Raw genomic sequence first — 57,671 nt, 5'->3', positions numbered from 1 at the left:
GCGGAAGTCCGGTGCCCACGGAGGCCAGTGAGGTCGCGGTGGTGGCCGGGAAGCCCGCCGTGATCGGCCGGCCGGTGCCACCGCGCGAGGTGGGGAGCAGGGAGTACAGGAACGGCGCCTCGTCGGGGTGGGCCTTGATCTGCTCCCAGCCGAGGCCGTCGATCAGGAACACGCAGTTCCGGTCGGCGGGGGTGAGTTCGGGGATCGCCGCGGTGAGACCGGGGACGCCCTGTCCTGCGGCGAGCGTGGGCAGCAGATCGGCGAGCGAGCCGCTGCCGTACTCCGGGACGGGGGCGGTGTCGACGGGGAGCAGAACGGGATCCTGCCAGGCCGGCTGCGCCATCAGTGGCCGGTCGCGGTCACGGCTGTGGCCTCGGAGAGCGCCTGGGCGAAGGCGAGGGTCTGGCGCACGGTGTCCGGGCCGTCACCGGCCTCGCTGACCCGCAGGCTCAGGTCGTCGGCGGTGGAGCTGCCGGTGTAGCCGTGGTCCGCCTCGCAGTTGGGGTCGCCGCAGGCAGCCGGCTCCAGATCGATCCGGGAGACCGCGCCCCAGCCGATGGTGAGGACGACCTCGCGGGGCAGCGTGCCCGGTACGTACTTCTCGGGGTCGGCCACGACACGGCTGACCACGACCGACGAGATCCGGTCGAGCTTGACCGACTCCGTGGACGTGGTCGCGTACGGCGTCGGGGAGCTGGTGTCCGCGTTCTGCTCGTCGGTGTGGCTGACGACGAAACGGGTGTCCGTCAGGACCAGGACCGTGACGTGGCGGCGCACCTCGTTGGAGTCGAAGGTGGTCTCCTGGTGCACCAGGTACGAAGCGACCGGCTCACCGCCGACGGCGGCCTCCACCGCCTCGGCCACGAGGGCCGGGTAGTAGCCGCTGCGCTCGATCGCCGCGCGCAGCCCCTGGGTCGTCGTACCGGTCTTTGCCATGAGGACCATCCTACGGGGGCCGGATGACTGCCGGGGACCTTGTGCGGCAGGGCGGACCGGGGCCTGCGCGGCGAGCGGACCCGCTCCGGGAACGGGCCTGCTCCGGCCGCCGCCCGCGAGCGGGGAACGAGGACGGGCCGGGGACGGGACGAGGACGGGACGGGGACGGGACGGGGCACCGCCGGTCGACCGCCGGGAGGCCGCGCGCCCCCGGTCAGTGGCCCGGTCAGTAGTTGGGGAGGCGGCGGGGGCCGAGGTCGGTACGTGCGGGGGGCGGCGAGAGCCGGACGCTCGCACCGAGAACGGTCAGCCCCTGGGTGGCGACGACCGGTTCCAGGGCGACGGAGACCACCTCGGGATGGTCGTCGACCAGCCGGGAGACGCGCAGCAGCAGCTCTTCGAGCGCCGCGGTGTCCACCGGCGCCGCACCGCGCCAGCCGAACAGCACCGGTGCCGCCTGGATCGAGCGGATCAGCTCGGCGGCGTCGCGATCGGTGGCCGGAATGAGTCGGTGGGAGGTGTCGCCGAGGAGTTCGGAGGGCGCGCCCGCCAAGCCGAAGGAGAGGACGGCACCCGCCGCCGGATCGATCGTGGCCCGGACGACGGTGTCGACGCCGCGCGGCGCCATGGCCTGCACGACGGGCCGGAGTTCGGCCGGTTTGCCGAGCAGGTCGGTCAGGTCGCCGTACGCACGGCGCACCGCGTTCTCGTTGGCGAGATCCAGCCGGACACCGCCGAGATCGGCGCGATGGCGCAGATGGGGCGCGGTGGTCTTGAGCGCCACGGGGTAGCCGAGCTGTGCCGCCGCCGCGACAGCGGCCTCAGGGTCGGGGGCCGGCAGCGTCGGTCGTACGGCGATGCCGTAGCGGCCCAGGAGTTCGCGTGCCTCGTCGTGTGCGAGCGACCTGCCCCGCGGGTCCGGGTCGGGGCCGAGGAGGGTGTCGATCAGTTCGGCGGCGCCCGGCTCGTCGATGGTGTCGTCGAGGAACTCGGGCACCTTGCCCGGCGCGGCGGCCTGCCGCCGCCACTCCGCGTACCTCACCGCTTCGGCCAGGGCCCGTACGGCTCGCTCGGCGGCCGGGTAGGCGGGGATCCGACCGGTGCGGGTGCCGGGGGCATCGTTGCCGGACGTTCCGGTGCCGGTGCCGGGTGCTTGGGTGGTTCCGGTTGCTTGGGTGGTCCCGGTGGTCGACGGGGGGCGTGCGGGGGCGGGGCCGGCCGTGGTGACGTCTTCGGCGCGCGGGGGTGTCACGGCCGCGGGTGGCTGCGCCGGAGTGCGCGGCGGTGCGACCGTGCTGGTGGCCGCGGCGAGGGCCTCGGCCAGGCCGCCGATCTCCACGTGGACGACGGCCACGGGCTTGGCGGGTCCGGCCGCCGCCGCCGTGTGCAGCGCGGTCGCCAGCACCTCTCCGCCGCCCGATTCCGCCTCGCCGTTCTCGCCGACCCACGGGATCGCCGTCACGACGACCGCGTCGCAACCCTCGTCGGCGAGAGCCTCGGCCAGGGCGTCCCGGAAATCCTGCGGAGTGGCTGCGGTGGTGAGATCGCGCGGCGGGCGCGGGCGCAACCCCTCCGTCAGGCAGGCGTCGTACGTGAGCAGGCCGAGCGATTCGGAGTTGCCGAGGATGGCGACCCGCGGGCCCGCCGGGAGGGGCTGGTCGGCGAGGAGGAGACCCGCGTCGACCATCTCCGTCACGGTGTCCACGCGGATCACGCCGGCCTGCCGCATGAGCGCGGAGACCGTCGCGTCCGGGATCCGGCTGACCGGCACCGCGTGGCCGGGCGGGGTGGAGCCGCTGTGCCGGGCGCCCTTCACCACGACCACCGGCTTCACCGCCGCGGTGCGCCGCGCGAGGCGGGTGAACTTGCGGGGGTTGCCGAGCGATTCGAGGTACAGCAGGGCGACGTCGGTGTGCGGGTCCTCGTACCAGTACTGCAGGAAGTCGTTGCCCGAGATGTCGGCCCGGTTGCCTGCGGAGATGAAGGTGGAGAGGCCGGCTCCGCACCGGTAGAGCCCGGAGAGCAGTGCGATGCCGATCGCTCCGGACTGGGTGAAGAGGCCGATGCGTCCGGGGGCCGGCGGCTCGGGGGCGAGCGAGGCGTTCAGCCGGACGTTCTCCGCGTTGTTGATGACGCCGAAGGCGTTCGGACCAATGATCCGCATCCCGTACGAGCGAGCCTGCCGGACGAGTTCGCGCTGGCGCTCCCTGCCTTCGGCGCCCCATTCGGCGTATCCGGCGGAGAGTACGACCAGGCCCTGGACTCCGTGCTCACCGCAGTCGGCGACGGCCTCCGGAACCCGGTCTGCGGGGACGGCGACGACTGCGAGGTCGACCGGTTCGCCGATCTCGCCGACAGAGCGGTGGGCGGGGACACCGTCGACCGTGTCCCGGTCGGCGGCGAAGGCGCTGTTCACGGCGTAGGAGCGGCCGGTGAAGCCGGCCGCGAGAAGGTTGCGCAGGACGGTACGGCCGACCCCACCGGGCGTGCGCCCCGCGCCGATGACGGCGACGGATCCGGGGGCGAGCAGCCGCTGCACGGAGCGTGCCTCGGCCCGCTGCTCACGTGCGCGCTGGACGGCGAGGGACTCCGCGGTCGGTTCGAGGTCCAGGGTCAGATGGACGGAGCCGTCCTCGAAACTGCGCTGCTGGGTGTACCCGGCATCCCGGAACACCTTGATCATCTTGTTGTTGGCGGGCAGCACCTCGGCCGCGAAGCGGCGGATGCCGCGCTCGCGGGCGACGGCGGCGATGTGTTCGAGGAGCGTCGAGGCCACGCCCCGGCCCTGATGCGCGTCCTGGACCAGGAAGGCGACCTCGGCCTCGTCGGCGGGCGCCGAAGCGGGCCTGCCCCGTGCGTCGATCCGGTCGTAGCGGACGGTCGCGATGAACTCGCCGCCGACGGTGACCGCGAGCCCCACCCGGTCGACGTAGTCGTGATGGGTGAAGCGGTGTACGTCCCGGTCGGACAGACGCGGGTACGGGGCGAAGAAACGGTAGTACTTCGACTCGTCGGAGACCTGCTCGTAGAAGCTGACCAGCCGTTCGGCATCGTCCGTGGTGATGGGCCTGATCCGGGCGGTCCCCCCGTCGCGGAGGACCACGTCTGCTTCCCAGTGGTCGGGGTACGCGTGATGCGGACTCTGCTCCGGCGAGGACTGCATGCGCAAAGACTACGGCTCCGTCACCGGTCGCGTAGGCCAGGGAGCCGGGGCAGTCTGAGGAGGCCGATCGGCGGCCCGGCAAGGGTTGCGGGCGCCTCGCAGGTCGGCCGGAACACCGTGCACCACATGAGAAACTGGTCTAGACAACCATTGATTCGTGAAGGGCAGAACCATGGCTGAGCGCCGCGTCAACGTCGGTTGGGCCGAGGGCCTGCACGCCCGCCCCGCATCCATATTCGTCCGTGCCGCCACGGCTTCCGGCATCCCGGTGACGGTCTCCAAGGCCGACGGCAGTCCAGTGAACGCCGCCTCCATGCTCGCGGTCCTCGGCCTCGGTGCGCACGGCGGCGAGGAGATCGTGCTCGCGTCCGACGCCGACAACGCCGAAGCCGCCCTGGACCGCCTGGCCAAGCTGGTCGCGGAGGGGCTCGACGAGCTCCCGGAGACGGTCTGAACCATTTACCGGGAGAGAGCCGCGACATCCTTATTCGGAGTCGCGGCTTTTTACTTTCCCGCCCTCGGGCGAGCGGACCTAATTCGGGCAGCCCAAAGAAAGCCCTCACGAAATTACTGCTCTTTGTATACGGCGTAATTGTTAATGCCGAACACTCGTGGTGTTTACGGAATGTTGCGAACTCCTCACCCGGTCGACCCGGGCGGTCTCCGGCCTTCGGGCCGGCCGGTCGTTGCGGCGCAGCCGGTGCGCGACCGCGGCCCGTTCGGCATGCTGGGTGGCCAGGGCCCGGGCGCGTTCCGCGTCGCCCCGCGCCACCGCGTCCACGATGGCTCCGTGCTCGGCCCACGAATCCACCGGACGGGCCGGCTGCTCGACGGTGTACATCCAGGCGATCTTGTGCCGGAGCTGGGTGAGCAGCGCGATCAGGCTGGAACTGCCGGAGGCCTGCGCCAACGTCTCGTGGAACCAGCCGCCCAGCGAGCGCAGGTCCTCCCCCTCGCCCCGCCGCGCACGCTCCTGGCCGAGCCTGACCAGACCCCGCAGGACCTTGAGATGCGCCTCGGTGCGACGCTGAGCGGCGCGTGCGGCGCCCAGCGGCTCCAGCAGCATCCGCACCTCCAGGAGGTCGGCGGCCTCCTGCTCGGTGGGCTCGGCGACACAGGCGCCCGCATGTCTGCGCGTGACCACGAAGCCCTCGGACTCCAGGGTGCGCAGCGCTTCCCGCACCGGGACACGGGAGACCCCGTAACGACGCGCCAGCAACTCCTCGGTGAGTCGGCCGCCCCGTTCGAAGACACCGGAGACGATGTCGTCACGGATCGCCGTGCATACCGAATGCGCCGGAATGCGCATATCCGAACCTCCGCCTTAATCCCCGCGAAACGCGGCCGACCGACGCCTCTTCTGCGACTCTATTGCAAGGCGGCCGAATTTCCGATGCCGGGTGGAAATTCGTGAATATCTTTGGCCGCAGGACGGTTCCGGGCACAGGCACTGCGGGCGGGCGCGAAGGCCGAGCACGGAGACCCGGGCGCAGGCACTGCGGGCGGGCGCGGAGACCGGGGACGGCAAAGGCCCCGGCGAGCTGCTGCCGGGGCCTTTGGGGGGTGCTGCGTGCGGCGCGCGTCGGTCAGACGTTGACGCCGTGGGCGCGCAGGTACGCGACGGGATCCATGTCGGAGCCGTACGACGGGGTGGTGCGGGCCTCGAAGTGGAGGTGCGGTCCGGTGGAGTTGCCGGTCGAGCCGGAGAGGCCGATCCGCTGCCCCGCGCCGACGCTCTGGCCGACGGAGACGCCGATCGAGGAGAGGTGGCCGTACTGCGTGTACGTGCCGTCCGTCATCCGGAGCACGATGTTGTTGCCGTATGCACCGCCCCAGCCGGCCTCGACGACCGTACCGGCGCCGACGGCGACGACGGAGCTGCCGGACGCGGCGTGGAAGTCGATGCCCGAGTGACTGCCGGAGGACCAGAGCGAGCCGCTGGACTTGTACCCGGTGGTGACGTACGAACCGGCGACCGGGAGCTGGAAGGAACCCAGGCGGGTGCGCTCGGCGGACCGGGCGGCACGGACCTTCTCGGCCCGCGCCTCGGTCGCGCGCTGCGCCTCGGCCAAGGCGTCCGCCTTCTTCTTCGCTTCGGCCTTCTTCCTGGCCTCCGCCTTCTTCTCGGCCTCAGCCTTCCGCTGGGCCTCCGCCTTCGCCTTCGCCGCAGCATCGGCCTGGCGCTGCTGCGCGTCGGCCTGGGCGTCGATCTGCTCGGCGAGAGCACTCTCGATGGCGATGACCTGGCTCAGTCCGGTCTCGCCGGTGGAGGAGTCCGCGGCAACGGCCGGGGCGGCCATGCCGCCGATGACGCCGGTGGTGGCCAGCGTCGCGACGCCGACGATCTTCGCGCTGCCGCGCGTCAGCCGGCTGGGGGCACGATGCTTCCCGGTGGCACGGGTGAACGCCATGAAGTGGCTGATCCTTTCCTTCCTTCTCGCCTACCGGGTTAGCTGACGGGTTCGGAGCAGGAAGGTCTCCTACGGACGCCCCGGCCTCACCGAGGCTCAGACATCCGATTCACCCCAGGGACTGCGTGGGTCCCCGGCTCCCCAGGCTCGCGCCTGACGGGGACTCGGCGATGGCTGCCCGGTACGTCACGGATGTGGCATACGAGTGGCGGACAGCCCAGCCGACGCTAAGCGGGGGCACTTTCATTCACCAAACGGACAGGCCGTTTTGTAGCGCATCCCACAGGGCAGACAGGCAACCTCTCCACCAAAAGAGGACAAAAGAGAAGACCCCGGCGAGATCTGCCTCACAGGGGTCTTCCTTATGTGCTGACATATCGATACATAGCCGGTCGGCGAATCGGTCGGCCGACGGGTGCGGTCCGCGCCCGGCCTGCTCGCTGTCGTGTGTGACAGCCCACGGGTGGACTGCCACACACGACAACGCGGCCGGTCGGCCGAAGCCCGCCGCGGGGCCGGACACCGTCCTGCGCCGCGGCGGGTGCGACCGCGGCCGGGGCGGACCGACCGTCAGCCGGCGACCACCGACACCGCTCCGATGCCCAGCGCCCGGACCGGCTCCTCGATCCGCGCCGCATCTCCGACGAGGATCGTGACCAGCCGGTCGACCGGGAAGGCGTTGACCACCGCCGCGGTCGCCTCGACCGTGCCGGTCTCCGCGAGCCGGGTGTACAGCCGTGCTTGGTAGTCGTCCGGGAGATGCTGCTCGACCTGGTCGGCGAGGGTGCCCGCGACCGAGGCCGCCGTCTCGAACTTCAGCGGTGCGACACCCACGAGGTTCTGCACGGCCGTCTCACGCTCTCCGTCGGTCAGTCCCTCGGCCGCCAGGGTCCGCAGGACCGTCCACAGGTCCTTCAGCGCCGGTTCCGTGGACTCCGTGTCCACCGACCCGCTGATGGCGAGCATGGCCGCGCCGGTCGCCCCCGACGCGGAATCCGGGGCCGACGACCGCAGCACCTGGGCGAAGGCCCGTACGCCGTAGGTGTAGCCCTTCTCCTCGCGCAGCACGCGGTCCAGCCGGGAGGTCAGCGTGCCGCCCAGGCAGTACGTGCCCAGCACCTGGGCCGGCCACACGCTGTCGTGCCGGTCGGCGCCGATCCGGCCGATCAGCAGTTGCGTCTGCACCGCGCCCGGGCGGTCCACGATCACCACGCGACCGGAGTCGTCGGCGGTGATCGGCGGGGCGGGCCGGGGCTCCGCGGAGTCCCCCGACCAGTCGCCGAGGGTGTCGGCGAGCAGGGCGTCCAGGTCGATGCCGGTGAGATCGCCGACGACCACGGCGGTCGCCGTGGAGGGCCGGACATGGGCGTCGAAGAAGGCGCGCACGGCTGCCGAGTCGATCCGCTCCACCGTCTCCTCGGAGCCCAGGCGCGGGCGCGACATCCGGGCCTCGGCCGGAAAGAGCTCCTTGGAGAGCTGCTTGGCGGCGCGCCGGGCCGGGTTGGCCTGCTCGTGCGGGATCTCGTCGAGCCGGTTGCGTACCAGCCGTTCGACCTCGCTGTCGGCGAAGGCAGGCGCCCGCAGCGCCTCGGCGACCAGGGCGAGCGCCTTGGCCAGCCGGGAGGCAGGGACCTCCAGGGAGACACGGACGCCGGGGTGGTCGGCGTGCGCGTCGAGGGTGGCGCCGCAGCGCTCCAGCTCGGCGGCGAACTCCTCGGCGGTGTGCTTGTCGGTGCCCTCGGACAGGGCCCGCGACATGATCGTTGCCACGCCGTCGAGGCCCTCGGGCTCGGCGTCCAGCGGGGCGTCGAGGAAGATCTCGACCGCGACGACCTGCTGGCCGGGCCGGTGGCAGCGCAGCACCGTGAGCCCGTTGGGCAGGGCACCGCGCTCGGGCGCGGGAAAGGCCCAGGGGCGGGCGACGCCGGGGGTCGGCTGCGGGTGGTACTGCATCGAAACTCCAGTCGCGGCAGCGTCGGTCACTTGTCCGCTCCTTCGTGCGCGTCGGTGTCTTCGGCGTCGGTCTCATCGGTGTCCGCTGCGTCTGCGGGTTCGGCCGCATCGACCGGCTCGTAGACCAGCACCGCACGGTTGTCGGGGCGCAGCTGGGCCTTGGCGACCGCCTGGACCTCTTCCGCGGTGACGTCGAGCACCCGCTGTACGGCCGTCAGAGCGAGCTGCGGGTCGCCGAACAGGACGGCGAAGCGGCAGAGTTCGTCCGCGCGGCCCGCGACCGTACCGAGCCGGTCCAGCCACTCGCGTTCCAACTGGGCCTGCGCACGTTCCATTTCCTCGGGCGTCGGGCCCTCGGCGGCGAACCGGGCGAGCTCCTCGTCGACCGCGTCCTCGATCTGCGGCACCTCGACGCCGCCGGACGTCTTCACGTCCAGCCAGCCCAGCGAGGGGGCCCCGGCCAGCCGCAGCAGCCCGAACCCGGCCGCCACGGCCGTACGGTCACGGCGGACCAGGCGGTTGTGCAGCCGCGACGACTCGCCGCCACCGAGCACGGTCAGGGCGAGGTCTGCCGCGTCGCACTCGCGGGTGCCGTCGTGCGGCAGCCGGTAGGCGGCCATGAGCGCCCGCGCCGGAACCTCCTCGCGCACCTCTTCGCGCAGTTGCTCGCCGATGACCTCGGGGAGCGTGCCGTCGCGCGGCGGCTGCTTGCCGTCGTGGGACGGGATGGAGCCGAAGTACTTCTCGATCCAGGCGAGGGTCTGCTCGGGGTCGATGTCGCCGACGACCGAGAGCACCGCGTTGTTGGGCGCGTAGTACGTACGGAAGAAGGTGCGGGCGTCCTCAAGGGTCGCGGCGTCCAGGTCCGCCATCGAGCCGATCGGCGTGTGGTGGTACGGATGGCCCTCGGGGTAGGCCAGCGCCGTCAGTTTCTCGAACGCCGTGCCGTAGGGGACGTTGTCGTAGCGCTGGCGGCGCTCGTTCTTGACGACGTCACGCTGGTTCTCCATCGACTCCTCGTCGAGCGCGGCGAGCAGCGAGCCCATCCGGTCGGCTTCGAGCCAGAGAGCCAGCTCCAGCTGGTGCGTGGGCATCGTCTCGAAGTAGTTGGTGCGCTCGAAGCTGGTGGTCCCGTTGAGCGAACCGCCGGCTCCTTGCACCAGCTCGAAGTGCCCGTTCCCCTTGACCTGGCCGGAGCCCTGGAACATCAGGTGCTCGAAGAGGTGAGCCAGCCCGGTGCGTCCCTTGACCTCGTGGCGCGAACCGACGTCGTACCAGAGGCAGACCGCGGCGACCGGGGTCAGATGGTCCTCGGAGAGCACCACGCGCAGGCCGTTGGCCAGACGGTGCTCGGTCGCTGTCAAGCCGCCGGAGCCGGCCTGGGCTGTGGCCGTGTGACCCATGGGCATGTACGTCCCTTCGATCGCGATACTGGATTTCCTGCGAGACCTGCCACTGTAAGCAAGCGCACGGACGCCTGGCGAAGTTCCCATGCCGTGGAAGTTCGCGGGAAAGAGGGGCGCGCGCACGGAGGGACAGGACGTGGGACCGCGTCCGCAGGGGGCCGGAACGGCTCTTGGGACGGGTCGAGGTCGGCGATGTCAGTGCGGAGGTCCACAATGGTCCGCGTCAGAACCTGAGGTTGCCCGAACAGAATCCGTGAAGGAGTCGCAGCAGCGATGGCCCGCCGCAGCACGAAGACCCCGCCGCCGGACGACTTCGAGGAGAACATCCTCGACATCGACGTCGTCGACGAAATGCAGGGCTCCTTCCTTGAGTACGCGTACTCGGTGATCTACTCACGGGCCCTGCCGGACGCTCGTGACGGCATGAAGCCGGTGCACCGCCGCATCGTGTACCAGATGAACGAGATGGGCCTGCGGCCCGACCGCGGCTATGTGAAGTGCGCCCGCGTCGTCGGCGAGGTCATGGGCAAGTTGCACCCGCACGGCGACGCGTCGATCTACGACGCGCTGGTCCGCCTGGCGCAGCCGTTCTCCATGCGGCTGCCCCTGGTCGACGGCCACGGCAACTTCGGCTCGCTCGGAAACGACGACCCGCCGGCCGCCATGCGGTACACCGAGTGCCGGATGGCCGACGCGACGTCACTGATGACGGAGTCGATCGACGAGGACACCGTCGCTTTCCAGTCGAATTACGACGGCCAGGAGCAGGAGCCGACCGTCCTCCCGGCCGCGTACCCGAACCTCCTGGTCAACGGCTCGTCCGGAATCGCGGTCGGCATGGCGACGAACATGCCCCCGCACAACCTGGGCGAGGTCATCGCCGCCGCCCGCCACCTGATCAAGCATCCGGGTGCGGACCTGGAGACCCTGATGCGGTTCGTCCCCGGCCCCGATCTGCCGACGGGTGGCCGGATCGTGGGTCTGGGCGGCATCAAGGACGCGTACGCCGGCGGGCGCGGCACGTTCAAGATCCGTGCCACCGTCTCGGTGGAGAACGTGACGGCGCGCCGCAAGGGCCTGGTCGTCACCGAACTGCCCTTCTCGGTCGGTCCGGAGAAGGTGATCTCCAAGATCAAGGACCTGGTCTCTGCGAAGAAGCTCCAGGGCATCGCGGACGTGAAGGACCTGACGGACCGCGCGCACGGCCTGCGCCTGGTCATCGAGGTGAAGAACGGCTTCGTGCCGGAGGCCGTGCTGGAGCAGCTCTACAAGCTGACACCGATGGAGGACTCCTTCGGCATCAACAATGTGGCGCTGGTCGATGGACAGCCGCTCACGCTGGGCCTCAAGGAGCTCCTGGAGGTCTATCTCGACCACCGCTTCGATGTGGTGCGCAGGCGCAGCGAGTTCCGCCGGAACAAGCGCCGCGACCGCCTGCATCTGGTCGAGGGCCTGCTCGTCGCGCTGATCGACATCGACGAGGTCATCCGGCTCATCCGGTCGAGTGACAACTCGGCGCAGGCGAAGGAGCGGCTCATCGACCACTTCTCGCTCAGCGAGACCCAGACGCAGTACATCCTGGACACCCCGCTGCGCCGGCTGACCCGGTTCGACCGGATCGAGCTGGAGAGCGAGCGCGACCGGCTCAACGACGAGATCGAGAAGCTGACGGCCATCCTCGAATCGGACACCGAGCTGCGCAAGCTCGTCTCCTCCGAACTGGCCTCGGTGGCCAAGAAGTTCGGCACCGACCGGCGTACGGTGCTGCTGGAGTCGGCCGGTTCGCAGGTCGCCTCGGTGCCGCTGGAGGTGGCCGACGACCCGTGCCGGGTGCTGCTGTCCTCGACGGGCCTGCTGGCCCGTACCGCCCACGGCGACCCGATCGTCTTCGCCGAGGACGCGAAGCGTGCCAAGCACGATGTGATCGTGTCGGCCGTGCCGGCGACGGCTCGTGGCGACGTGGGCGTGGTGACGTCCACGGGCCGGCTGCTGCGGCTCGCGGTGATCGATCTGCCGCAGTTGCCGGACACCCATGCGGCGCCCGTTCTGTCGGGCGGAGCGATGGTCTCGGAGTTCCTCACGCTGGAGAGCGACGAGGAGGTGGTCTGTCTCACCACGCTCGACGAGGCCTCACCCGGCCTGGCGATCGGCACCCTTCAGGGGGTCGTCAAGCGGGTGGTGCCGGACTACCCCGCGAACAAGGACGAGTTGGAGGTCATCACCCTCAAGGACGGTGACCGGATCGTCGGCGCGGTCGAACTGCGTACGGGCGAGGAGGATCTGGTCTTCATCACGTCCGATGCGCAACTGCTGCGCTACCCGGCGGCGCAGGTGCGGCCGCAGGGCCGGCCCGCGGGCGGCATGGCCGGGGTCAAGCTCGCGGCGGACGCCGAGGTGATCTCGTTCACCGCGGTCGACCCGGCGGTGGACGCCGTGGTGTTCACGGTGGCGGGCTCGCACGGCACACTGGACGATTCGGTGCTGACGTCCAAGCTCACCCCGTTCGACCAGTATCCGCGCAAGGGACGGGCCACCGGTGGTGTGCGCTGCCACCGGTTCCTCAAGGGCGAGGACGTTCTGGTGTTCGGCTGGGCGGGTGCGACGCCGGCCCGGGCCGCGCAGGAGAACGGCACGCCGACCGAGCTGCCGGACCCCGACCCGCGGCGCGACGGTTCGGGGACACCGCTGGCCAAGCCGGTCGCGGTGATCGCAGGACCGGTGTAGTCGGCCGCGGCCGGGCGACGGGTGGCCTGCCGCTACGCGTCGTCGTCGGACCGCTGTACGTACCGCAGGACGCCCCACATGCTTCGTTCGTGTGCGGCGTCCTGCGTCGTGTCAGGGGTCGGCGCGTCACACTCCCGGCAGCCCGCCAGCTCCTTGCGCAACTGCCCCGGGTCGGTTCCCGAGCCGATCAGGACCAGCTGGGTGAGACGCGGCTCGTCGCGCGCCCACGGCTGCGGGGCGAACCGCAGGAACCTGCCGACCGCGTGCAGGACGTACTTGTTGGCGCGGTCGCCCACGCCGAAGTCGACGAACCCCTTGATCCGGTAGAGCCCCTGCGGCCTGGAGTCGAGGAACTCCATCAGCCGGCGCGGGTTCATGGGTGCGTCCGAGGTGAAGGGCACGCTCTCGTACGCGGCGTGCAGATGGTGGTCATGTCCGGCGTCGGCCTCCTCCTCGGCGCGTTCCGCCAGAAGCAGGTCCTCGAAGGTGAGCTGGCGCACCTTCTCCTCGCGGTCCGGCCGCAGCGCCGGGTCGAAGAGCAGCTCGGGGTCGATGCGTCCGTAGGAGGCACTGATGACGGCGGCCACGCCGTTGCCCGCCGCTGTGCCGTGGGACGGGCCGCCCGCCGCTCTGCCGTGAGCCGGCGCACCAGCCCCTGTACCGCGGGTCGGCGCACCCACCGCGACGATGACGTCCCTGATGCGTTCCTGTTCCTCCTTCCCGACGCGGTCGGTCTTGTTCAGTACGACGAGATCGGCGACGGCGAGATGGCGGTCGGTCTCCGGATGGCGCAGACGGGTGGCGTCGAACTCCGCCGCATCGACGACCTCGACCAGCCCTCCGTACACGATGTGCGGATTGTCGCTGGCCAGGAGCATGCGCACGAGCTCCTGCGGTTCCGCCAGTCCGCTGGCCTCGATGACGATCACGTCGAGACGGGCAGCGGGCCGGGTCAGCGTTTCCAGGAAGGTGTCGAGTTCGCTCGCGTCGACCGCGCAGCACAGGCATCCGTTGCCCAGCGAGACCGTGGAGCCGACCTGCCCGGAGACCGTCATGGCGTCGATCTCGATGGAGCCGAAGTCGTTGACGATCACGCCGATCCGGTTTCCGGCCCGATTGCGGAGAAGGTGGTTGAGCAGCGTCGTCTTGCCTGACCCCAGGAATCCCGCAAGGACGATGACCGGGATCTGCTGCTTCCGGGACGGGGACGGGGACGACGGAGACGACGGGTTCAACGGGGGCCTTCCTCGGGGACGTCAGGGCGCCGGGACCGGCCGCGACGGAGGCCCACCGGCGTAACGGACCGCAGGCCGATGATCTTCGAGTCTGCCGCCTGCTCCAGGATATGGGCGCTCCGGCAGCGCACCCGCGCCGCACCGACCGACCACCCGCGGCGCGCCGAGCGGTTGACGCACTGCGCGCACACAGGAGCTCGACGCACCGGTTGGGGGGCGGCCGTGATCGCCATATGCTCAAGATCTGCACAAAAAGCGCAAACAGATCGCGCAGACAAAGAGCAGATTGCGCAGACAAAAAAGAGGAACATTTCGGAAAACACCGGAATGCCCTCTACCGTTCAACGATGAGCTCGCCACCGCCCACTGCCAGGAGAGCACGCCGCCTCGGCTGGCCACAGCGGGTCTTCTCCCAGGTCCTGCTGATGCAGCTGGCCATCGCCTCCGGCGTCACCGTACTCGCCACGGGCCTCTTCCTGGCGCCCCTCAGCGCCCAGCTCGACGATCAGGCGATGCGGCGTGCACTCGCCATCGCGCAGAGCACGGCGGCCCAGCCGCAGATCACCGCGTCGCTTCTCGCCACGGACCCGGCCCCCACCGGGCCCGTACAGACCGCGGCAGAACGGATCAGACGCGCCACCGGCGCCGAGTACATCGTCGTCATGGACCGGCGCGGGGTGCGCTGGTCACACACCGACACCGCCCAGATCGGCAAAGTCGTCTCCACCGATCCCAGCGACGCGCTCGCGGGCCGCGACGTCATGGAGATCGACAGCGGTACGCTCGGCCGCTCGGCCCGCGGCAAGGTACCTCTGCGCGACGCAACGGACCACATCGTGGGCGCGGTCTCCGTCGGCATCGCGTACGACAGTGTGCATGCCCGGCTCGTCTCCGCGATTCCCGGGCTGTTCGCCTACGCGGGCGGTGCGCTCGCTGTCGGGGCGCTCGCCGCCTGCCTGATCTCCCGTCGTCTCCAGCGGCAGACGCATGACCTCGCCTTCTCCGACATCTCCGCGCTGCTCACGGAGCGCGAGGCCATGCTGCACGGCATCCGGGAAGGGGTCGTGGCTCTCGACGGGGCCGGCCGCATCCGGCTCCTGAACGACGAGGCGCAGCGCCTGCTCGGGCTCGGCCCCGATGCCGCGGGCCGCTCCCTCGACGCCGTACTCGGCGGGGGAAGGACCGCTGACGTCCTCACCGGCCGGGTGTCCGGCGACGATCTCCTGACAGTGCGGGGCACCCGGGTGCTGCTCGTCAACCGGATGCCGACCGACGACGGCGGAGCCGTCGCCACGCTCCGCGATCGCACCGAACTCGAACACCTCGGCCGTGAGCTCGACTCCACCCGTGGCCTGATCGACGCGCTGCGGGCCCAGGACCACGAGCACGCCAATCGGATGCACACTCTTCTGGGGCTGCTGGAACTGGACATGCACGAGGACGCCGTCGAGTACGTCACCGAGGTGGTCGGCGCCCACCGGGCCACGGCCGAGCAGATCACCGAGAAGGTGCACGACCCCCTGCTGGCCGCACTGCTCGTCGGCAAGGCCACGGTCGCGGCCGAGCGGGGTGTCGCGCTCCGCATGGCCTCCGAGACCCTGCTCCCGGACCGGCTGGTGGATCCCCGAGGGCTGGTCACCGTCGTCGGCAATCTCGTGGACAACGCGCTGGACGCGGTGGCCGGAGGGGAGGGTGCCCTGGTCGAGGTGGGCCTGTGCGCCGAGGGCCGTACGGTGGTGCTGCGGGTCCGCGACAACGGACCGGGGGTTCCTCCCGGACAACGCGCGTCGATCTTCACAGAGGGTTGGTCGACGAAGGAGATCCCGGCGCACGGCAAGCGCGGGCTGGGCCTCGCGCTGGTGCGGCGACTGGCAGAACGGCAGGGGGGCGGCGTCACTGTCGACGGGGCCGCGGAGGGGGGCGCCGAGTTCACCGTCGTGCTGCCGGAGGCCCTGGCGGACCCTGACGCGACGGACCCTGACGCGACGCACTCGAACACGACGGGTCCGGACATGAAGGATCCGGACATGAAGGAACGAGAAGTGCCCGAGCCGATAGCCGGGAGCGCGGGAGGAGCTCAATGATCGAGGTCCTGGTCGTGGATGACGACATCCGGGTCGCACAGGTCAATGCGGCCTACGTATCCCGGGTACCGGGATTCCGGGTGGCCGCCCAGGCGCACTCCGTCGCCGAAGCCCTCGCCGTGATCGAGGAACAGCACGTGGATCTGGTCCTGCTGGACCACTACATGCCCGACCGCGACGGTCTGACCATGGTGCGTGAGCTGCGCAGACTCGGCCACCACACCGACGTGATCATGGTGACGGCGGCGCGCGATGTCGCGACGGTCCAGGAAGCGATGCGGCACGGCGCGCTGCAGTACCTGGTGAAGCCGTTCACCTACGCGGGGCTGCGTACCAAACTGGAGGCTTACGCGGCCCTGCGTCACACCCTCGAACGGGGCGGTGAGGCGGAGCAGGGTGAAGTGGACCGGCTTTTCGGCGCCCTGTGGGCGGCGCGCGAACCCGACCTGCCGAAGGGGCACTCGCCGACCACGGCGGAGCTGGTCAGACAGGCTCTCCGGGGCGCCGAGGGTCCGCTCTCCGCACAGGAGATCGCGGAGAGTGCCGGAATGAGCCGGCAGACCGCGCAGCGCTATCTGAAGCTGCTGGAGAGGACCGGCAAAGTGCGTCTGACACTGCGATACGGCGAGACGGGCCGCCCCGAACACCGCTACACCTGGTCCACGGGCGGCCGGACCACCTGAGAGAGCCGGCCGTACGGGTGCGGACGCGCGGCTACACCGCTCCTGCCCCGGTCAGTGCACGGACCTCGGTCTCGGCGTGTTTGGCTGCGTCGGGCGGCTCGGTGGAAGTGACTGTGCCGACCCAGCCCGCCAGGAAGCCCAGCGGAATGGAAACCAGGCCGGGATTCTCCAGAGGGAAGAGCTGGAAGTCGAGGCCGGGGAAGAGCGAGGTGGGGCTGCCGGAGACGACCGGGGAGACCAGCACCAGCAGGACGGCGGGGATCAGGCCGCCGTAAACCGACCAGACGGCTCCCCGGGTGGTGAAGTTCCTCCAGAACAGGGAGTACAGCAGCACCGGGAGATTGGCCGAAGCGGCGACAGCGAAGGCGAGTCCCACCAGGAACGCCACATTCAGGTCCTGGGCGAGGAGACCGAGCCCGATGGCGGCCACCCCGATCCCGGCTGCCGCGACCCTGGCCACGGCCACCTCGCTGTACTGCTTGGAGCGCGCACGCCTGAGCGAGGCGTAGAGATCATGGGCCACGGAAGCGGACGAGGCGAGGGTGATCCCCGCCACGACGGCGAGGATGGTGGCGAAGGCGACGGCGGCCACCACGGCGAACAGAATCGTCCCGCCGGCGGATCCCTCACCGCCGCCGAGGACCAACGCCAGCAGCGGAACCGCTGTGTTCCCCGCGGGATTCGACGCCCGCACCTCGTCCGAGCCGACCAGGGCCGCCGCCCCGAACCCGAGCGCGATCGTCATCAGGTAGAAGCTCCCGATGAGCCCGATGGACCAGACGACCGAACGACGGGCCGCGCGGGCGGTGGGCACGGTGTAGAACCGCGACAGGATGTGCGGCAGCCCCGCCGTACCGAGGACCAGGGCCAGGCCCAGGCTGATGAAGTCGATGCGAGCAGTCCAGGATCCGCCGTACCGGAGGCCGGGCGAGAGGAACCGGTCTCCCTGCCCGCTCCGTTCGGCCGCGGAGTTGAGCAGGGCGTTGAAGTTGCCGTGGAAATGGACCAGGACGAGCACGGTGAGCACGACCGCCCCCGCCATCAGCAGAACGGCCTTGACGATCTGGATCCAGGTTGTGGCACGCATCCCGCCGAGCGACACGTAGATCACCATGAGCGCCCCGACACCGACGACGGTCCAGGAACGGGCGGCGCCGCTCGTACCACCGAGGAGCAGGGCGACCAGGCTGCCCGCACCCACCATCTGTGCGACCAGGTAGAGCACGGAGACGGTGACGGACGAGGTGCCGGCGGCGATCCGGACCGGGCGCTGCGCCATCCGCGCCGCAACCACGTCGGCGAGTGTGAACCGGCCACAGTTACGGACCAGTTCCGCGACGAGCAACAGAACAACGAGCCAGGCGACGAGGAACCCGACCGAGTAGAGCATGCCGTCGTAGCCGAAGAGCGCGATCAGACCGGAGATGCCGAGGAAGGATGCGGCCGACATGTAGTCACCGGCGATGGCGAAACCGTTCTCCATGGGGGAGAACAGTCGACCGCCCGCGTAGAACTCCTCAGCCGAGCCGTGCCGGTTGCGACTCACCCAGGTGGTGATGGCGAGCGTCACTGCGATGAAGACGCTGAACAGCAGCAGCGCCAGGGTCTGGTGGTTCCCGTTCAACGTCCGATCCCCCGCGTCATCTCCTGTGTCTCCCAGCGCAGATCGAGCGCGGCCCGGTCCCTGCGCAGCCGTGCGTGGCGTGCGTAGGCCCCGGTGAGAAGGAACGTCGTGAGGAACTGTCCGAGCCCCGCGACCATCGCGACATTGACCGCGCCGGCCACCGGACGGGCCATCAGCCCGGGCGCGGTGATCGCCGCGACGACGTAGGCGAGATACCAGGCGAAGAAGGCGAGGGTGGCGGGGATGACGAACCGCCGGTACCGCCGGCGCACTTCCTGGAAGGCCTCGCTGCGCTGCACCTCCCGATAGATGTCGGCCGCACTGTGGCCGCTGCGCGGGTCGGCCGGCCCGGGCGGTCCGTCGGGAGCGAAGCCACCCGTCCCGTCCAACTCGCCCCATCCGGAGGGCAGCGTGTCGTCCCACGGGTCGTCGAGTCGCACCGCTGCGGCCTCGCGCCCTGCTTCCTTCTCCACCGAACAATTCCCCTTCTCCACGGACCACTTCGGCCGCTTACCAAGAATGGGCAGATCAGGAAGATCCAGGGCATTCATTCACCGGTCTTCACCTCTTCAGGTGAAGGTTGACCCGGGCGGCTGTGCGAGTCCCCGAATGTACGCATAGCGAACGGCCTGTGCCCGGTCACGCACTCCGGCCTTGGCGAAGAGGTTGTTGATGTGGCTCTTCACCGTGGCCTGTGAAATATGCAGCCGCCGGGCGATCTCCAGATTGGACAGCCCCTCCGCGATCAGGACGAGCACTTCCAGCTCACGCGGTGTCAGGCCGTCGGGCAGCCGCGGTTCGGACGCCGGGACCGGCAACGGGGCCTGCCCCGTCACCCGCTCCAGCAGACGGCGCTGCACGGAGGGCGCGAGTCCGGCCTCACCCGACAGCACCGCCTGGACGGCCCGCACGATCTCCTCGCCCCCGGCGTCCTTCGTGAGGTAGCCCCGGGCCCCTGCCTGAAGCGCGGGAAAGAGCGAGTCGTCATCGGCGAAGGTCGTGAGCACCACCACCTGGGTTCCCGGATGGTCCTTGCGGATCCGTCGTGTTGCCTCCGCTCCGTCGCAACGGGGCATCCGCAGATCCATCAGAACGACGTCGGGAGCCAGCTCGGCCACGAGCGCGACAGCCTCCTCACCGTCCTTCGCCGACCCGACCACCTCGATTCCGGGCAGCAGCCCCAGCAGCATCACGATTCCTTCGCGCACCACCGCCTGGTCGTCGGCGACCACCACCCGCGCGTTCACGCGGGCACCCGCAGACTCACCACGAAACCCTCCTCGCCGGGGCCGGCCTCCAGCGACCCGCCCATCAGCTCGGCCCGCTCCCTCATCCCCATCAGACCGTATCCGGACCCACTGACGGCGAGCTCTCCTTCGCCTCTCCGTCCACCCGAATCCGTCACCTCCAGGGCGATTTCGTCCGGCAGGTACTCCAGCCGTACGCGGACCCTGGCACCCGGCGCGTGCTTGCGCACGTTGGTCAGAGCCTCCTGCGCCACCCGCCGGACCGTCTGAGATGCCTCGGCGGTCAGCGTCCGCCGCGCCCCCGTGACATGGACCTCAGCGGGCTCCTCCACCACCAGCTGCCGCAGGAACTCCTCCACCGGGGACACCTCCCCACGGAGCGCGGAAAGAGCCTGTCGGGTCTCCGCAAGCCCCTCACGTGCCATGGAGCGCGCCGCCACCACCCGCTCCAGTACGTGATCCCGGAACTCCCCCGCGGGTTCCCGCTCGATCAGCAGCCGCGCCGCCTCCAGATGCACCAACTGCGCCGAGAGACTGTGGGCGAGCACATCGTGGATCTCCCGGGCGATCCTGGCCCGCTCGTCCAGGGCAGCCGTCTCGGCCTCCGCGGCGCGGGCCGCGCGCTCCTGTGCGAGGAGCCTCCGGGTGCTGCCGCGGGCCTCGGCATCCAGTCTGAGCACGTAGCCCGCCAGGCAGAGGCCCGCTGTGGTCATGGCCGTGTTCAGCCAGCCGTCGGTGTTGACGGCGGCGTACGCGCCGAGTGCGGCTGCCGTGGCCGGGAGGCCCGCCACGAGCGGCAGTCTCTCCAGCGCCACGATCGCGCAACCGCACCACAGGATCGCTGCGGGCACATCCGCCCCGGCCTGCTGTGCCCCGAGGGCCGCCACCATGAGCAACGCCAGGAGTCCCAGCGACGGCCACAGCCGGTGTTCCAGGCTGGTCCGGAAGAACGCCCACGCGGCAACCGCACAGCCGAGCACGCCCAGCAGCCCGAGCACGACCTCCCACGGGCCGAACCGGCCACCGGTGAGTGTGCCCCACAGCAGGGCGGTGAGCAGCCCCAGCCTGACGAACCAGCCGATCGCCGCCCGTGAACGGGTGCGGCTCGCCCGTTCGAGGGCTTCCCTGGACGGCCAGCTCGTCCAGATCATGCGCGTCACACGCGGTCCTTCCACGCCGGCTGCGACGCCATCGCATCGGCAGAACCACCGTACGCCGGACGCATCTGCCCGGCCCGCCACATCAGCACACCGCCGCGCACCGCCAACGTCACCGCGAGAGCCGACAGCAGCGCGGCGCTGCCCTGGTGTATGCCCAGCAGCGCGGCAGCCCCGTAGAGGGCCGCACGCAGCGCCAGCCCCCCTGCCCAGACGCAGGCGGTGGCCTGGGTGCCCTTGCTCCACAGCGAGGCGTCCGCCTCGCTCCACAGTCTGCAGGTCCAGCCCCAGCCGACGCCTGTCGCCAGTCCCACCGCCAGCTCTGCGCCCAGGAACGCCACGGACATCGCCTCGTGCTGCGGATCCACCAGCCCGGGCTCGCGCAGCGACACGACGAGCAGGATGCCCGGCAGGATCCACCAGCGTCTGTCGTCGGAGACCCGCCGCGCCGAGCACTGGCGGACCACGACAACCGCGACGACGACGGCGATCACCAGGACGTTGACGAGCGCGGACATGGGTGCCTCCGATGACGCGGGAAGATCGAACGTCTTCGACGCTACGGAAACGGCCGGGTCAGGAGATCGGCTCAGGGGTTGATCCCGGGTGGAGCCGCCGTCTCCACCCGGGGGTGGAGACGGCGTCGCTCAGGCGTCGATGCGCGAGCGGTCCAGGGTGGCGGCCGAGCTGGTGATGAACTCCTTGCGCGGCGCCACCTCATTGCCCATCAGCAGATCGAAGACCTGCTCCGCCGCTTCCAGGTCGCCGATGTTGATCCGCCGCAGGGTGCGGTACCGGGGGTCCATTGTGGTCTCGGCCAGCTGGTCGGCGTCCATCTCGCCCAGACCCTTGTACCGCTGGATCGAGTCCTTGTACCGGATGTTCTTCCGCTGCAGCTCCAGCAGCCGCTGGCGCAGCTCGCCGTCGGAGTACGTGTAGATGTACTTGTCCTGCCCCTTCTTGGGCTGGACCAGCTCGATCCGGTGCAGCGGGGGCACCGCGGCGAAGACCCGCCCTGCCTCGACCATGGGCCGCATGTAGCGCTGGAACAGCGTCAGCAGCAGAATGCGGATGTGCGCGCCGTCGACGTCGGCGTCAACGAGCAGAACGATCTTTCCGTAGCGGGCGGCGTCGATGTCGAAAGTCCGCCCCGACCCGGCTCCTATGACCTGGATGATCGCCCCGCACTCGGCGTTCTTCAGCATGTCCGAGACGGATGCCTTCTGGACGTTGAGGATCTTGCCGCGGATCGGCAGCAGCGCCTGGAACTCGCTGTTCCGGGCCAGCTTGGCCGTGCCGAGCGCGGAGTCGCCCTCGACGATGAAGAGCTCGCTGCGCTCCACGTCGTCGCTGCGGCAGTCCGCGAGCTTCGCCGGCAGCGAGGAGGATTCCAGCGCTGTCTTGCGGCGTTGCGCGTCCTTGTGCTGGCGGGCCGCGATACGCGTGCGCGCGGCCGCCACCGCCTTGTCCAGCACCGCGCGGGCCTGGGCCTTGGCGTCGCGCTTCGTCGAGGTCAGGAACGCCTTGAGTTCCTTGGCCACGACGTTGGCGACGATCCGGTTCGCCGCCGAGGTGCCGAGCACCTCCTTGGTCTGGCCCTCGAACTGCGGCTCCGCCAGCCGTACGGTGACGACCGCGGTGAGGCCCTCCAGTGCGTCGTCCTTGACGATGTCGTCCTCGGCGACGCGGAGCAGCTTGGCGGAACGCAGCGCCTCATTGACCGTCTTGGTCACGGAGCGTTCGAACCCGGTCACGTGTGTGCCGCCCTTGGGGGTGGCGATGATGTTGACGAAGGACTTGACGGTGGTGTCGTATCCGGTGCCCCAGCGCAGGGCGATATCGACGGCGAGTTCACGGGTGACCTCGGTCGCCGTCATGTGTCCGCGCTCGTCCAGGACCGGCACGGTCTCCTTGAACGTGCCGTGACCGGTCAGGCGCACGACGTCACAGACTGCCTTGTCCTGGGCGAGGTACTCGCAGAATTCGCTGATGCCGCCGTCGAAGCGGAAGGTCTCCTCGGTCTTGCCGCCGCCGTCGAGACCGCGTTCGTCACGGACGACGATCGTGAGGCCGGGGACGAGGAAGGCCGTCTGCCGCGCCCTCTGGTAAAGCGTCTCCAGGTCGAGCTTGGCTTCCTTGAGGAAGATCTGCCGGTCCGCCCAGTAGCGCACCCTGGTACCGGTGCGCGTCTTCGGCACCCGCTTGCCCTTGAGCAACCCGTTGGCGGGGTCGAAGGGGCTGTCCGGCCCCTGTTCTGTGAAGATCCCGGGGACTCCGCGCCGGAAGCTGATCGAGTGGGTCGCACTGCTGCGGTCGACCTCGACGTCGAGCCGGGCGGAGAGCGCGTTGACCACGGAGGCGCCGACGCCGTGCAGACCGCCGGAAGCGGCGTACGAGCCGCCGCCGAACTTCCCGCCGGCGTGCAGTTTGGTCATCACGACCTCGACGCCGGACAGCCCCGTCTTCGGTTCGACGTCGACGGGGATGCCCCGCCCGTTGTCCCGGACCTCCACGGACTGGTCGTCGTGGAGGATGACCTCGATGTGGTCGCAGTAGCCGCCCAGAGCCTCGTCGACGGAGTTGTCGATGATCTCCCAGAGGCAGTGCATGAGGCCGCGGCTGTCGGTGGACCCGATGTACATCCCGGGGCGCTTGCGAACCGCTTCGAGCCCTTCGAGTACGAGCAGGTGCCGCGCGGTGTAGTTGGAACCGTCTCGGTCTGCTCCGGTCAGCAGCGCAGTGGACGGCACGGACGTATCGGCGGTCACGCGGTTCGCTCCTCGCTGAATTTCATTTGGGGGCCTGTGGGGTAACGGCCTTGGCTTAGGTCGCCGCTGAGAGGGTACCGAGGCCTGGTAGAGCGGTTGTCACACCACCCTCCGACAACCCTCACACTAGTCCAGCCTCGCATACACGTTCGATCCGTCGCAGGAGTGACGCGCACATCACGTTCCCTTCCAGGCATGAACCATTTAGGCTCCGGGCACGTCCTCATGAACAAACCGGCAAGCCGGCCGGGAGGATCCACCAAGACAAGCAACGCGAAACCGTAGCGCTACGCAATACGGCACATTCGCCGCCAACCGGCAACAGACAGCCATCTTGAGAAGAAGTTTCAAAGAAAAGCCACGAGCGGGAACGTTTTCGGCCTGGTTGGATGTTGACCCTGGTACGACAGCTCGTCGAGCTAGAGAAGAGGCGACGTGACTACTGTTCTGACCCCCGCGAGCCCGCTGACCGCAGCAGACCGCTGTGACCGCTGCGGCGCCCAGGCATATCTGCGCGTCGTCCTGATCAGCGGCGGTGAACTGCTCTTCTGTGCCCACCACGGTCGGAAGTTCGAGCCGGAACTCAAGAAGATCGCCGCGGAAATACAGGATGAGACGGACCGGCTGACCGCCGTACAGGCCCAGGCCGCCGATGAGGAACACTGACACCTCGCATCCACGACGAGCCAGGGTCAGGTCCCATACCTGACGGCGGGCGGCTTCCGGAAGCGGAAGCCGCCCGTTCTCGTACCTGCGCGGTGATGTCGGTCAGCCGCCGGCCGGCATCCAGCCGATCGCGGCGGAGATGCGCGTGTACACGCCGGGGCTTCCGGCATGTCCGCAGCCGTCCCCCCAGGAGACCAGCCCGATGAGCCGCCCACGGGCCACCAGCGGGCCTCCGCTGTCGCCCTGGCATGCGTCGCGCCCGCCCAGCAGTTCGCCCGCGCAGAGCATCGCTGAGGCGTCGTACGCACCGTCTCTGCCGCCCGGGTAGGCCTGGCGGCACAGACTGTCCGGCAGAACGCTCACCTCGGCGGAGCGGAGCGACGATGCGTAGTCCCTGTCTCCTGTCGTGTCACCCCACCCGTAGACGACCGCGCCGGTACCCGGTGTGTACGCCTGGTCACCGGATTCAGCCATCGGGATCACCTCTTTCGCGGACAGCGCGTCAGCCAGGGTGAGTACCGCCAGGTCTCCCGCGTTGGTCCTGGGATCGAACCCCGGATTGCTCCATGCCGCCTGCACCGGTGTCTCCCGTCCCCCGGTCCCGCGCAGGGCGTCCCGGCCGGAGATGACCCGCAGATCACGCAACTTGCCGACATCGACACCGAGCGCCTCCCGGCTGAGGCAGTGCGCAGCGGTCAGCACCTTCTTCGGCGCCACCACCACACCACCGCAGAACTGTCCGGCGCGCTCGTCTCCGAACCGGTCGCGACTGGACAGTGCCACCACCCAGGGACTGTCCTTGACGTGTGCGGGCTGCCCACCGATGACGATGTCCGCAGCAGCCGGAGCGGCGGATCCAAGCGGTATCACAGCGGCGGCGGCAACCAGGGCGAACACACCTGCCATGGCGCGGAGGGCGGGACGGGACATACGTACTCCTGACTCCGTGGTGAACCGTTCCCACCCAGAGTCATCCCACCTGTCGCCGACCGCACCCGCAGATAGGCCGAGGGCCCGGATCCTCCACGGGATCCGGGCCCTCGGCCGTTGAGTCCTGCGACCCAGTACCCCTCCCGGCGCTGTCCGCCCCGTCGCGCCACCCAGCACGCACGCCCGCCGCGTCGGCCGGAACCACTGGTAGCTCCGCTACAAGCACTTCCGGCCGCCCTGCGATCACACGCACCGGACGACGCACCTCACGGGGCAGTCACTGCCGGTCACGGACTAGTCGAGATAGTCGCGCAGCACCTGCGAACGCGAGGGGTGACGCAGCTTCGACATGGTCTTCGACTCGATCTGACGGATGCGCTCGCGCGTCACGCCGTAGACCTTGCCGATCTCATCCAGTGTCTTCGGCTGTCCATCGGTGAGGCCGAAGCGCATCGAGACCACGCCGGCCTCGCGCTCGGAGAGCGTGTCGAGCACCGAGTGCAGCTGCTCCTGGAGGAGCGTGAAGCTGACGGCGTCGGCCGGGACGACCGCCTCGGAGTCCTCGATCAAGTCACCGAACTCACTGTCCCCGTCCTCACCCAGCGGGGTGTGGAGGGAGATCGGCTCACGTCCGTACTTCTGGACCTCGATGACCTTCTCGGGGGTCATGTCGAGTTCCTTGGCCAGCTCCTCCGGCGTGGGCTCGCGGCCCAGGTCCTGAAGCATCTGGCGCTGCACACGGGCGAGCTTGTTGATGACCTCGACCATGTGCACCGGGATGCGGATGGTGCGGGCCTGGTCGGCCATGGCGCGGGTGATCGCCTGACGGATCCACCAGGTGGCGTACGTGGAGAACTTGTAGCCCTTGGTGTAGTCGAACTTCTCGACCGCGCGGATCAGACCGAGGTTGCCTTCCTGGATGAGGTCCAGGAAGAGCATGCCGCGTCCGGTGTAGCGCTTGGCCAGCGAGACCACGAGACGGAGGTTGGCCTCCAGCAGGTGGTTCTTGGCCCGGCGACCGTCCTCGGCGATGATCTCCAGCTCGCGCTTGAGCTTCGGCGCGAGCTTGTCGGAGTTCGCCAGCTTGTCCTCGGCGAACAGACCGGCCTCGATCCGCTTGGCGAGCTCGACCTCCTGCTCGGCGTTGAGGAGGGGAACCTTGCCGATCTGCTTCAGGTAGTCCTTGACCGGGTCGGCGGTGGCGCCGGCGACGGCGACCTGTTGTGCAGGTGCGTCGTCCTCGTCGTCATCGGAGAGGACGAAGCCCTTGTTCTCGCCCTCGCCCTCCTCTTCCTCACCCTTGCCGGCCTTTACTTCCTCGGCCGCCTCGTCGCCGTCGAGGAGCTCGTCGTCCTGCTTTCCGGACTTCTTCGTCGCTGTCTTCTTGGCAGCCGTCTTCTTCACGGCCGTCTTCTTGGCCGCTGTCTTCTTGGCAGCGGTCTTCTTCGCAGGTCCGGCCGCGGCAGCGTCGTCGGCCACCACGTCCACGGTCTCTGCCGACGGGGCGGCAGTGGCCGCGACAGTCCTGGTCACGGTCGTCTTGGCCGCGACAGTCTTGGTGGCGGTGCGCTTGACCGGGCTCTTTGCTGCGACGCTCTTGCGGGCACGTTTGGACGGCTCCGCGGCACTGACCATCAGCGTCACACCCTCTTCCTCGAGGATCTGGTTGAGGCTGCGCAGAACATTCTTCCACTGGGTTGGCGGAATCTGGTCAGCCTCGAAGGCCCGACGCACGTCATCGCCGGCGATCTGCCCATCAGCCTTTCCCCGCTCGATGAGCGCCATCACAGACTCAGACTCGGCGATCTCCGGCGGGAGCGTACGGGATGTGCTGGCCGACACGAACAACCTCTCGGAACGATGGAAACGGCTTCCGGCCCGGCCCTGGACAGGGCTGGACCGACGACCGCCGGGCCGGGAATGTACCGACGGCGCGGGTTTCGCCTCAGAAGTCCACAGCGCACTCAATGGCTGCTGTATTCCTTCCGCGGCGGTCACCTCTTAAGTCATCGCACTGTTTCGAGGAGTGTTACGCCCAATCCGCGTGGCCCGAGTCACACCTCATTTGCGACGAACGTGACCGGAGGTGTCATCCCCCCACAATTGTGCCGCCGGACCGTCGGGGCCCGGCGACACGCGGTTCGTACACCCTGGCCGCGCTGTGCTCAGTGCTCGCGGGGCGCGGGTACCACCCGCTCCACCTCGGGGTGAACGACGAGCAGTTGACGCATGGCGGCCTCGGCGCCCGCCGAGTCGCCCGACGCGAGGGCGTCGACGATCCGGGCGTGGTGACCGAGGGACGCCTCGCCGGGCCGGTCGCAGCCTGTGACGGGACCGCCCGAGACGTGCAGGGCCGCGGAGACGATGCCGGAGAGGTGCTCCAGCATGCGGTTGCCCGCCGCCTGGATGAGGAGGGAGTGGAATTCCGCGTCAGCCCGGGAACAGGTCAGACTGTCGCCCTGCCCGAGCGCGTGTCCCATGATCTCGACCATGTCAGCCAGGCGCTGCTGAATGTCCTCACGGCCATGTCCTGCGGCGAGACGGGCAGCGAGCGGCTCGATCGTCCAGCGGAGCTCCCCCAGCTCACGACGCTGGTCCTCGCGCTGCGGGCCGAAGGCACGCCATTCGATGATGTCGGGATCCAGCAGATTCCAGTCACTGACGGGGCGGACCCGGGTGCCCACATTGGGCCGGGCGCTGACCAGGCCTTTGGCCTCAAGGACACGCAACGATTCGCGTACGACGGTGCGGGAGACCTCGAATCGCTGACCGATCTCTTCCGGCACGAGCGGGCGGTCGGCGCCCAGGTCGCCGGAGACGATCATCTGACCCAGCTGCTGAACGAGTTGACCGTGGAGGCCGCGGCCCCGGCTGGCCGAGCCCCGCCGGCTCCCGCGACCGAGCTCGGGATCGGAACCCTCCCAGGATCGAAGAGCGGCACGCTCGCCGGCCGGCGCCTCCGCGTACGGGTAGCGGTCGAGTTCACCCGGGCCGGCGAGGCCGGAATCGGCGGAGCGGGCGGCGGTCATCATGGTGTGCGCAAGGGTACTCACGCATCCTTTGTCGGCGCGGCCCAGCCGCCGCTTGAGGTCTTTGGTGAAAAGCACACGAAAGGGTGATCGTCACCCACCCCCCAATTGACGCCTTACTGGTATAAAACAGACATTTTCAAGGAAGTTGAGAGACCCGCCGCCAGCCGTCGCCGTCCTGCGATCACCAACGGACCCTGCCGCGAAGGCTGGTGAACAGATACGCGCAGATCAGGACCGAAAGCGACAAAGACAGCGCGGTCCCCACAGGGTGTGCCACCACGCGGACAGCAGCCGCCACCCATCGGTCCGTCGTCTCCGGCCAGCGCGGCCACACCCACTCGCGAAGCCCGGCCGGAAGCCCCGCGACCGGACGCGAGCCCGGCACCGCCAGCAGGCTCCGGACCATCGGGACAACGAGCACAGGAACGGCGAGCACCGCGACGACCCCGGCCGTGGCCACTCTGAACACACCGGCGGCCAGGAGGCCCGCCCAGGCGCAGCCCACGACCAACGCAGCCCAACTCGCGCCCAGATGGAGCGAGTTCGATTGAACTTTGATCACGTCGTCGCCGTACACCACTCGAAGGACTTCGGCGGAGGCCAGCACGACACCCAGGGCGAGAACAAGGGCCGCACCCGCCGACACCACCAGTTTGGCGAGAAGCAGGCCCAGACGGCGCGGGACGGTGTCGCTGCCGGACGCGAGCGCGGGGTAGCGGAATTCCTCGCCGAACGAGAGGGCTCCGAGCAGTCCGGCCCCCACCGCCGCGGGCGGTAGCGGCAGCAGCGACGGCCAGGCCGCCAACACCTTCGGCAACTGCGCATGGCCGGAGCGAGCGAGGAGGACGGAGAGTCCGACCGAGACAACCAGCACAACAGCTGTGATCAAGGTTGACGTTCCGACACCGAAGAACCGGCGCAGTTCGTATCGCAGCGGGTGGAGCGGGCTACGGGGCGGGCGGCGGCGAATCGGCGGCGGTTGCGAACCGGACGCCCGCTCGGTCGTGCGCGGTTCGGTCCGCTCCTCGCCCTCGCCCTCGCCCTCGCCCTCGCCCTCGCCGGCAACGGGGCCCGCGGAATCCGCGGGGCCGATGTCGCCGACCTCGTCCGCGAGTCGGTGCACCGGGAGCCCGTGCCGAAATGCCGTGTCACCGATCTCCGCGCAGTTGGAGCCGTACACAGAAAGGCGACCGCCCTCTTCGGCAACCACCTCGACCGAACGCCTGGCGGCTCGGGCCTCTCGGCCGACGATCGCGGCGAGGCGGGCCGCGTGGGGGGTACGGACCTCGACCCGGGGGCGGAGACGAGTCCGCGAGAACTCTTCGGCACTCTGATCGGCGACGAGACGTCCGTCGGCGACGGTGACCACACGGTCGGCAGCCCGCGCGGCTTCCTTGGGGTCGGCCGTGGTGAACAGAACTGTCCCGCCCTTCGCGGCATGGGCTTGCAGCAGACCGTGCACCCGGCACGCCTCTCCCGGAGAGAGACCTGCCGCGGGGTCGTCGAGGACCAGCGTGTGCGGGTCACCGAGCAGCGCCGCGGAAAGGGCGAGCAGTCGGTCCATGCCGAGCGAGAGCGTGCCGACGCGCTGATCCCGGAGTCCGGCGAGGCCGACCACTTCGAGCAGTTCGTCGGCCCGGGACGCGGGCACCCCGGCGGCGGCGCAGAGCATGCGCAGCTGACTTCGGACGGTGCGGGCGGGATGACCGGGCACGTCCCCGAGGAGTACACCCACCTCGCGTGCGGGGCGCGGGATGCGGTGCAGTGGTCTGCCCCCGAAGTAGGCGGTCCCCCGCCCCGGGTCGAGTTCGAGCATCAGGCGAAGGGCCGCGGTCTTGCCCGAGCCGGGAGCACCCAGGAGCGCCGTGACGCAGCCGGGCGGGGCTTCGAAGGTGAGACCGTCCACTGCGGCCGGAAGGCCACGGCGGGGAGCACTGGTGAGTCCGATGACCTGGAGCATCGCTTCTCTCGCGGAAGGTGGGACCGCTCGGCGGCCCGGTGAGTACCGCAGCAAGATAACGCGACATATCTGACTTTTTGTGCATCACCGACCTTGCGGGTGTCCCGCGGGGTCAGACGTCCGGCCTCAGCATCGGCGGGTTGAGCACCGTGGCCGAACCGGCCCGGAAGAGCTGGGCGGGGCGCCCGCCCTGCCGCGTGGTCGTCCCCCCGGCAGGCACCAGGAAACCGGGCGTACCTGTCACCTTGCGATGAAAGTTCCGCGGGTCGAGAACCACGCCCCATACCGCCTCGTACACCCTCCGCAGCTCACCGACCGTGAACGTGGGCGGGCAGAAAGCGGTCGCCAGGGAGGAGTATTCGATCTTGGAACGAGCCCGTTCGACGCCATCGGCAAGGATCCGCGCGTGGTCGAAGGCGAGCGGGGCCTGGCTTTCGCCCTCATGGCCGAAGCCGCCCTCCGGTCCGAGCAGATCCTCGACGGGTGCCCAGCGCGCGCTGTTCGCGTCGCCACCCGCCCGAGGAGCCGGAAGATCGGGGGCCAGCGCGAGGTGAGCGACGCTGACGACCCTCATCCGAGGGTCACGGCCGGGGTCGCCGTAGGTGGCGAGCTGTTCGAGATGGGCGCCGTTGCCAACTGCCGGGGCTGCCGGATCCTGGGCGCACAGGCCGGTCTCCTCGACGAGCTCGCGCGCCGCCGCGGCCCCGAGATCCTCATCGGCTTTGACGAAGCCGCCGGGCAGCGCCCATCGACCCTGGAACGGTGGCTCACCGCGTCGTACCACCAGCGCGCAGAGCGCATGACGGCGCACCGTGAGCACGACCAGGTCGACGGTGACAGCGAAGGGCGGAAAGCTCGACGGGTCGTAGGGCGGCATGCGGTGATCATAGTCGTCTCCCTGACGATAAACACTCCCTTCGCCGTGCTCGTCGTCCGCCACAACTCCGGTCCCCTCGTTGGGCCCAGAGCCGCTCGATCACCCGCGAACCTCCGGGAACTGCCGGAAACCCCGGGCGCTGCCCGTCGACGCCCTGGAGACCACCGAGCGCGCATCTCCGGTCGGTCACTGCCTGGCTTTCCGACGGCAATGCGGTCGAGAACCACGACCGATCAGCGCGTCTGTACCGGACTCGCCACGGTGGGCGGTGCACCCATCAGGCCCGTGTCGCACGGTGCGCCACCGGCCCACGCCCCGCACCGCCGCAACGTCGTTCCGTCCCGCCTCCGCGGCCTCGGCACGGCCCGTTGATGCCCGCCGACACCGACGCCGGCCCGGTCAGGCGAGAATCACTGTCCAGCCGGAGCGACCAGGCGCGGCGGTCACCGACCGCCTCCGGACCCGCGACGACGAGGGGATGGCTGCCCCGACCGGCGTCGGACATCAGCCGTCCCCGACCGGCGCCGGACATCAGCTGTCCGGGGACGACCGGAGCCGGACGAAGCCTTCCTGCGCCGTGCAGCGGCCGGGCGAGCCGTGCGGGGCCTCGTGCCCCGGTCCGCACAGTGATCGCGACGGCCCGTCCGTGCACTGCGCTCGCCTCGGAGACAACGGCGCAATGTCTCCGGATCAAGACCTTGGTTGCACGCCTCATGGAGGAGTTGAGCGAAGGTGTACTCGGGGTCCGCCCGCAGGGCGAGCCCCAACGCGACCCGTGCGGCCGGTTCGTCGCCCGTCGACCAGGAGACCCACCCTGCCAGGGTCAGCGGCGCCGCGGCATGCTCTTCGTACGGTGCCACGCAGCGGCGGGACAGCGCCCGCCAGAGTCGCAGAGCACAGTGGGCCTCGGGGCCTTCCATCCATTCCGCGGCCCTGTCACGGGTGTCCCGGTCCTGCAGGCCGAGGATCAGCGCAGCGGCCTCGTCATGGGTGATCAGCCGGTCGTCGTCGAGGTCCGACGCGGAGGGTGCCGTCACCGGCGCTTCCCCGAGGCGTCGCATGAGCCTTCGGGCCAGCCCCAAGGTGTCACGGGCCACGTCCTTGCGCCCCTCCTCGTCGAGGATGCGTGGCACCAGCTCGGCCCCGGCGGAGTCGAGTGCCCTCTGCTGCTCCGCAGCCGCCGACGTCTTCAGAGGCGCGAGCCCGGCCTCCATCTCCCGAAGCGTTCCGCGTACGTGAATGCCCGCGTATGCGGCGGCGGCCGCCATCACCGAGGTCCCGGGCATGGCCAACTGGTTGCCTTCGGCCGGGCAGCAGCGGTCGTCCGGGCAGCAATACGACCAGTACCGGCCGTCAGAGATGCAGAGTGCTTCGAGCACGGGTACGTCGAGACCACCGCAGGCCGTACGCAGCCGCTGGGCAAGGGGCCTCAGCCGCTCCATGATCTGGTTGCCGCTCTCGCCTTCGGCCGGATCCTGGCAGAGGAAGACGACGATCGCGTCAGGACGCTCCCCACGCCGTTCGCTCCCCTTGATCAGGCACTCGGCAAGCTGCTCGGCGACGGGCGGCCATTCCTGAGGTGACTGCGGGAGGCCGAGCCTGAGCCGTCCGCCGAAGCGCCCCCGGCCACCGTGCAGGGCGACCATGACCACGCTGTCGTTCGGGTGGAAACCCATGAGATACGGGAGGGCGTCGGCGAGTTCGGCAGGGCCTCGCAGGGTGATCTGCTGCTCGTCGACCGGACCGGTGGATTCGTGGTGCTGGTTCATGGCACGACCGTCCCGCGGGAGGCCACATTCCGCGACCCCTGTGGATAACTTTGTCCACAGGGTCGCGGAGCCGTTCGCGCTTGGCCGTGGCCATCCGGTTGCATGGAGGCATGACCGAAACAGACCGCCCAGAGCTCAGGACCTCGACCGACTCCTTACCGGTACCGCGCCCGGAAGGGTGCGCCGTGAAGCTCTCGCCCGCCGCAGTGCCCCTCGGCGAGCCGGCGTCAGCAGCATGTGCGCGAACATCTCAACCTGCCGCAGCAAGGACCAAGGGGAGAACCTGTTCACTGCCTGCCTGCCGGAGCAGCCGGGCAGCGACTGCGAGGGTCCAGCCGGAGTCGGTGCGGTCGTCCACGAGCAGGACGGGGCCCGGGGTACGGGCCAGGGCGCCGGCCAGTTCCTCAGGGACGGTGAAAGCGCCGGACAGCTCCCTGAGGCGTTGGGCGGAATTGCTGCGGCGCGCCGCGTGTGCGCCGCTCGGCCCGGTGTACGTCAGGGTGCCCAGGAAGGGAAGGCGGCCGACGGCCGCGATTCCCTGGGCGAGGGAGCCGACCAATTGCGGGCGGTTCAGGGACGGCACTGCGACGACGCCCACCGGCCGGGCAGAGGCGTCCGGGATATTCGGCGCCCAGCCACCCGGAGAGCGCGCCCAGTCGGCGAGGACCGCCACAGCGGCCCGGAGAACATCGTCGGGGACCGGCCCGTCGGGCGCGCTCTCGGCCAGCAGCGGGCGCAGCCGGTTGCCCCAGCCGATGTCCGAAAGCCGGCCCAGGGCACGCCCGGTGGAGCACTGTTCCTTGATCGGGATACGCCCCTTGAGGTCGATGCCCAGCGCGGGCATTCCCGTGGGCCACATCCGTCGCGGCTCGAACTCCACGCCCGGGCGGTCCAGTTCCTTCGCTGCTCCTGTCAGCGTCTCCGCCGAGACAGAGGAATCGGCCCAGTCGCCCGCGCAGTTGTCGCAACGGCCGCATGGTGCCGCCCCCTCGTCGTCCAGCTGCCGGCGCAGGAACTCCATCCGGCATTGGGAGGTGCTCACGTAGTCGCGCATGGCCTGTTGCTCGGCGGACCTCTGGCGGGCGACCCAGGCGTACCGCTCCGAGTCGTAGATCCACTGCTGGCCGGTGGAGGTCCAGCCGCCCTTCACCCGTCTGACAGCCCCGTCCACGTCGAGGACCTTGAGCATGCTCTCCAGACGGGTGCGCCGAAGATCCACCACCGCCTCCAGCGCGGGAACGGACAGCGGCCGTCCCGCGTCGGCGAGAGCCGAGAGGGTCTGTCGAACCTGCGCCTCGGGCGGGAATGCGGTATCGGCGAAGTAGCGCCAGATCGCCTCGTCCTCCTTGCCCGGCAGCAGCAGGACATCGGCGTGCTCGACCCCGCGGCCGGCACGCCCCACCTGCTGGTAGTAGGCGATCGGCGAGGACGGCGAACCGAGGTGGAGCACGAAACCCAAATCCGGCTTGTCGAAACCCATCCCCAGCGCCGACGTCGCGACCAGCGCCTTGACCCGGTTCGCGAGCAGGTCCTCCTCGGCCTGCAGGCGGTCCGCGTTCTCCGTACGCCCCGTGTAGGAGGCCACCCGAAAGCCGCGCTGTCGCAGGAAGGCGGTGGCCTCCTCGGCCGCGGCAACCGTGAGGGTGTAGATGATCCCGGAGCCCGCCAGCTCGTCCAGGTGCTCAGCCAGCCAGGCCAGCCGGTGCGCGGCGTCCGGCAGCTCGACCACACCCAGCCGCAGGCTCTCCCTCTCCAGCGGCCCGCGCAGCACCAGCGCCTCGCCGGCACCGGTACCCAATTGCTCGGCCACATCCGCCGTCACGCGGGCGTTCGCCGTCGCGGTCGTGGCCAGCACCGGCACACCGGCAGGAAGCTCCGCCAGCATCGCCCGCAGCCTGCGGTAGTCGGGGCGGAAGTCATGCCCCCAGTCGGAGATGCAGTGCGCCTCGTCGACCACGAGCAGACCGGTCGTGGCTGCCAGCTCGGGCAGCACCTGATCGCGAAAATCCACAGAATTGAGGCGTTCCGGACTTACGAGGAGAACATCGGTCTCGCCGCGCTCAACCTCCCCGTAAATGGTGTCCCACTCCTCCGGATTGGCCGAGTTGATGGTGCGCGCCCGGATACCGGCCCGCGCCGCCGACTCGACCTGGTTACGCATCAGCGCCAGCAACGGCGAAACGATCACCGTCGGCCCCGAGCCACGTCGGCGCAGCAGAGCAGTGGCGACGAAGTACACCGCAGACTTGCCCCAGCCCGTGCGCTGCACCACCAGTGCCCGCCGACGCTCCTCCACCAGAGCCGCCACCGCCTGCCACTGGTCCTCCCGCAGCCGCGCCGAGCCGCTCGGGTCACCGACGAGCTCGGCGAGGACGGCATCGGCTTCAGTGCGCAGCTCCAGGTTGTCCATGCCCCCATGCAACCCGATGGCAAGGACAATCGACCAATTCACCGCACGTGACAACCAACTCACGAACGGTTCCGAACACGCGCCGATCGAGGACGCCCAGAGCGGAGCGCGCGGCCACGACTGTCCTCGATCGACACGTTTGCGCAGGTCAAGACCCCCACTCCGGCTGGAATCGGGATGCCTTACCCGTCCGGTGGTCCCGAGCGGCTCAACGATCCCGCATGCCGTGATCGGGCCCTGCCGCGACACGTCGCCGCCGGCGGACCGCTCGTGGTCGACGGAGCGCACTGCGTCTCCGGCCGAGGCCGAGACCTCAGGCGGGAACTACCGACGGCTGCGGACGGTGCCGGCCGACCTGCCCGCCTGCGTACGCACCGGACGGACGCCGGCCGTGGCCGCACAACCACTGCGCCGGGCGGGGCGCACAGGGTGTTTCCGCTGGTCCTCGCCGTTCAGGCGTGACGGGTGGCGTCATTCGGGCGCGGAGTGGGCAGGGATATCAGAGTCATTCCGGCTGATTTCCGTCAGCTGCGCCAATTGCTCGTTGCCGCCTGCCGATAGGCCAGGAAGAATTGGACTCGCTCCCCGCACGGTCCTTTCGCGGCCCGGAAGGGCTGTGTCGCGGTGCGCCCTCACCCGACCCTGCCCCCATGGTGGGCGCGTATGCGAAGGGAGGATCGTGACCTTCGGATTCGCTCCGTCTGCGGCCACTTCGATGTCGGGATCCGCCGATTCCGCCAACCACCTTGCCAGAATGCTCGAACCGGCCGAGTGGGCCGCAGCGGGCATACCGTTGCTGCGCAGCCCCCGCGAGGTTGTCAGCGGCCTGCACGCGCGGCACCGCCCGACCCCCGCGACCGCTGTCGTCGCCGTGCTCGACCATGAGGAACGCCTCAGGGCCAGCGCCTCGTTCACCCGCCGCGCCACGACGGCGGACGGCTGGGAGTTCCGCAACGCCCTGCTGGCGCATCTGCGTCGGGTCATCCCGCACGACCTGCGCCGCCGCACCCCCGTCCGCACGGCAGTACTGCTCTACTGCCGCGCGGGCGATGAGCGTTGGACGGAGGAGGACGGAGCGTGGATGTGGGGCCTGCGCGACGCCTGCACCTTGCACGGCCTTCGGTGCGGCGCGTACATCACGCTGACCAGTGGCGGCTGGCATGTGCTGGGTGAGGGCCGGGGCGGGCGTCGGCCCAACTCCACATCACAGCCGTCCGCTCTCGTCGACACCTCGCTCGACCACGATCCGGTCCCGCTGCGCACCGGCGGCGGTGCGGCTCAGGCACTGCAACGGACCGTGGCCCGCTGACGCCCGGTCTGCGGGCCCGGCTGCCCCGTCGGACAGCCGGGTCGCCCGGCCATGCGCCCGACGGCTCAGACGCCGACGCCGAGCACCGCGTCGATCCGCTGCGGATCTCCGCACACGATCAGCAGGGAACCGGCGCGATCCCGCGCACCGGTCAGCGCGCCGTCCACGGCGTCACCGCCGTCGCCGTTGACGGCGACGATCACCACGGGGCGGGGCTTCACCCGGCCGATGGCTGCGGCACCGGCGAAGAAGACGTCGTCGCCTGCCTCGTGCTGCGCCCAGTAGGCAGCCTCGCCGAACGAGAGCTCGTGCGCGGCCCACGGGTGCTGATCACCGGTGGAGAGCACCAGGATGTCGCCCGGTGCGCGTCCGGAGTCGAGCAGCAGGTCCACCGCTTCGTCGGCGGCGTCGAGCGCGCCGGCGGCCGATGCGGGGATCAGCTGGATCTGCGGTGCGGAACGATTCTCCGGCCGGGCCGACTTCGGCTGACCGGAGGTGGAGTGCGGGCGCTGCGCCGGGGGCGCGGGCCTCGCGGGGCCAGGTCCCGGACGACCGGGGCGCGGCACGGCCGCTGAACGCGGGCCGGGTACGGGACGGGGGGTCGACGCGGTGCGGCCTGCGGCCGGAGTGACGCGAGGACCCTGGGCGCTCTCGTGAATCTGAGACTCCTCGGGTATGAGAGGCATGGGTGGTTGTCTATCAAACGCCGATACACACGGCATCAGCGGGTGGGCGCATGTGCGCGATCAGAAGTCGAAGCCGAGTTGGCCCCCGCTTTCCAGTGCAGCCGCCTCGGCGGAGAAGCGGACCTTCTTGAGGTGCTGCCACCTGGGCAGCGCGTCGAGATAGGACCACGAGAGGCGGTGGTGGGGGGTGGGGCCCCACTCCTCCAGTGCTGCCCTGTGCACAGGCGACGGGTAACCCGCATTGGCCTCGAAGGCGAAGGCGGCGTACTCGCCGGAACCCCCGCCCAGTTCGGCCATCATCGTGTCCCGTCGGACCTTCGCGATCACCGAGGCAGCCGCGACCGCGATACAGGACTGGTCGCCCTTGATCACTGTGCGGACCTGCCAGGGCGGTCCCAGGTAGTCGTGCTTGCCGTCGAGTATCACCGCGTCGGGCCTCACCGGCAGGGCTTCGAGGGCGCGCACGGCGGCGAGGCGGAGTGCTGCCGTCATGCCCAGGTCGTCGATCTCCTGCGGAGAGGCATCCCCGAGGCCGAACGCGGTGACCCAGCGCTCAAGCAACGGAGCCAGCTCGGCACGGCGCTTGGGGCTGATCAGCTTGGAGTCGGTGAGTCCGGCGGGAGGTCTGCGAAGTCCGGTGACGGCCGCACACACAGTGACCGGCCCCGCCCACGCTCCGCGTCCGACCTCGTCGACTCCGGCGACGGTCCTGGCACCGGTTGTGGCGCGCAGTGAGCGCTCGACGGTGTGCGTGGGTGGTTCGTACGGCATGGCGCCTGTCAGCGTACGCCGGTGGGTGCGCGGACAACACCCCGGGGCACCCGACAGCTGACGGGGCTGGATGTGGCGCCGCGGAACCGGGTTGCGTCACGGTCGCGGTTCTGGTGATCAACTTGCTGCGGTGCAGAGGTATGAAGAACCGCTCGGGCACGACGGTGTCCGCGAAGTGTCCCCTCGGCCCTGCGAATCTGCGCTGCGAATCTGCGCTGCGAGAACGTCGCCGTGGGTCACTGACTGGAGGAACTCAGCAGCGTGCATCACATGCGTGAAGTGCGGGCCGTGGTGCCGACAGCCGCCGGACGTGCCGCCTGCCGCACCACGGCGGCTCGGCCTTGTGCCCGGGCGGCTCGGCCTTGTGCCCGGGCGGCTCGGCCTTGTGCCCGGGCGGCTCGGCCTTGTGCCCGGGCGGCTCGGCCTTGTGCCCGGGCGGCTCGACTCGCGTCAGTACGGATCGTAGGGGTCGTACGGGTCGTCTTCGCCGCGCTGGCCGTCTCCGCCACTCCTGCGCGAAGCGTCGCAGGTCTGCGCCAGTTCGTTCGAACCGTGCTTCCCCAGGATGTCCCGGGCCCGTGCCTCTCCCCAGCTGGTGGCGTACCAGGGTTCCTCGGAGTCCCGCAGCGACCGTTCGATGTCCCTGAGGGCGCAGGAGCGCAGTGGCTCGGGAAGGGTGTCGAGTGCCGGTACGGCGTCGGCGGACAGGCCCCGCAGATAGTCGATGTCGATCGAGTGGTCGTCGCGGTACCGCTGGACGTTCTGCTCCGCGATCAGCCCGTCGGGCGAGACCAGTCCGAACGCGAGCACGGCGACGGCTGCGCTCGCGGCGACGGCGCGCGGCAGCAGTCGGGCGCCGAACGCCCCTGCCGCCATGATCAGGACGATGACCACGCCCAGCCAGAGTTCCACCGCGGCCACGGATATGCGCAACCTCGTCAGACCGTACGCATCGACGTACAGGTCCATGCGCCGCAGCGCGGACACCACGACGATGAGGGTGAGCAGGCAGAGCACGCCGAGCACGCTCCGGACGAGGGTGCGGTCGCTCCCCCGTCCGCGGGGGGCCCAGCGCAGGGCGAGCGCGATCACCAGGAGCGTGAGGAGCGTGGCCCAGAGCAGTTGCCAGAAGCCCTGCCGGGCGTACTCGGAGTAGTTGAGATCGGTCTCCGCCATCACCTTGTCGTATCCGCCCAGCAGCACAGTGAGCTGGATGGCGATGAAGACGGCGAAGAGCAGATTCAGCACGATGAGCGGCAGGGCCCATTCCAACCGCCCACGGCCCTTGCCCGGACGAACGGTGATGCCGTCCCAGCGCACCGGGGCTGCCGCGGTGTACGCGGCGGCGAGCGCGCCGACCAGGCCCACCACGAAGAGGAACAGCCGCCAGGGGCTGCCGCTCAGTGACACATCGGGGATCAGGCTCCCGAGCACATCCGCGAAGGCGGCGTCGGCGCTGGCGAAGAGCGTCCCGAACACGATGAGCAGGACGACCGCCACCGCGCTGGTGCGGAGTGCCGTGCCCAACCGGCCGCGGGAGCCGGCCATGCGCTCGCGCACGCCTCGCCCGCCCCAGGCCAGCCCCTCGGCGATGGAGCTGAACAGGCCCAGTGAGCCGAGGAACACTCCGAGCCAGCCGCGACTGCCGTGCAGGGCCAGCGAGCCCAGCGCGACGGCCGATACAACGGCGAGGAAGGTGGGCCATCCGGCGTCCCGGAGGGCCGGGACGGAGAGAAGTGCCAGCCCACCCACGGCCCAGAAGGCTGTCCAGGGACGGAGGCGGCGACCGGCCGCCCGTGCGGCGAAGAAGGCGGCGAGCGCTGCGGGGATCGCGACGATCAGCAGGTTCAGGCCCAGGCCGTCACCCAGCAGCAGGGCGCTCAGCACAGCGGTGGCGAGGATGGACCAGAGCGTCGCGTTCTGTACGCCGACGGGCTTGGCCACACGCAGGCGCGACAGCGCGGGAGGCTGGGTCCTGGCCGGCTGCCAGGGGTTGGGCGACTGCTGCGCCCCGCCCCGTTGCGCGTACGCCGGCAACTGCGGCGGCTCTGGGGCCGCTCCGCCGGGCTCCGGCGGAGCCTTCGCCGTTGCGGTCGGCCCGGGAGCCTGACCGGGATCCGCCGGCCCGGGGGCTGCTTTCGGCCGGGGCGTTTCTGACGTGTGATCGGACATGGGACCCCTCCCCCACCGGAGTCCGCACGCATCGCCTCAGGGGCGGTGCGGGGTACACCGGCGTCTCATTTCGGCACACGCCCATCAGAATGATCTTCGAGGGCGGCGTGGCCGAAAGAGTAACTGCCCCATACGGTTTCCAACCGTGTGAGGAGGGGCTGTGGCAGTACCGTGACAGTTGGGTGCCCGGCTGACCCACCGGGTCGCGGGCGACCGTGCCCCGCCTCCGCCCCGTCCCGGCCTTTGCCCCACCGCACGCTTTGCCCCACCGCACGCTTCGTCCCACCGCACGCTTCGTCCCACCGCGCCGTCGTGCTGCCCCGCCTTCGCCCTACCGCGGGAGCCAGTCCGGCAGTTCCTCCATCTGTGCCGCCCAGGCGGCGGGCGGCGTGCCCGCCGCGCCCGCCGCGACGATCCCGCCGACGATCGCGCACGTCGTGTCGACGTCGCCTCCCGCCTGAGCCGTCACCCAGAAAGCCTGCTCGAAGTCCTGCAGGCTCCGCGCCGCGGACCAGAGGGTGAACGGAACGGTGTCGTGAGCGCTGGTGCGCCGACCGTTGCCGAGGACCGCCGCAACCGTCCCGGCATCGTCGTAGTCGAGCATGTCGCGTGCCCGGCGCAGCCCCGCGCCGACGGCACTGCGCGGCACCAGCGCGATCACGCCGTCGAGAAGATCTGCCGCGGTGGGTGGTCCCGCGGGTGCCGCCGCCAGCGAGGCAGCCGCCGCGACGGCCATCGCGCCCACGACCGCCTCACGATGCTGGTGCGTGACGTACGAGGAGATCTCGGCCTGGTGCGTGGCCTGCTCCGGGTCGTCCGCGTACCAGGCGCCGAGCGGCGCGATGCGCATCGCGGAGCCGTTGCCCCAGGAGCCCTGGCCGTTGAACAGCGCTGACGCCAGCTCCCGCCAGTCACCGCCTTCCCGTACCAGCCTGAGCAGCCGGTTCACGGCAGGGCCGTATCCCCGGTCGAAGTCATGGTGCTCGGCGAAGGACCGGGCGAGCGCGTCCTGGTCGATACGCCCGTGCCCTGCCAGCACGGCCAGCACCGACGCGGCCATCTCGGTGTCGTCCGTCCACTGCCAGGGGCCGGCCGGCAGGCCGCGCTGCTTCAGCAACGGATAGTTGGCGGGCACGAAGAACTGGGAACCCAGTGCGTCCCCCACAGCCAGTCCGCGCAGACTGGCCAGGGCGCGTGCGAAACGTCGGTCGGAAGCAGAAGCGGAAGCGGAATGGGAGGCGGAGGCGGAATCGGCGGTTGTCATCGCACCTCCACTCTATCCGGTGATGCCGTACGGCTCAGGGGTCCGCCAGCGCTCGAACGGCCGGTCAAGGGTGTAGCGCCCGTCCTCCCCGAGTATCAGCGTCCGGGTCTCTCCGTTGCCCGGATTGGACAGGGACTCGAACTCGGCCACCGACCAGTGGAACCAGCGCATGCAGAACAAACGCATGGTCAGCCCGTGCGTGACCAGCAGAACGTTCGGCGGGTGATCGGGGGCTTCGAAGCTCCGGTGCAGGCTCTCCAGGAAAGCCCCGACCCGGTCGTACACGTCGGCCCCGGACTCTCCCTGTGCGAAGCGGTAGAAGAAGTGCCCGTACGCGTCCCGGTAGGCCTTCTGCAGCCTCACGTCGTCCCGGTCCTGCCAGTTTCCCCAGTCCTGTTCCCGCAGTCTCGGCTCCTCCCTCACCCGTACCCGCTCCAGGTCGAGCCCGAGGGATCTGAACGTCTCGTGCGTGCGGCGATAGGGCGAGACGTACACGCTGACGCGCTCGCCGTCGAACTGTTCGCGCAGCCGCGCACCGGTCTCCCTGGCCTGCCGGAGACCTGTCGCGGTGAGCCTCAATGCGTGGTCCGGCTCACGCTCGTACACCGTGTCGTCGGCGTTGCCCTCGGACTCCCCGTGCCGGACGAGGACAATGCGTTGCGGTCGTGCCATGTACCGACCCTAAGGGCCGCGGTTCATTCGAGCCGCTGTCCGGACTCCGCCTCGCACAGCGGCCGGCCCCGTCGTCGCACCGCGCCGTACCGTGTCGCACCGCGCCGTCCGTTCCGAGCCGTATCCGGCGATCACACCGTCCAGGACGGTTCGAGCTGCACGACGTCCCCCGATATCGCCGCCACGTCGTCCTCGGTCTGCGCCCGTTGTGTCAGACGGTCGATGCTCCCCGCCCGGTACTTGCCACGCTCGGCGCTCGACTGCCACATGGACAACACGAGGAACTCGTGTCCCGGCGCCTCCCCGAACACTCCTCGGAGCATGCCGGGCGATCCGGCCATCGCCGGATTCCACACCCTCTCCTGCATCAGCACGAAGTGGTCGGCCCTGTCCTCGTGCACCTTGCTGTGCGCCACCCTGACGACATCGGCATCGGTGAAGCGGGGCTCGAAGCCGGTCTTCACATCGAAGCGGTACTCGAACAGTTTGACCTGGATGTCGCTGTACGTGCCGGACTGCGCGGCAGCCAACCGGTCGTGCGCGCGCGCCATGAACGAGTCGTAGAAGACGCGGTTGTCCCAGAAGGCGAAGACGTGCGCCACTTCGGGATGCCCTCGGCTCCACCCGCCTGCCTGTCCCCTGAACCCCGGCTCACCCAGCAGCCCCGCCCACTTACGCTGTTCCCGTTCAAAACCTCGACGGTCCACCACGGTGCAACGAATCCACTTGACCAGCACCGCGCCATCGTACGGTGCTGAACGTGGCACGGGTCACGCTCTGACGGAGTACGCCCGAATCCATGGCTGGAATCGCAGACCGCGATCGGCCTGCCGGAACGCCTGGTCGTGTCGATCGGCTTCGGTGTCGACGCGTACCACGGGGTGAGTCACGGCCTCGTACCGGAGAACATCGCCGCTCTCGGACGCGACGGCTCCTTCCTCGGCGCGTTCGCCGTACCCCGTACGACACGTGAGGGCACCCTCTTCGCCGACGCGGCGGCGCACGCCCGGGACCACGCGCCGGACCACCCCGGCATCGTCAACGGATCGATCGCCACAGTCGTCCAGGGAGCCTTCGGAGACGTCCAGTTCACGTCCCGACCCCGAGGGGGCGAACTCTTCGTCAACCCTCTGATGACGCTCCGCTTCGCCTTCGAACCGGACAGCGTGGCCCACAACTGCCTCTGTCTCGACCGCATCGAGCACACCCATCTCATGCGTCAGGTCACAGCAGTGCCATCGAGCCCTTCCGCGAGGAGGTCCGGCAGAGACCACCGCGCCTCATTCCGCGCTGAGCCACCGGAGCGGCAGTGGCCCGATTCCGTCGTCGACTGCCAACGCGGTTGGATCCCACGCCACTTACGGACATGATCGGGTGGTATGAACAGCCCGACGACGGCCCGGCGGCAAGCCAGGGAGGCAGGTCCGATGAGCACGCCCAACAAGGACATCCAGAAGGTCGTAGTCAGCCTCAAATGGGATCCCAGCCCGCTGGGATCCCCGGCCCATGACCTCGACATCATCGCCGCGACGTATGCCGCGGAGGCGCCGTACGGCAGCCCCGTGTACCTCGTGCACTTCGACAGCCGTTCCCCGGACGGCACCATCATCCTCAACCGCGACAGCAGGAACGGCCAGGGCCTCGGCTTCGACGAGGTCATGACTCTGGAGCTGAACCGGTTGTCGACCGCCTACACCCGGGTCGTCGTCGGAGTCGCCATTCAGCAGCGTGACGGCCACAGGACATTCGCCGAGATAGCGAACACCGGCGTACAGGTCCGGGAGGGCTACACGAATCTCTCGGAGGACGACTTCTCCTCGGTCGGCGCCGCCACCGCCGCGACAGTCGCCGAGTTCATCCGCAACGCCTCGGGCGTCTGGGAGTTCCACAGGGCGGTCCGGGGCTTCGACGGAGACCCCGGTTCCTTCGCCGAGACGATGGGCAACCGTCCGACCGGGGCGTGACACACCCCACGGCACAAGGGACGCGGCACGCGCCCCTTGTGCAGCACGAAGGGGACCGGCCGGTGGCCGGTCCCCTTCGTGAACCGCTCAGCTACAGGTGCTGCCTACGCGGACGGCGTACCCACCGCCGTTCCCCGCTGTTTCAGCTGCAACCGCTGGTCGAACCGCATCCCTCGCAGATGTAGCAGGACCCTGCGCGCTGCATCTTCGTACCGCAGGAGAAGCAGAGCGGCGCGTCCGCGCTGATGCCCAGCTGCATCTCGACGAGCTCCGCCGAGGTGTGCGCCGTCCTCGGGGCCGGCGTCTCGGCCTCCTGCACCGCCGCCACCGCCTTCAGAGGCTCCGTCCGCACCGGTGCGGACTGGGCCAGGGCTTCGACGTCCAGCTCGTCGTCCTCCAGGGAGGGCTCGTACGAACCGGTGTCGAGGTGACGCTGACGTTCTTCGGCCGAGTGGATGCCGAGAGCCGAGCGCGTCTCGAAGGGCAGGAAGTCCAGCGCGAGGCGGCGGAAGATGTAGTCGACGATCGACTGCGCCATCCGCACGTCCGGGTCGTCCGTCATACCGGCCGGCTCGAAGCGCATGTTGGTGAACTTCGAGACGTACGTCTCCAGCGGGACGCCGTACTGCAGACCGACCGAGACGGCGATGGAGAAGGCGTCCATCATGCCCGCGAGGGTGGAGCCCTGCTTGGACATCTTCAGGAAGACCTCGCCGAGACCGTCGTCCGGGTAGGAATTGGCGGTCATGTAACCCTCGGCGCCACCCACCGTGAAGGAGGTGGTGATGCCGGGACGCCCCTTGGGAAGGCGCTTGCGGACCGGGCGGTACTCGACGACCTTCTCGACCGCGCCGCGGATGGTCTCCTCGGCCTTGGCGGTGACCGCATCCGTTGCGGCCTTCTCCTTCTCCTTGGTCTTCGCGGAGAGGGGCTGGCCGACCTTGCAGTTGTCACGGTAGATCGCGAGCGCCTTGACGCCCATCTTCCACGCCTCGAAGTAGACCTCTTCGACGTCCTCGACGGTGGCCGTCTCCGGCAGGTTCACCGTCTTGGAGAGCGCGCCGGAGATCCACGGCTGGATCGCGGCCATCATCCGCACGTGGCCCATCGCGGAGATGGAACGCTCACCCATCGCACAGTCGAAGACCTCGTAGTGCTCGGTCTTCAGGCCGGGGGCGTCGATCACATTGCCGTGCTCGGCGATGTGGGCGACGATCGCCTCGATCTGCTCCTCCTGGTAGCCCAGGCGGCGCAGGGCCTGCGGAACGGTGCCGTTGACGATCTGCATCGAGCCGCCGCCGACCAGCTTCTTGAACTTGACCAGGGCGAGGTCGGGCTCAAGACCGGTGGTGTCGCAGGACATCGCGAGACCGATGGTGCCGGTGGGCGCGATGACCGAGGCCTGGGCGTTGCGGAAACCGTTCTTCGCGCCGAGGCGCAGCACGTCCTGCCAGGCCTCCGTCGCGGCGGCCCAGATCGGGTTGTCCAGGTCGTCCACGTGGACGGCCACGGCGTTGGCATCGGCGTGCTGCTTCATCACGCGCTGGTGCGGTTCCGCGTTGCGGGCGTAGCCGTCGTACGGGCCCACGACCGCGGCGAGCTCGGCGGAGCGCCGGTACGAGGTGCCGGTCATCAGCGAGGTGATGGCACCGGCCAGGGCCCGGCCGCCGTCGCTGTCGTACGCGTGGCCCGTCGCCATCAGCAGGGCGCCGAGATTCGCGTACCCGATGCCCAGCTGACGGAAGGCGCGGGTGTTCTCGCCGATCTTCTGGGTCGGGAAGTCGGCGAAGCAGATGGAGATGTCCATCGCGGTGATGACCAGCTCGACGACCTTGGCGAAGCGCTCGGACTCGAAGGACTGGCTGCCCTCACCGTCGTCCTTGAGGAACTTCATCAGGTTCAGCGAGGCCAGGTTGCACGAGGTGTTGTCCAGGTGCATGTACTCGCTGCAGGGGTTCGAGCCGTTGATCCGGCCGGACTCGGGGCACGTGTGCCAGTGGTTGATCGTGTCGTCGTACTGGATACCCGGGTCGGCGCAGGCCCAGGCCGCCTCGGCCATCTTGCGGAAGAGGGACTTGGCCTCGACCTCTTCGATGACGTCACCGGTCATCCGGGCGCGCAGGCCGAACTTGCCGCCGGACTCCACGGCCTTCATGAAGTCGTCGTTCACCCGGACCGAGTTGTTGGCGTTCTGGTACTGGACGGACGTGATGTCGTCGCCGCCCAGGTCCATGTCGAAGCCCGCGTCGCGCAGGGCGCGGATCTTCTCCTCCTCCTTCACCTTGGTCTCGATGAAGTTCTCGATGTCGGGGTGGTCGACATCGAGAATGACCATCTTGGCCGCGCGTCGGGTGGCACCACCGGACTTGATCGTTCCGGCGGAGGCGTCGGCACCACGCATGAAGGAGACCGGGCCGGAGGCGTTGCCACCGGAGGAGAGCAGCTCCTTGGAGGAGCGGATACGGGAGAGGTTCAGGCCGGCACCGGAACCGCCCTTGAAGATCATGCCCTCTTCCTTGTACCAGTCGAGGATCGACTCCATGGAGTCGTCGACGGACAGGATGAAGCAGGCGGACACCTGCTGCGGCTGGGGCGTACCGACGTTGAACCACACCGGTGAGTTGAAACTGAAGATCTGGTGCAGGAGTGCGTACGACAGCTCGTGCTCGAAGATCTCGGCGTCCGCGGGAGAGGCGAAGTAGCCGTGGTCCTCGCCGGCCTTGCGGTACGTCTTCACGATCCGGTCGATCAGCTGCCGCAGACCGGTCTCGCGCTGCGGGGTGCCGACGGCCCCGCGGAAGTACTTGCTGGTGACGATGTTGACCGCGTTCACCGACCAGAAGCCGGGGAACTCGACGCCACGCTGCTCGAAGTTGATCGAGCCGTCGCGCCAGTTGGTCATGACGACGTCACGGCGCTCCCACGTCACCTCGTCGTACGGATGTACGCCGGGGGTGGTGTGGATGCGCTCGATACGCAGACCCTTGCTCGACTTGGCTCCCTTGGCTCGGGAACCTCGTGCCGGGCCGCTCGCCGTCTCTGTCATGCCGCCTCCCATATGTGGGCAAAAACGCCCTGAAGTGCCCAGAACTTCCCGGGGCACAGTCTGTCTCTGATACTTCGGATGCCACCCACAGCGTCCGGAGCGGGTCTCCATGCAGCCGCCCTGTCGCCGATCACGGGCCCGTGCCGATCGGCCGGTGCCGCTCAGTCGGCGGTGACGGCGGGAACGGGGACCTCAAGGGTCTCGCCCTTCCCGCGCTCCTCCGCGGGAGGCCGTCGCACGCGGAGTTCCGCGATGGCGGCCTCGAAGTCCTCAAGTGTGTCGAACGCCCGGTACACGGACGCGAAGCGCAGGTACGCGACGAGGTCGAGTTCCTGCAGGGGGCCGAGGATGGCCAGACCCACGTCATGGGTGGTCAGCTCGGCACTGCCGGTGGCGCGCACCGCCTCCTCGACCCGCTGGCCGAGCTTGGCGAGGGCGTCCTCGGTGACGGGCCGCCCCTGACATGCCTTGCGCACGCCGGAGATGACCTTGGTACGGCTGAAGGGTTCGGTCACACCGCTGCGCTTCACCACCATCAGCGAGCAGGTCTCCACCGTCGTGAAACGGCGGGAGCAGTCGGGGCACTGGCGGCGGCGCCGGATCGACGTCCCGTCATCCGTGGTGCGACTGTCGACGACCCGGCTGTCGGGGTGCCTGCAGAAGGGGCAGTGCATGGCTCCCAACCCTCCTTCACAGCACGACTGAATAGCCTCTCGGGGTCCGTCAGAACCCTTCGAAGCAGTCACAAGCATAGGCGATGGCCGCACCCCCGACGGACGGGGGACCACAACTTCTGGGCGGCTGGAACAATCCAACCACTAGATCTTGGGTTTGGCCTCGCTTTCACCCCTGGCGCGTGTCGCGCGGCGCGGGCGAACCGCAGGCAGCGTACGGCCGAGCACGAGGGTACGGGAACCGCGCGGCCGCCAGGATCGCGGGCCGCACACCGTCGGACCCGGACAACAGCACAGAGGCCACCCGCACCGGCGACGCGAAGACCACCCCCGTGACGACACAGAGGCCACCCCGCGGCGACACGGAAGCCACCCCCCATGACACCGCGGAGTCGGCGACCGCTAGCGTAATAGTCCGAATTGCCGGTCGGCCCGAAGAGGCCGCACCGAACAGGTCCGCCCACTCCGGCCATCGCATACACCCAGCGGTGAACACACGACAGACTTTTATTCGTTTTTCACTCGAACGTGTGTTTGGCGCAACCTTTCGAAAGCTACTACCGTTGTCCAGCTAGGGAGACCATTCGAGAGGGGCCGACGTGACCACCACCACCGCAGACAGTGCCACCATCACTGCCCAGGACCGCTCCCAGAGCCGACTCGAGCCGGTGCATGCCATGAATGACTCAGTCACGAACACGGAGGGGCCCGAGCCCGTGCGCCCAGCGCGCTCGATGCCCGGCCGACCTCCAGGCATCCGGGCGGACAGCTCGGGGCTCACGGACCGGCAGCGGCGAGTGATCGAGGTGATCCGGGATTCCGTGCAGCGGCGGGGGTACCCGCCCTCGATGCGGGAGATCGGTCAGGCGGTGGGGCTGTCCAGCACGTCCTCGGTAGCCCACCAGCTGATGGCCCTGGAGCGCAAGGGGTTCCTCCGCCGCGACCCCCATCGCCCCCGGGCGTACGAGGTCCGCGGTTCGGACCAGCCCAGCTCGCAGCCCACCGACACCACGGGAAAGCCCGCAGCGTCGTATGTGCCGCTCGTCGGCCGGATCGCAGCCGGTGGCCCCATCCTCGCGGAGGAATCGGTCGAGGATGTCTTCCCGCTCCCCCGCCAGTTGGTCGGCGACGGTGAGCTGTTCGTGCTCAAGGTCGTCGGTGACTCGATGATCGAGGCAGCGATCTGTGACGGCGACTGGGTCACGGTGCGCCGCCAGCCCGTCGCGGAGAACGGCGACATCGTGGCGGCCATGCTGGACGGCGAGGCCACGGTGAAGCGCTTCAAGCGGGAGGACGGCCATGTATGGCTGCTCCCGCACAACTCCGCGTACCAGCCGATCCCGGGCGACGAGGCAACGATTCTCGGCAAGGTGGTGGCCGTGCTGCGGCGGGTGTGAAGACTCGCCGGTTCCGACCGGGCCCCGGGATCCACTGCGCCGATCCCGGGGCCTGCCCGTGCCCGCAGGCACCGGGCGGCGCTACTGGCCGTTGGCCTTGGCCGCCGCGTCGATGGCCGCGAGTGAGCGGCGTGCCTGGTTGCGGTCGGTTGTGAACCAGAAGTCCGGCAGCGAGGCCCGCAGATAGCTGCCGTACCTGGCGTTGGCCAGCCGCGGATCAAGTACCGCGACCACTCCCTTGTCGCCCGTGGCCCGTACGAGACGGCCGGCGCCCTGAGCCATCAGCAGCGCGGCATGCGTGGCCGCGACAGCCATGAATCCATTGCCTCCCGCCTCCTCGACCGCCTTCTGGCGTGCGCTCATCAGCGGATCGTCCGGCCGCGGAAACGGGATCCTGTCCATGACCACCAGTTGGCAGCTGGCCCCGGGCACATCGACGCCCTGCCAGAGCGACAGCGTGCCGAACAGGCAGGTCTCTGGATCCGCGGCGAAGTTCTTGATCAGCTCTCCCAGCGTTTCCTCGCCCTGAAGCAGGATCGGCTTGTCGAGTCGGCCCCGCAGCTCCTCGGCGGCTCCCTGGGCCGCCCTCATGGACGAGAACAGCCCGAGAGTGCGCCCGCCCGCCGCCTCCACCAGTTCGGCGAGCTCATCCAGCATGTCGGTCCGGGAACCCTCGCGGCCCGGCGTGGCCAGATGCCTGGCCACGTACAGGATTCCCTGCTTCGGGTAGTCGAACGGCGATCCGACGTCGAGTCCCTTCCACTGCGGAATGTCCTCGCCCACCGTCCCTTCGGGAGCGAGTCCGAGTGACGCGCCCACCCCGTTGAAATCTCCGCCGAGCTTGAGCGTGGCCGAGGTGAGGACGACGGAACGGTCGGCGAAGAGTTTCTCGCGCAGAAGTCCGGAGACGGAGAGCGGCGCGACCCGCAGCGAAGCGCCGAAGCGGTCATGACGCTCGTACCAGACGACGTCGTACTCGGAGCCCTGGGTGATGCGCTCCGCGACACCGTGGATCGTCTCCACCGATGCGAGCGCCTGCTTGCGGACGGCGTCCTCGTCCTGCACGGACTTGTCACGGGTGGAGCCCAGGGCCGAGATCACCGTGCGCGCCGCGTCGCGGAGCGCCAGCAGTGCGTAGCCGAGATCCTCGGGGACCTCTTCCAGACGGCCCGGGAGTGCCAGCTCCATCACTCGCTCGAAGCCCTCCGACGCCGTCTGCAGGGCGTCGGCCGCCTTCTCGTTGACGAGCTTCGCCGCTCGTCGCACCGCGCGGTTGACCTGGCCGGGAGTGAGCTCGCCGGTGGCCACTCCCGTGACCCTGGAGACCAGCTCATGAGCCTCGTCGACGATCAGTACCTCATGCTGCGGGAGCACCGGAGCGCCCTCGATGGCGTCGATGGCGAGGAGGGCGTGGTTGGTGACGACGACATCGGCGAGCTTGGCCCGCTCACGGGCCTGCTCGGCGAAGCACTCCGCGCCGTACGCGCACTTGCTCGCGCCCAGGCACTCGCGCGAGGACACGGAGACCTGCGCCCAGGCCCGGTCGGACACACCGGGAGTGAGGTCGTCGCGATCGCCCGTCTCGGTCTCGTCCGACCAGTCCCGCAGCCGCAGCAGATCCTGGCCGAGTTTGCTCGACGGTGCCGCCGCCTCGAACGGGTCGAAAAGTCCCTCCTCCTCGTCCTGCGGCACTCCTTCGTGGAGCCGGTGCAGACAGAGGTAGTTCGAACGGCCCTTGAGCATGGCGAACTGGGGGCGCCGGCGCAGCAGCGGATGCAGCGCGTCGACCGTACGCGGAAGGTCGCGCTCCACAAGCTGGCGCTGGAGCGCCAGGGTCGCCGTCGCCACCACGACCCGCTCCCCGTGTGCCAGGGCGGGAACCATGTAGCCGAGGGATTTGCCCGTGCCGGTACCGGCTTGGACGAGCAGATGGGCTTGGTCGTCGACAGCCTCGGCCACAGCCTCGGCCATGGCGGCCTGGCCGGGCCGTTCCGTACCGCCGACGGCGGTCACGGCGGCGTGGAGGAGCTCGGAGAGGGATGGCTTCGTCATAGCCCGACCACCCTACGGGGCACCACTGACAACGGCGATCACTCCCGGACTCAGGCGGAGGAATGGAGCGGGTTGGGAACGGTCCCGTGGATGGCGGCGTGCGGGCGCCGCGGGCGGTCCCGGTACCCGTCCACGTGCAGGCGGTTGCGGTTCAGACACAGGCGCTCGATGCGTGGTGTCAGCATGTCGAACATCTCGAACCGGTCCTTCAGTTCCGGAAAGCGGGCGTGGTAGCGCAGGACCTCGGCCCGTACGAGTGACCAGAAACCGGCCTCCGGAACTCCCAGCTGCTCCTCGCACAGCGGGGACAGGAAACGGAAGACGCCGACGAACAGCCCGGCGTGGATGAACTGGGTGAGGAAAGAGGGCTCCTCGGCGAGCAGGATGCGGCGCACGTCCTCCGGCATCGAATCGTGCTCCGGCAGCCGCTGGGCGCTGACGTTCACATCGTCGACGAAGTCCTTGATCGCCAGCCGCACCGGAACGTCCTGGTCGTCGAAGACGACGATGGCGTTCTCGCCGTGCGGGGAGAACACGGTGCCGTAGCGGTAGAGGAAGTGCAGCAGCGGCGGGATCAGCGCGGCGAAGAGCCGGGTCAGCCATGCGGTGGGCGTCAGCCCCGAGCGCGCGACGAGCTCGGCCGTGAAGGCGCGTCCCTGCGGATCGGTGTGGAGCAGGGAGGCGAGAGTCCGGGCCCGTTCGCCCGGCGCGAGCCGGGGCTGGAGGGGTTCTCGCCAGATCGCGCCGAGGATCTCCTTGAACTGGTACGGAGTCTCCGGGAGGTGGTCGTAGAGCGGATGCTCGACGGTCACGGACGCCACCTCACCGAGCAGGATGACCCCACAGGTGTCGCGCAGAAACGTGTCCCGGTCGCACAGTCCCTGGACCCAGGCGGTGACGGCGGGGGCGGCGAGCGTGCGCTCGGTCGGCAGCCCGCGCCAGACAAGCGTGTTGAGGATCGACAGGGGCAGTTTGACCGTGTGGCGGTCGAGGCGGGCCACATTGGCGAACGTGCGGATGGACTGCTGCGGCAGCCGGAGGTCGGCGTCGGAGTGGAGCGGAACGATGTCGCCGGCGGCGATGGCCGGGGCGAAGACCGGAACAATCCATTCGTCCCATTGCCAGGGGTGCACGGGAAGGCAGAGGTAACCGCCGGGATCGAGGTCGCGGGCGCGGAGCACTGCGGCGAAGGATGCGCGGACCGACGGGTCGAGCTCCTTCGCGTACAACTGCTCGGGGGTGGCCAGGGCGGCCACCCCGCGGTAGGCGGCGATCCGGGTGGAGACGGCGATCCAGGGCAGCCTGACCGGCTTGCGGGCCTCGGGGGTGTAGCGGGAGGCGTCGGTGGCGGAGAAGCCGAGGCGTCCCTTGTTGGCGACGAGCCAGGGGTGGCCTGTCTGGTGCCCTTCCAGCTCGGCGTAGTCGAGATCGGCCAGCCGGGCGGCGGAAAGCGCGGTGTGGTCCAGCCTGGCGTCTGCCGCCAGGGTGGTGGTGATCTCTCGGATGAGGTGGCCCAGGGTGGCGCCGTCGATCCCGAGGAGTTCACGGGAGCGGGCGAGGAACCGCAGCGGGTCACGGAACGGGGTGGTTCCGGTGTCCGGGTCGGGTGCGGGCTCGTCGGGTGCGGCCTCGGTGGGTGCGGGCTCGGTGGGTGCGGGCTCGGCGGGGGTGCCCGGGACGATTCCCCGCGTCGACTCGGCGGGCGCGGCCTCGGCATGTACACCCGCGACGATTCCCCGCGTCGACTCGGCCGGCGCCTCCCGGGCGCTCCGGTGTGTCTCCCGAATCGAGTCGGGGGTGATGTGCCAGCTGCCGTACACGCCTCGCCGGGCGCGGAAGCTCAGGGTTCCGCCGTCGTCCAGCCCAAGGGCGTACGTCTCGTCCCCGTCGGCCCCCCGGACCGGCTCGATGACCTCCTCGTAGGCGAATTCGCCGAGCATCTTCGCGAGCAGCCGGGCGGCGGCCGCGTCCCAGACGGTCCGGTTCAGTTCTGGTGTGCGGAGCAGGCCGGATGGCTCCGCTGAATCATGTGAATCGTGGCGCGCAGGATATTTCGGCACGGTGACTCCTCGGGATGGAACCAACGGGGTTGGAGCGGTGTGTGCGATGCAGGAGTTCGCTCATAGGTGGGCACGGTGGTTTCGGTCGCGGACCATGAGGGCGGCTCGTTTGTCGGGGAGTTCGACCTCCGCGGAGAAGCGGAAGCCTGCGCTGAGGAAGGCGGACACGGAGGGGGTGTTGCGCAGGTCGGGTTCCGCCACCACACGCGCGCACAGGGGACGGTTGTCGAGCACGAGGTCGGAGACCGCGCGGAGCAGGGTCGTACCGACCCCGCGTCCGCGGTCGTTCACTCCACCGATGAGAAGGTGGATTCCGGTGTCGTGCGGTCGCGCGGGGTAGTGACGCGCCAGCGGGTCGAGATCCGCGCGGTAGAGCTCCCAGTAGCTCATGGGTACGCCCGCCAGCACGCCGAGGCAGGGGACGCTGCGTCCGTCACCGTCGAGTTGGGGGCGGAGGTGGTCGGCTGTGACGGTTTCGGGTCCGGCCAGTTCCCAGAATGCGGCGACTGCGGGGTCGTTCATCCAGCGGCTGATCGCCGTGACATCGCGTTCCAGTCGCACGGGGACGAGCTGGAACACTCCGGCCGGGGTGGTGACCGGGCCCCAGCCGGCCGGGTCGTCCAGGAGATCCGAGGCGACCCGCCTGCTCGTGACGGTCCGTGTTGTCGCGGCCGGCCCCGCGCCGTCCGGGTGGGACGACGCGGAGGTGTCCAGCGGCAGGGAAAAGGCCGGGGTGGCCGACGTGTCCTCTCCGAACAGGGCGAGGAGTTCTTCGGAGAGCGGCAGGTCCAGGGTGTCCTCGGCGCCCGTGTCGGCCTGGGGGGCGGACCCGGTACCGGCATCGGTGTGCGCATCGGCGGGAGCCACGGTGTCGCTCTCCTCTCGGCCGTTCAGCCGTTGGTCATGTTCCCTCAGGCACACAGGGGGTTGGCAATGGTGACGTAGACGGACTGGGTGTCGACAGGCCCGACGAGTTCGTCGAGTCCGTGCAGTCGGGTCAGCAGGTTGGCTTTGCACCGCAGCTGGGAGTGCTCCAGCAGGTGTGCGGGCAGCGGGGAGCCGAGCGCGGCGGCGGTGTGGAGGAACCGGCGGAACGCGGCGATGAGCAGCTGCTCGTCCGCGAGGCGCTGGGCACCGAAGGCTCCGATCAGGCCGAACACATTGTTGATGCCCAGGTAGTAGGCGAAGCGCTCGTCGGTGACCGCGTCGGAGACGAAGGTGTCGCTGGCCGAGCCGATGCCGGGGAGCCTGCGCTCCAGTGCCGCACGGTGCGACTCCCGGAAGTAGTAGCCCTGGTTGTCGCGGTACCGGCCGCCGACGGGCCAGCCGTGGTGATCGAGCAGCACGAGGGTGTTCTGCTGGTGGGCTTCGAGGGCCACGCCCGCGTGGGCATCGAGCCAGAGCACGGGGTGCACGACGCGGTCGAGGTAGCGCAGGAACCACTCGGTGGCCACCGCCGCCACCGCTCTGCCGGTGGCAGCGGCCAGGGAGATGACGATCTCGGCGAGGCGTGAGTGCATGCCCGTCCGGCCCGGCCAGGGGCGCGGGGCGGTGAGCGCGGCGATGCAGACCGCGTCGTCGTACGGCCCGAACGGGTTGTGGCGGAGCATCACGTCGAGACCTGCGACGGGGGTGCCGTCCGGGCTGTCGACGGCCAGCCAGGCGGGGTCGCGGACGATGTCGAACGCCGGGTGCACGGCGTGCCACTGCGCGGCGATCCCGCTGCGGAGCAGCCGGTGGACCTCCACCCCGCGGTGGAGTTCCTTGCGGAGATTCTCACGGCGGGAGTTGGTGATGCGGACGCCGAGGGAGAGCTTGAGCATGACCTCGGCACCGGGCCGGTGCACGGTACGGACGGAGGAGGTGGGGTGCCAGCGCTTGCCGTGCGGCCCGAGGTCGTGGAGGAGTCCGGCAGCGAGCAGGGCGGCGGCCTCGGGCCGGTGTCCGAGTTCGCGCGCCTGCCAGGGGTGGAGCGGAAGCGGTGCGGTGTCGTCGGGGAGCCGTAGTCCCTCGGCGTACGGGGTGATCAGTTCGGTGGCCGACACGGGACGGCCTCGATCGGTCCAGGCGGAGTCGGTGGCGAGCACGGACCGGTGGACGGCCATCCAGTGCAGCGGGAAGGAACCGTGCAACTCGGGTGAGTAGAGGCGGGCTTCGGAGTCGGAGAGGCCCTCTCTGCTCTTGGGCGTGGGGTGGAGCGGATGCCCGAGGAGAAGCGACTGCTCGGCGGTGAGGAAGAGATCCGCTTCGGACGGAATACCGGGGTCGCGGCGCCGGTCGGCGATGAAGGCGGCTGTCCGCCGTACCGAGTCGGCGACCCGGGCCACCATGTCGGCACCCTCGTGGCCGTCGGCCTCTCGGTTCAGGAGAGCGGCGATCGTGACGGCGTCGGTGGGCGGCGCTCCTTCGGGCGCCCCCTCCAGGGTGGGCATCGCGAAGCGGTGCCAGCCGGTGGCGGACCAGTAGAGGACGGGGACGAGCAGAGCCGTTCCGGTGGCGGGGAGCGGGATGCGGAGGGTCTCGCCGTCGGGCTGGGACAGGTCGCTCTCCCGGACCCAGCAGCGGAGCAGGTTCTCGACGCCCGCCGTGTCGGCCGCCCGCAGCGGGTCCGGATGATCGAGGAGGTCGGCGGGTGCCGCGCAGGTGAGCGCGGCGTGCGAGAGGTGTCGTCCGTCGTGCGGCGCCGCCTTCTGGCGCGGCACGGTGGTCTGCTCGACGACGAGATTGCCGGTGAGCCCGGCCTGTCCTCGCTGAGGGGTGGGGGGAGGGCCGTCGGCCTGGGGCGCGGGGGTGGGGTTCACGGCGATCTTCCTTGCGATCGTGTCCGGGGTCAGCGGAGCGACCCGGTCGTGGTCCGGCGGTACGGCAGGCGCTCGGCGGCTGCCAGGGCGTCGGCGAGGCGGTCCACGACCGCTGTTGCCTGTTCGTCGGTGAGGGTGAGGGGCGGGAGGAGGCGTACGACGGTGGAGTGGCGCCCACCGAGTTCGACGATGAGTCCGCGGCGCAGGCACTCCTGTTGGACGGCATGCGCGAGGGCCGGGGCGGGTGGTGGCTCGGGACTGTCGCCCGGCGCGGCGGCCTCGGGGTCGACGAGCTCCACCCCGATCATCAGGCCCCGTCCGCGGACGTCCCCGATGGACGGGTGGTCCGTGGCCAGTGCCTGGAGGCGTGCGACGATCCGGGCGCCGAGCGTCGCGGCGCGCTCGGCGAGGTGGTTCTCCCGCACGAAGGCGAGCGTGGCCGCACCCGCGGCCATCGCCAGCTGGTTGCCCCGGAAGGTGCCGGCATGGGCGCCCGGCTGCCAAGTGTCGAGCCCGGAGCGGTAGACGATCACCGCGAGCGGGAGGGATCCGCCGATGGCCTTGGAGAGCACCATCACATCGGGCACGATCCCGCTGTGCTCGACCGCCCAGAAGGCACCGGTGCGGCCGACGCCCGTCTGGACCTCGTCGGCGATCAGGGGGACCGACCGGGCCGCGGTGATCTCGCGCATCCGGCGCATCCAGCCGTCGGGGGCGGGGTTCACGCCGCCTTCCCCCTGCACCGGTTCCAGGATCATCCCGGCGGGTGCGGGTGTCCCTCCCTTGGGGTCGTCCAGGAGGTTCTCGGTCCACCGGGCGGCGATCTCCGCGCCGCGCTCGCCGCCGACGCCGAAGGGGCAGCGGTAGTTCTGCGGGAAGGGCAGACGCGTCACCCGTACGTCCTCGGCGCCTCCCGATGCGGCAAGGGCTCCTGCCGTCATCCCGTGGTAGGCGCCGGTGAAGGCGAGGAGTCCGCTGCGGCCGGTCGCGGCCCGGACCAGTTTGAACGCCGCCTCGACGGCGTCCGTACCGGCAGGACCGCAGAACTGGATCCGGGCGTCGTCGGCGAACTGCCGCGGCAGGGTGGCGAACAGCTCCGTGGTGAAGGCGTCCTTGACCGGGGTGGCGAGGTCGAGCACATGCAGCGGAGCACCCGAGTCGATCACCTTCTTGATCGCCTCCAGGACCACCGGATGGTTGTGCCCGAGCGCCAGGGTGCCCGCGCCGGAGAGACAGTCGAGATACCTCCGCCCGTCCGCGCCCTCGATGGTCATCCCACGGGCCCGTACGGGCACGATCGGCAGCGACCGCGCATAGGTACGGGCTGCGGATTCACGCAGCGACTGACGGCGCAGGATGCCCTCATGCACCGCCGGTGCTGCCACCGGAGCTGGTTCGGTCACGGCCACGGCTGTTGGTCCTCCCGCTGCAACAGTTGCGTTCCACGTCTGTACGCCGGCGCACGGACGAACTACGGGGATGAGCGCTGTCCTCGAAGTCCCTCGCACGTACCAACGACGCCGGACGCGAAGGATCACGGGTAAATCCGAAGATCCTTGCGGAGCCGGAACCGTGGCCCTGCCGCACGCCGTCCCCATCGGCACCGGCATAGTGGGGGCCGCACGGAGGGCTTGAGCAACTGTCCGGATGCCCAAAGGGTGTTCGAATCAGGTCGCTCGGAGCACTTCGGAAGTTCGGAAGTGCAGTACGCAAGTGTTGAGTTACGAAGTCCCAGGGGGATCACCAGATGCGTCTCATTCGACCTGTT

44 protein-coding genes and 1 riboswitch (2 of these 45 cut by a window edge) are annotated in these 57,671 nt (G+C 69.8%); of the genes, 10 read left to right on the top strand and 34 right to left on the bottom strand.

Annotated features, from left to right (window positions below):
- From ACFVUT_RS27385 to ACFVUT_RS27375, 3 genes are all read right to left on the bottom strand, one after another.
- A protein-coding gene (locus ACFVUT_RS27385) for an alkaline phosphatase family protein (protein WP_389654587.1) crosses the window boundary here: on the bottom strand, window positions 1–343 show its beginning. Its footprint begins 845 nt before the window's first position; only the first 343 of its 1,188 coding nucleotides appear in the window; the start codon lies at window positions 341–343; its stop codon lies beyond the left edge, outside the window.
- The gene (locus ACFVUT_RS27380) at window positions 343–936 is read right to left on the bottom strand and encodes a DUF5998 family protein (RefSeq protein WP_389654585.1); all 594 of its coding nucleotides are present in this window, start codon (window positions 934–936) and stop codon (window positions 343–345) included. The genes ACFVUT_RS27385 and ACFVUT_RS27380 overlap by 1 nt, the downstream gene beginning before the upstream one ends.
- Window positions 937–1,162: 226 nt before the next feature.
- The gene (locus ACFVUT_RS27375; protein WP_389654583.1) at window positions 1,163–4,099 is read right to left on the bottom strand and encodes a GNAT family N-acetyltransferase; all 2,937 of its coding nucleotides are present in this window, start codon (window positions 4,097–4,099) and stop codon (window positions 1,163–1,165) included.
- 172 nt (window positions 4,100–4,271) lie between these two features.
- Between ACFVUT_RS27375 and ACFVUT_RS27370 the strand changes: the two genes are divergently transcribed.
- Window positions 4,272–4,553 carry an HPr family phosphocarrier protein gene (locus ACFVUT_RS27370; protein ID WP_389654581.1) on the top strand — a complete coding sequence of 94 codons (282 nt, stop codon included), beginning with the start codon at window positions 4,272–4,274 and terminating at the stop codon, window positions 4,551–4,553.
- Between the two features lie 141 nt (window positions 4,554–4,694).
- Here the strand turns inward: ACFVUT_RS27370 and ACFVUT_RS27365 are convergent, their stop codons facing one another.
- The 4 genes from ACFVUT_RS27365 to ACFVUT_RS27350 form a co-directional block, all read right to left on the bottom strand.
- Window positions 4,695–5,408, bottom strand: a complete 714-nt coding sequence (locus ACFVUT_RS27365; protein WP_389654579.1) for a GntR family transcriptional regulator — start codon at window positions 5,406–5,408, stop codon at window positions 4,695–4,697.
- 277 nt (window positions 5,409–5,685) lie between these two features.
- Window positions 5,686–6,510, bottom strand: coding sequence for a M23 family metallopeptidase (locus tag ACFVUT_RS27360; RefSeq protein ID WP_389654577.1), 825 nt, complete (start codon window positions 6,508–6,510; stop codon window positions 5,686–5,688).
- Window positions 6,511–6,523: 13 nt separating this feature from the next.
- A riboswitch (cyclic di-AMP (ydaO/yuaA leader) is annotated at window positions 6,524–6,690 on the bottom strand.
- Window positions 6,691–7,080: 390 nt separating this feature from the next.
- Complete coding sequence (locus ACFVUT_RS27355) at window positions 7,081–8,463, bottom strand: M16 family metallopeptidase (RefSeq protein WP_389654664.1); 1,383 nt, start codon at window positions 8,461–8,463, stop codon at window positions 7,081–7,083.
- A 26-nt stretch (window positions 8,464–8,489) separates the two neighbouring features.
- Window positions 8,490–9,872 (bottom strand): M16 family metallopeptidase, encoded by a 1,383-nt coding sequence (locus tag ACFVUT_RS27350; RefSeq protein WP_389654575.1) that lies wholly within the window; start codon window positions 9,870–9,872, stop codon window positions 8,490–8,492.
- 270 nt (window positions 9,873–10,142) lie between these two features.
- Here ACFVUT_RS27350 and ACFVUT_RS27345 point away from each other — a divergent pair, with 270 nt between their 5' ends.
- A complete protein-coding gene (locus ACFVUT_RS27345) occupies window positions 10,143–12,593 on the top strand; it encodes a DNA topoisomerase (ATP-hydrolyzing) subunit A (protein ID WP_389654573.1) in 2,451 nt (816 codons plus the stop codon).
- Window positions 12,594–12,625: 32 nt separating this feature from the next.
- On the opposite strand, the gene ACFVUT_RS27340 is transcribed toward ACFVUT_RS27345, so the two are convergent.
- On the bottom strand, window positions 12,626–13,828 hold the full coding sequence (locus tag ACFVUT_RS27340) for a CobW family GTP-binding protein (protein ID WP_389654571.1): 1,203 nt from the start codon (window positions 13,826–13,828) through the stop codon (window positions 12,626–12,628).
- Between the two features lie 347 nt (window positions 13,829–14,175).
- Here ACFVUT_RS27340 and ACFVUT_RS27335 point away from each other — a divergent pair, with 347 nt between their 5' ends.
- Both ACFVUT_RS27335 and ACFVUT_RS27330 read left to right on the top strand, forming a co-directional pair.
- Window positions 14,176–15,912, top strand: coding sequence for an ATP-binding protein (locus tag ACFVUT_RS27335; protein ID WP_389654569.1), 1,737 nt, complete (start codon window positions 14,176–14,178; stop codon window positions 15,910–15,912).
- Complete coding sequence (locus ACFVUT_RS27330) at window positions 15,909–16,595, top strand: response regulator (protein WP_389654567.1); 687 nt, start codon at window positions 15,909–15,911, stop codon at window positions 16,593–16,595. Before ACFVUT_RS27335 ends, ACFVUT_RS27330 begins: the two co-directional genes overlap by 4 nt.
- A gap of 31 nt (window positions 16,596–16,626) precedes the next feature.
- On the opposite strand, the gene ACFVUT_RS27325 is transcribed toward ACFVUT_RS27330, so the two are convergent.
- The 6 genes from ACFVUT_RS27325 to ACFVUT_RS27300 form a co-directional block, all read right to left on the bottom strand.
- A complete protein-coding gene (locus ACFVUT_RS27325; protein WP_389654565.1) occupies window positions 16,627–18,219 on the bottom strand; it encodes a cation acetate symporter in 1,593 nt (530 codons plus the stop codon).
- A complete protein-coding gene (locus ACFVUT_RS27320; RefSeq protein WP_389654662.1) occupies window positions 18,216–18,659 on the bottom strand; it encodes a DUF485 domain-containing protein in 444 nt (147 codons plus the stop codon). Before ACFVUT_RS27320 ends, ACFVUT_RS27325 begins: the two co-directional genes overlap by 4 nt.
- 129 nt (window positions 18,660–18,788) lie before the next feature.
- Window positions 18,789–19,466: a response regulator gene (locus ACFVUT_RS27315; RefSeq protein WP_389654563.1), complete on the bottom strand. Its 678-nt coding sequence runs from the start codon at window positions 19,464–19,466 to the stop codon at window positions 18,789–18,791.
- Window positions 19,463–20,626, bottom strand: a complete 1,164-nt coding sequence (locus tag ACFVUT_RS27310) for a sensor histidine kinase (RefSeq protein WP_389654561.1) — start codon at window positions 20,624–20,626, stop codon at window positions 19,463–19,465. Before ACFVUT_RS27310 ends, ACFVUT_RS27315 begins: the two co-directional genes overlap by 4 nt.
- On the bottom strand, window positions 20,623–21,141 hold the full coding sequence (locus tag ACFVUT_RS27305; RefSeq protein WP_389654559.1) for a DUF1453 domain-containing protein: 519 nt from the start codon (window positions 21,139–21,141) through the stop codon (window positions 20,623–20,625). The genes ACFVUT_RS27310 and ACFVUT_RS27305 overlap by 4 nt, the downstream gene beginning before the upstream one ends.
- 129 nt (window positions 21,142–21,270) lie before the next feature.
- Complete coding sequence (locus tag ACFVUT_RS27300; RefSeq protein WP_389654557.1) at window positions 21,271–23,391, bottom strand: type IIA DNA topoisomerase subunit B; 2,121 nt, start codon at window positions 23,389–23,391, stop codon at window positions 21,271–21,273.
- Window positions 23,392–23,826: 435 nt separating this feature from the next.
- Between ACFVUT_RS27300 and ACFVUT_RS27295 the strand changes: the two genes are divergently transcribed.
- On the top strand, window positions 23,827–24,057 hold the full coding sequence (locus ACFVUT_RS27295; RefSeq protein ID WP_389654555.1) for a hypothetical protein: 231 nt from the start codon (window positions 23,827–23,829) through the stop codon (window positions 24,055–24,057).
- Window positions 24,058–24,159: 102 nt separating this feature from the next.
- Here ACFVUT_RS27295 and ACFVUT_RS27290 read toward each other — a convergent pair whose 3' ends face one another.
- The 7 genes from ACFVUT_RS27290 to ACFVUT_RS27260 all read right to left on the bottom strand — a co-directional run bounded on the left by ACFVUT_RS27290 (window position 24,160) and on the right by ACFVUT_RS27260 (window position 35,035).
- Complete coding sequence (locus tag ACFVUT_RS27290) at window positions 24,160–24,987, bottom strand: S1 family peptidase (protein ID WP_389654553.1); 828 nt, start codon at window positions 24,985–24,987, stop codon at window positions 24,160–24,162.
- Between the two features lie 294 nt (window positions 24,988–25,281).
- A complete protein-coding gene (locus ACFVUT_RS27285; protein WP_389654551.1) occupies window positions 25,282–26,829 on the bottom strand; it encodes an RNA polymerase sigma factor in 1,548 nt (515 codons plus the stop codon).
- A 323-nt stretch (window positions 26,830–27,152) separates the two neighbouring features.
- Entirely contained in the window at window positions 27,153–28,040 is an 888-nt protein-coding gene (locus tag ACFVUT_RS27280) for a FadR/GntR family transcriptional regulator (RefSeq protein ID WP_389654549.1), read from the bottom strand.
- Window positions 28,041–28,200: 160 nt separating this feature from the next.
- Entirely contained in the window at window positions 28,201–29,979 is a 1,779-nt protein-coding gene (locus ACFVUT_RS27275) for an ATP-binding cassette domain-containing protein (RefSeq protein ID WP_389654547.1), read from the bottom strand.
- 112 nt (window positions 29,980–30,091) lie between these two features.
- Window positions 30,092–30,856, bottom strand: a complete 765-nt coding sequence (locus ACFVUT_RS27270; RefSeq protein ID WP_389654545.1) for an NUDIX domain-containing protein — start codon at window positions 30,854–30,856, stop codon at window positions 30,092–30,094.
- 443 nt (window positions 30,857–31,299) lie between these two features.
- Complete coding sequence (locus ACFVUT_RS27265) at window positions 31,300–32,625, bottom strand: DUF4192 domain-containing protein (protein WP_389654543.1); 1,326 nt, start codon at window positions 32,623–32,625, stop codon at window positions 31,300–31,302.
- A 250-nt stretch (window positions 32,626–32,875) separates the two neighbouring features.
- Window positions 32,876–35,035 carry a RecQ family ATP-dependent DNA helicase gene (locus tag ACFVUT_RS27260; protein ID WP_389654541.1) on the bottom strand — a complete coding sequence of 720 codons (2,160 nt, stop codon included), beginning with the start codon at window positions 35,033–35,035 and terminating at the stop codon, window positions 32,876–32,878.
- Window positions 35,036–35,714: 679 nt separating this feature from the next.
- Here ACFVUT_RS27260 and ACFVUT_RS27255 point away from each other — a divergent pair.
- The gene (locus tag ACFVUT_RS27255) at window positions 35,715–36,344 is read left to right on the top strand and encodes a hypothetical protein (protein WP_389654539.1); all 630 of its coding nucleotides are present in this window, start codon (window positions 35,715–35,717) and stop codon (window positions 36,342–36,344) included.
- 65 nt (window positions 36,345–36,409) lie between these two features.
- Here ACFVUT_RS27255 and ACFVUT_RS27250 read toward each other — a convergent pair whose 3' ends face one another.
- From ACFVUT_RS27250 to ACFVUT_RS27225, 6 genes are all read right to left on the bottom strand, one after another.
- Window positions 36,410–37,030, bottom strand: a complete 621-nt coding sequence (locus ACFVUT_RS27250; protein ID WP_389654537.1) for a hypothetical protein — start codon at window positions 37,028–37,030, stop codon at window positions 36,410–36,412.
- Between the two features lie 60 nt (window positions 37,031–37,090).
- Window positions 37,091–37,801, bottom strand: a complete 711-nt coding sequence (locus ACFVUT_RS27245; protein WP_389654535.1) for a ribonuclease HII — start codon at window positions 37,799–37,801, stop codon at window positions 37,091–37,093.
- Between the two features lie 450 nt (window positions 37,802–38,251).
- On the bottom strand, window positions 38,252–39,973 hold the full coding sequence (locus ACFVUT_RS27240) for a DUF4153 domain-containing protein (RefSeq protein ID WP_389654533.1): 1,722 nt from the start codon (window positions 39,971–39,973) through the stop codon (window positions 38,252–38,254).
- A gap of 331 nt (window positions 39,974–40,304) precedes the next feature.
- On the bottom strand, window positions 40,305–41,237 hold the full coding sequence (locus ACFVUT_RS27235; RefSeq protein WP_389654531.1) for an ADP-ribosylglycohydrolase family protein: 933 nt from the start codon (window positions 41,235–41,237) through the stop codon (window positions 40,305–40,307).
- A 12-nt stretch (window positions 41,238–41,249) separates the two neighbouring features.
- Window positions 41,250–41,909, bottom strand: a complete 660-nt coding sequence (locus ACFVUT_RS27230; protein ID WP_389654529.1) for a histidine phosphatase family protein — start codon at window positions 41,907–41,909, stop codon at window positions 41,250–41,252.
- 131 nt (window positions 41,910–42,040) lie between these two features.
- Window positions 42,041–42,646, bottom strand: a complete 606-nt coding sequence (locus ACFVUT_RS27225) for a YdbC family protein (protein ID WP_389654527.1) — start codon at window positions 42,644–42,646, stop codon at window positions 42,041–42,043.
- 108 nt (window positions 42,647–42,754) lie between these two features.
- Between ACFVUT_RS27225 and ACFVUT_RS27220 the strand changes: the two genes are divergently transcribed.
- Together ACFVUT_RS27220 and ACFVUT_RS27215 are read left to right on the top strand one after the other, a co-directional pair.
- Window positions 42,755–43,279: a hypothetical protein gene (locus tag ACFVUT_RS27220; protein ID WP_389654525.1), complete on the top strand. Its 525-nt coding sequence runs from the start codon at window positions 42,755–42,757 to the stop codon at window positions 43,277–43,279.
- A 57-nt stretch (window positions 43,280–43,336) separates the two neighbouring features.
- Window positions 43,337–43,873, top strand: coding sequence for a TerD family protein (locus ACFVUT_RS27215; RefSeq protein ID WP_389654523.1), 537 nt, complete (start codon window positions 43,337–43,339; stop codon window positions 43,871–43,873).
- A gap of 142 nt (window positions 43,874–44,015) precedes the next feature.
- Here the strand turns inward: ACFVUT_RS27215 and ACFVUT_RS27210 are convergent, their stop codons facing one another.
- Window positions 44,016–46,919 (bottom strand): vitamin B12-dependent ribonucleotide reductase, encoded by a 2,904-nt coding sequence (locus ACFVUT_RS27210; RefSeq protein WP_389654521.1) that lies wholly within the window; start codon window positions 46,917–46,919, stop codon window positions 44,016–44,018.
- Window positions 46,920–47,080: 161 nt separating this feature from the next.
- Complete coding sequence (gene nrdR / locus ACFVUT_RS27205; protein ID WP_389654519.1) at window positions 47,081–47,593, bottom strand: transcriptional regulator NrdR; 513 nt, start codon at window positions 47,591–47,593, stop codon at window positions 47,081–47,083.
- Between the two features lie 599 nt (window positions 47,594–48,192).
- Between nrdR and lexA the strand changes: the two genes are divergently transcribed.
- The gene (gene lexA / locus ACFVUT_RS27200; protein WP_389654517.1) at window positions 48,193–48,990 is read left to right on the top strand and encodes a transcriptional repressor LexA; all 798 of its coding nucleotides are present in this window, start codon (window positions 48,193–48,195) and stop codon (window positions 48,988–48,990) included.
- Window positions 48,991–49,071: 81 nt separating this feature from the next.
- Here lexA and ACFVUT_RS27195 read toward each other — a convergent pair whose 3' ends face one another.
- Genes ACFVUT_RS27195 through ACFVUT_RS27175 form a run of 5 tightly spaced genes read right to left on the bottom strand, consistent with a single transcriptional unit; the run spans window position 49,072 to window position 57,312 of the window.
- Window positions 49,072–51,042, bottom strand: a complete 1,971-nt coding sequence (locus ACFVUT_RS27195; RefSeq protein ID WP_389654515.1) for an ATP-dependent DNA helicase — start codon at window positions 51,040–51,042, stop codon at window positions 49,072–49,074.
- 50 nt (window positions 51,043–51,092) lie between these two features.
- Window positions 51,093–53,102 carry an IucA/IucC family protein gene (locus ACFVUT_RS27190; protein ID WP_389654513.1) on the bottom strand — a complete coding sequence of 670 codons (2,010 nt, stop codon included), beginning with the start codon at window positions 53,100–53,102 and terminating at the stop codon, window positions 51,093–51,095.
- A gap of 60 nt (window positions 53,103–53,162) precedes the next feature.
- Complete coding sequence (locus ACFVUT_RS27185; RefSeq protein WP_389654511.1) at window positions 53,163–53,969, bottom strand: GNAT family N-acetyltransferase; 807 nt, start codon at window positions 53,967–53,969, stop codon at window positions 53,163–53,165.
- A 44-nt stretch (window positions 53,970–54,013) separates the two neighbouring features.
- Window positions 54,014–55,903: an IucA/IucC family protein gene (locus ACFVUT_RS27180; protein WP_389654510.1), complete on the bottom strand. Its 1,890-nt coding sequence runs from the start codon at window positions 55,901–55,903 to the stop codon at window positions 54,014–54,016.
- A 29-nt stretch (window positions 55,904–55,932) separates the two neighbouring features.
- Entirely contained in the window at window positions 55,933–57,312 is a 1,380-nt protein-coding gene (locus tag ACFVUT_RS27175) for a diaminobutyrate--2-oxoglutarate transaminase family protein (RefSeq protein ID WP_389654509.1), read from the bottom strand.
- A gap of 338 nt (window positions 57,313–57,650) precedes the next feature.
- Between ACFVUT_RS27175 and ACFVUT_RS27170 the strand changes: the two genes are divergently transcribed.
- On the top strand, window positions 57,651–57,671 hold the start of the coding sequence (locus tag ACFVUT_RS27170) for a trypsin-like serine peptidase (protein WP_389654507.1). The gene runs 1,200 nt beyond the window's last position; only the first 21 of its 1,221 coding nucleotides appear in the window; the start codon lies at window positions 57,651–57,653; the stop codon falls past the right edge of the window.

This window comes from Streptomyces sp. NPDC058051 (assembly GCF_042885475.1).
Classification (GTDB): Bacteria; Actinomycetota; Actinomycetes; order Streptomycetales; family Streptomycetaceae; genus Streptomyces.
The sequence above is the reverse complement of the archived record's forward strand: the minus strand, read 5'-3'. Positions and strand labels throughout refer to the sequence as shown.

What these genes read in the sequence shown, in the direction of transcription:
- ACFVUT_RS27330 (WP_389654567.1), top strand. Translation starts at nt 15,909, where the DNA reads ATGATCGAGGTCCTGGTCGTGGATGACGACATCCGGGTCGCACAGGTC.
- nrdR (WP_389654519.1), bottom strand. Translation starts at nt 47,593, where the DNA reads ATGCACTGCCCCTTCTGCAGGCACCCCGACAGCCGGGTCGTCGACAGT.
- ACFVUT_RS27245 (WP_389654535.1), bottom strand. Translation starts at nt 37,801, where the DNA reads ATGCCGTACGAACCACCCACGCACACCGTCGAGCGCTCACTGCGCGCC.
- ACFVUT_RS27360 (WP_389654577.1), bottom strand. Translation starts at nt 6,510, where the DNA reads ATGGCGTTCACCCGTGCCACCGGGAAGCATCGTGCCCCCAGCCGGCTG.
- ACFVUT_RS27355 (WP_389654664.1), bottom strand. Translation starts at nt 8,463, where the DNA reads ATGCAGTACCACCCGCAGCCGACCCCCGGCGTCGCCCGCCCCTGGGCC.
- ACFVUT_RS27240 (WP_389654533.1), bottom strand. Translation starts at nt 39,973, where the DNA reads ATGTCCGATCACACGTCAGAAACGCCCCGGCCGAAAGCAGCCCCCGGG.
- ACFVUT_RS27375 (WP_389654583.1), bottom strand. Translation starts at nt 4,099, where the DNA reads ATGCAGTCCTCGCCGGAGCAGAGTCCGCATCACGCGTACCCCGACCAC.
- ACFVUT_RS27195 (WP_389654515.1), bottom strand. Translation starts at nt 51,042, where the DNA reads ATGACGAAGCCATCCCTCTCCGAGCTCCTCCACGCCGCCGTGACCGCC.
- ACFVUT_RS27260 (WP_389654541.1), bottom strand. Translation starts at nt 35,035, where the DNA reads ATGGACAACCTGGAGCTGCGCACTGAAGCCGATGCCGTCCTCGCCGAG.
- ACFVUT_RS27350 (WP_389654575.1), bottom strand. Translation starts at nt 9,872, where the DNA reads ATGCCCATGGGTCACACGGCCACAGCCCAGGCCGGCTCCGGCGGCTTG.
- ACFVUT_RS27380 (WP_389654585.1), bottom strand. Translation starts at nt 936, where the DNA reads ATGGCAAAGACCGGTACGACGACCCAGGGGCTGCGCGCGGCGATCGAG.
- ACFVUT_RS27370 (WP_389654581.1), top strand. Translation starts at nt 4,272, where the DNA reads ATGGCTGAGCGCCGCGTCAACGTCGGTTGGGCCGAGGGCCTGCACGCC.
- ACFVUT_RS27215 (WP_389654523.1), top strand. Translation starts at nt 43,337, where the DNA reads ATGAGCACGCCCAACAAGGACATCCAGAAGGTCGTAGTCAGCCTCAAA.
- ACFVUT_RS27210 (WP_389654521.1), bottom strand. Translation starts at nt 46,919, where the DNA reads ATGACAGAGACGGCGAGCGGCCCGGCACGAGGTTCCCGAGCCAAGGGA.
- ACFVUT_RS27250 (WP_389654537.1), bottom strand. Translation starts at nt 37,030, where the DNA reads ATGCCTCTCATACCCGAGGAGTCTCAGATTCACGAGAGCGCCCAGGGT.
- ACFVUT_RS27290 (WP_389654553.1), bottom strand. Translation starts at nt 24,987, where the DNA reads ATGTCCCGTCCCGCCCTCCGCGCCATGGCAGGTGTGTTCGCCCTGGTT.
- ACFVUT_RS27270 (WP_389654545.1), bottom strand. Translation starts at nt 30,856, where the DNA reads ATGCCGCCCTACGACCCGTCGAGCTTTCCGCCCTTCGCTGTCACCGTC.
- ACFVUT_RS27275 (WP_389654547.1), bottom strand. Translation starts at nt 29,979, where the DNA reads ATGCTCCAGGTCATCGGACTCACCAGTGCTCCCCGCCGTGGCCTTCCG.
- ACFVUT_RS27305 (WP_389654559.1), bottom strand. Translation starts at nt 21,141, where the DNA reads ATGTCCGCGCTCGTCAACGTCCTGGTGATCGCCGTCGTCGTCGCGGTT.
- ACFVUT_RS27335 (WP_389654569.1), top strand. Translation starts at nt 14,176, where the DNA reads ATGAGCTCGCCACCGCCCACTGCCAGGAGAGCACGCCGCCTCGGCTGG.
- ACFVUT_RS27235 (WP_389654531.1), bottom strand. Translation starts at nt 41,237, where the DNA reads ATGACAACCGCCGATTCCGCCTCCGCCTCCCATTCCGCTTCCGCTTCT.
- ACFVUT_RS27230 (WP_389654529.1), bottom strand. Translation starts at nt 41,909, where the DNA reads ATGGCACGACCGCAACGCATTGTCCTCGTCCGGCACGGGGAGTCCGAG.
- ACFVUT_RS27345 (WP_389654573.1), top strand. Translation starts at nt 10,143, where the DNA reads ATGGCCCGCCGCAGCACGAAGACCCCGCCGCCGGACGACTTCGAGGAG.
- ACFVUT_RS27365 (WP_389654579.1), bottom strand. Translation starts at nt 5,408, where the DNA reads ATGCGCATTCCGGCGCATTCGGTATGCACGGCGATCCGTGACGACATC.
- ACFVUT_RS27265 (WP_389654543.1), bottom strand. Translation starts at nt 32,625, where the DNA reads ATGAACCAGCACCACGAATCCACCGGTCCGGTCGACGAGCAGCAGATC.